The organism is Neisseria shayeganii, from assembly GCF_014054965.1.
GTDB classification, from domain to species: Bacteria; Pseudomonadota; Gammaproteobacteria; order Burkholderiales; family Neisseriaceae; genus Eikenella; species Eikenella shayeganii.
In genome coordinates this window covers 854,811-908,902 of record NZ_CP059567.1, presented here as the reverse complement: position 1 = coordinate 908,902, position 54,092 = coordinate 854,811, and the positions used below count along the sequence as shown (strand labels likewise).

The 54,092-nt window shown below is 55.9% G+C and carries 65 protein-coding genes and 1 tRNA gene (1 of these 66 only partly in view); 44 read left to right on the top strand and 22 right to left on the bottom strand.

All coding sequences use genetic code 11. The features are described from left to right. Window positions 1-422 precede the first annotated feature (422 nt). From H3L94_RS04390 to H3L94_RS04350, 9 genes are all read right to left on the bottom strand, one after another. A complete protein-coding gene (locus tag H3L94_RS04390) occupies window positions 423-962 on the bottom strand; it encodes a DNA-binding protein (protein WP_182122815.1) in 540 nt (179 codons plus the stop codon). Further along, complete coding sequence (locus H3L94_RS04385; RefSeq protein WP_182122814.1) at window positions 959-1,255, bottom strand: DUF1364 domain-containing protein; 297 nt, start codon at window positions 1,253-1,255, stop codon at window positions 959-961. Before H3L94_RS04385 ends, H3L94_RS04390 begins: the two co-directional genes overlap by 4 nt. A gap of 103 nt (window positions 1,256-1,358) precedes the next feature. Further along, window positions 1,359-1,964: a DUF1367 family protein gene (locus H3L94_RS04380; protein ID WP_182122813.1), complete on the bottom strand. Its 606-nt coding sequence runs from the start codon at window positions 1,962-1,964 to the stop codon at window positions 1,359-1,361. 1 nt (window position 1,965) lies between these two features. After that, the gene (locus H3L94_RS04375; RefSeq protein ID WP_182122812.1) at window positions 1,966-2,445 is read right to left on the bottom strand and encodes a RusA family crossover junction endodeoxyribonuclease; all 480 of its coding nucleotides are present in this window, start codon (window positions 2,443-2,445) and stop codon (window positions 1,966-1,968) included. An 86-nt stretch (window positions 2,446-2,531) separates the two neighbouring features. After that, entirely contained in the window at window positions 2,532-2,729 is a 198-nt protein-coding gene (locus H3L94_RS04370) for a hypothetical protein (RefSeq protein ID WP_182122811.1), read from the bottom strand. After that, on the bottom strand, window positions 2,722-2,955 hold the full coding sequence (locus H3L94_RS04365; protein ID WP_182122810.1) for a hypothetical protein: 234 nt from the start codon (window positions 2,953-2,955) through the stop codon (window positions 2,722-2,724). Before H3L94_RS04365 ends, H3L94_RS04370 begins: the two co-directional genes overlap by 8 nt. Window positions 2,956-2,995: 40 nt before the next feature. Beyond that, the gene (locus H3L94_RS04360) at window positions 2,996-3,796 is read right to left on the bottom strand and encodes an ATP-binding protein (protein WP_182122809.1); all 801 of its coding nucleotides are present in this window, start codon (window positions 3,794-3,796) and stop codon (window positions 2,996-2,998) included. Further along, window positions 3,796-4,728 carry a replication protein gene (locus tag H3L94_RS04355; RefSeq protein WP_182122808.1) on the bottom strand — a complete coding sequence of 311 codons (933 nt, stop codon included), beginning with the start codon at window positions 4,726-4,728 and terminating at the stop codon, window positions 3,796-3,798. The genes H3L94_RS04360 and H3L94_RS04355 overlap by 1 nt, the downstream gene beginning before the upstream one ends. Window positions 4,729-4,824: 96 nt before the next feature. After that, window positions 4,825-5,028, bottom strand: coding sequence for a helix-turn-helix domain-containing protein (locus tag H3L94_RS04350; protein ID WP_040660037.1), 204 nt, complete (start codon window positions 5,026-5,028; stop codon window positions 4,825-4,827). A gap of 120 nt (window positions 5,029-5,148) precedes the next feature. Here H3L94_RS04350 and H3L94_RS04345 point away from each other — a divergent pair, with 120 nt between their 5' ends. Next, complete coding sequence (locus H3L94_RS04345) at window positions 5,149-5,409, top strand: hypothetical protein (protein WP_182122807.1); 261 nt, start codon at window positions 5,149-5,151, stop codon at window positions 5,407-5,409. Here H3L94_RS04345 and H3L94_RS04340 read toward each other — a convergent pair. Genes H3L94_RS04340 through H3L94_RS12775 form a run of 3 tightly spaced genes read right to left on the bottom strand, consistent with a single transcriptional unit; the run spans window position 5,396 to window position 6,343 of the window. After that, the gene (locus H3L94_RS04340) at window positions 5,396-5,611 is read right to left on the bottom strand and encodes a hypothetical protein (protein ID WP_182122806.1); all 216 of its coding nucleotides are present in this window, start codon (window positions 5,609-5,611) and stop codon (window positions 5,396-5,398) included. The two genes, H3L94_RS04345 and H3L94_RS04340, sit on opposite strands and share 14 nt — an antisense overlap. Window positions 5,612-5,613: 2 nt before the next feature. Then, window positions 5,614-6,081, bottom strand: coding sequence for a phage regulatory CII family protein (locus tag H3L94_RS04335; protein ID WP_182122805.1), 468 nt, complete (start codon window positions 6,079-6,081; stop codon window positions 5,614-5,616). 34 nt (window positions 6,082-6,115) lie between these two features. Further along, window positions 6,116-6,343 carry a transcriptional regulator gene (locus tag H3L94_RS12775; protein WP_182122804.1) on the bottom strand — a complete coding sequence of 76 codons (228 nt, stop codon included), beginning with the start codon at window positions 6,341-6,343 and terminating at the stop codon, window positions 6,116-6,118. Between the two features lie 122 nt (window positions 6,344-6,465). Between H3L94_RS12775 and H3L94_RS04325 the strand changes: the two genes are divergently transcribed. The 3 genes from H3L94_RS04325 to H3L94_RS04315 all read left to right on the top strand — a co-directional run bounded on the left by H3L94_RS04325 (window position 6,466) and on the right by H3L94_RS04315 (window position 7,877). Then, window positions 6,466-7,200: a LexA family transcriptional regulator gene (locus H3L94_RS04325; RefSeq protein ID WP_244958841.1), complete on the top strand. Its 735-nt coding sequence runs from the start codon at window positions 6,466-6,468 to the stop codon at window positions 7,198-7,200. Between the two features lie 71 nt (window positions 7,201-7,271). Then, window positions 7,272-7,676 (top strand): hypothetical protein, encoded by a 405-nt coding sequence (locus H3L94_RS04320; RefSeq protein ID WP_182122803.1) that lies wholly within the window; start codon window positions 7,272-7,274, stop codon window positions 7,674-7,676. Window positions 7,677-7,803: 127 nt separating this feature from the next. Further along, window positions 7,804-7,877: transfer RNA gene (locus tag H3L94_RS04315), tRNA-Gly, on the top strand. A gap of 2 nt (window positions 7,878-7,879) precedes the next feature. Here the strand turns inward: H3L94_RS04315 and H3L94_RS04310 are convergent. Both H3L94_RS04310 and H3L94_RS04305 read right to left on the bottom strand, forming a co-directional pair. Then, window positions 7,880-8,107 carry a hypothetical protein gene (locus H3L94_RS04310; protein WP_182122802.1) on the bottom strand — a complete coding sequence of 76 codons (228 nt, stop codon included), beginning with the start codon at window positions 8,105-8,107 and terminating at the stop codon, window positions 7,880-7,882. A gap of 9 nt (window positions 8,108-8,116) precedes the next feature. Next, on the bottom strand, window positions 8,117-8,488 hold the full coding sequence (locus H3L94_RS04305; protein ID WP_182122801.1) for a DUF488 domain-containing protein: 372 nt from the start codon (window positions 8,486-8,488) through the stop codon (window positions 8,117-8,119). 120 nt (window positions 8,489-8,608) lie between these two features. On the opposite strand from H3L94_RS04305, the gene H3L94_RS04300 reads away from it, so the two are divergent. From H3L94_RS04300 to H3L94_RS04150, 31 genes are all read left to right on the top strand, one after another. After that, entirely contained in the window at window positions 8,609-9,904 is a 1,296-nt protein-coding gene (locus H3L94_RS04300) for a putative antirestriction adenine methyltransferase (protein ID WP_425325930.1), read from the top strand. Further along, window positions 9,888-10,583: a ParB N-terminal domain-containing protein gene (locus tag H3L94_RS04295; protein WP_182122799.1), complete on the top strand. Its 696-nt coding sequence runs from the start codon at window positions 9,888-9,890 to the stop codon at window positions 10,581-10,583. Before H3L94_RS04300 ends, H3L94_RS04295 begins: the two co-directional genes overlap by 17 nt. 15 nt (window positions 10,584-10,598) lie before the next feature. After that, window positions 10,599-10,982 (top strand): hypothetical protein, encoded by a 384-nt coding sequence (locus H3L94_RS04290; RefSeq protein ID WP_182122798.1) that lies wholly within the window; start codon window positions 10,599-10,601, stop codon window positions 10,980-10,982. Continuing rightward, window positions 10,979-12,376, top strand: coding sequence for a phage terminase large subunit (gene terL / locus H3L94_RS04285; RefSeq protein ID WP_182122797.1), 1,398 nt, complete (start codon window positions 10,979-10,981; stop codon window positions 12,374-12,376). Before H3L94_RS04290 ends, terL begins: the two co-directional genes overlap by 4 nt. Window positions 12,377-12,418: 42 nt before the next feature. Further along, window positions 12,419-13,789: a DUF4055 domain-containing protein gene (locus H3L94_RS04280; RefSeq protein ID WP_244958840.1), complete on the top strand. Its 1,371-nt coding sequence runs from the start codon at window positions 12,419-12,421 to the stop codon at window positions 13,787-13,789. Continuing rightward, a complete protein-coding gene (locus H3L94_RS04275) occupies window positions 13,776-13,940 on the top strand; it encodes a hypothetical protein (protein WP_009118322.1) in 165 nt (54 codons plus the stop codon). Before H3L94_RS04280 ends, H3L94_RS04275 begins: the two co-directional genes overlap by 14 nt. Then, complete coding sequence (locus H3L94_RS04270) at window positions 13,937-15,475, top strand: minor capsid protein (protein WP_182122795.1); 1,539 nt, start codon at window positions 13,937-13,939, stop codon at window positions 15,473-15,475. The genes H3L94_RS04275 and H3L94_RS04270 overlap by 4 nt, the downstream gene beginning before the upstream one ends. Further along, the gene (locus H3L94_RS04265; RefSeq protein WP_182122794.1) at window positions 15,475-15,897 is read left to right on the top strand and encodes an HD domain-containing protein; all 423 of its coding nucleotides are present in this window, start codon (window positions 15,475-15,477) and stop codon (window positions 15,895-15,897) included. Before H3L94_RS04270 ends, H3L94_RS04265 begins: the two co-directional genes overlap by 1 nt. Next, window positions 15,894-16,100: a hypothetical protein gene (locus H3L94_RS04260; protein ID WP_182122793.1), complete on the top strand. Its 207-nt coding sequence runs from the start codon at window positions 15,894-15,896 to the stop codon at window positions 16,098-16,100. The genes H3L94_RS04265 and H3L94_RS04260 overlap by 4 nt, the downstream gene beginning before the upstream one ends. A 115-nt stretch (window positions 16,101-16,215) precedes the next feature. Next, entirely contained in the window at window positions 16,216-16,965 is a 750-nt protein-coding gene (locus H3L94_RS04255; RefSeq protein WP_040660043.1) for a DUF6651 domain-containing protein, read from the top strand. 15 nt (window positions 16,966-16,980) lie between these two features. Beyond that, the gene (locus H3L94_RS04250) at window positions 16,981-18,126 is read left to right on the top strand and encodes a major capsid protein (protein ID WP_182122792.1); all 1,146 of its coding nucleotides are present in this window, start codon (window positions 16,981-16,983) and stop codon (window positions 18,124-18,126) included. A gap of 99 nt (window positions 18,127-18,225) precedes the next feature. Further along, the gene (locus tag H3L94_RS04245) at window positions 18,226-18,492 is read left to right on the top strand and encodes a HeH/LEM domain-containing protein (protein WP_182122791.1); all 267 of its coding nucleotides are present in this window, start codon (window positions 18,226-18,228) and stop codon (window positions 18,490-18,492) included. Beyond that, on the top strand, window positions 18,485-18,898 hold the full coding sequence (locus tag H3L94_RS04240) for a DnaT-like ssDNA-binding protein (protein ID WP_182122790.1): 414 nt from the start codon (window positions 18,485-18,487) through the stop codon (window positions 18,896-18,898). The genes H3L94_RS04245 and H3L94_RS04240 overlap by 8 nt, the downstream gene beginning before the upstream one ends. 3 nt (window positions 18,899-18,901) lie before the next feature. Continuing rightward, the gene (locus tag H3L94_RS04235; RefSeq protein ID WP_182122789.1) at window positions 18,902-19,090 is read left to right on the top strand and encodes a hypothetical protein; all 189 of its coding nucleotides are present in this window, start codon (window positions 18,902-18,904) and stop codon (window positions 19,088-19,090) included. Next, window positions 19,087-19,575 carry an HK97 gp10 family phage protein gene (locus H3L94_RS04230; RefSeq protein ID WP_182122788.1) on the top strand — a complete coding sequence of 163 codons (489 nt, stop codon included), beginning with the start codon at window positions 19,087-19,089 and terminating at the stop codon, window positions 19,573-19,575. Before H3L94_RS04235 ends, H3L94_RS04230 begins: the two co-directional genes overlap by 4 nt. After that, window positions 19,572-20,003 carry a hypothetical protein gene (locus H3L94_RS04225; protein WP_182122787.1) on the top strand — a complete coding sequence of 144 codons (432 nt, stop codon included), beginning with the start codon at window positions 19,572-19,574 and terminating at the stop codon, window positions 20,001-20,003. The genes H3L94_RS04230 and H3L94_RS04225 overlap by 4 nt, the downstream gene beginning before the upstream one ends. Window positions 20,004-20,034: 31 nt before the next feature. Next, window positions 20,035-20,808, top strand: a complete 774-nt coding sequence (locus tag H3L94_RS04220) for a hypothetical protein (protein WP_182122786.1) — start codon at window positions 20,035-20,037, stop codon at window positions 20,806-20,808. A 94-nt stretch (window positions 20,809-20,902) separates the two neighbouring features. Then, window positions 20,903-21,232: a hypothetical protein gene (locus H3L94_RS04215; protein ID WP_182122785.1), complete on the top strand. Its 330-nt coding sequence runs from the start codon at window positions 20,903-20,905 to the stop codon at window positions 21,230-21,232. 11 nt (window positions 21,233-21,243) lie between these two features. Further along, on the top strand, window positions 21,244-21,519 hold the full coding sequence (locus tag H3L94_RS04210) for a hypothetical protein (protein ID WP_182122784.1): 276 nt from the start codon (window positions 21,244-21,246) through the stop codon (window positions 21,517-21,519). A gap of 33 nt (window positions 21,520-21,552) precedes the next feature. Then, complete coding sequence (locus H3L94_RS04205) at window positions 21,553-22,152, top strand: DUF2460 domain-containing protein (protein WP_182122783.1); 600 nt, start codon at window positions 21,553-21,555, stop codon at window positions 22,150-22,152. Window positions 22,153-22,351: 199 nt separating this feature from the next. Next, window positions 22,352-22,501, top strand: a complete 150-nt coding sequence (locus tag H3L94_RS04200) for a hypothetical protein (protein WP_182122782.1) — start codon at window positions 22,352-22,354, stop codon at window positions 22,499-22,501. Between the two features lie 34 nt (window positions 22,502-22,535). Continuing rightward, entirely contained in the window at window positions 22,536-23,387 is an 852-nt protein-coding gene (locus tag H3L94_RS04195; RefSeq protein ID WP_182122781.1) for a DUF2163 domain-containing protein, read from the top strand. 66 nt (window positions 23,388-23,453) lie between these two features. Continuing rightward, window positions 23,454-23,906 (top strand): hypothetical protein, encoded by a 453-nt coding sequence (locus tag H3L94_RS04190; RefSeq protein ID WP_182122780.1) that lies wholly within the window; start codon window positions 23,454-23,456, stop codon window positions 23,904-23,906. Between the two features lie 46 nt (window positions 23,907-23,952). Continuing rightward, window positions 23,953-24,366, top strand: coding sequence for an NlpC/P60 family protein (locus H3L94_RS04185; RefSeq protein WP_182122779.1), 414 nt, complete (start codon window positions 23,953-23,955; stop codon window positions 24,364-24,366). Between the two features lie 55 nt (window positions 24,367-24,421). Next, window positions 24,422-28,876 carry a phage tail protein gene (locus tag H3L94_RS04180; RefSeq protein ID WP_182122778.1) on the top strand — a complete coding sequence of 1,485 codons (4,455 nt, stop codon included), beginning with the start codon at window positions 24,422-24,424 and terminating at the stop codon, window positions 28,874-28,876. Between the two features lie 47 nt (window positions 28,877-28,923). Then, window positions 28,924-29,259, top strand: a complete 336-nt coding sequence (locus tag H3L94_RS04175; protein WP_182122777.1) for a hypothetical protein — start codon at window positions 28,924-28,926, stop codon at window positions 29,257-29,259. A 27-nt stretch (window positions 29,260-29,286) separates the two neighbouring features. Further along, entirely contained in the window at window positions 29,287-29,811 is a 525-nt protein-coding gene (locus H3L94_RS04170; RefSeq protein WP_182122776.1) for a hypothetical protein, read from the top strand. Further along, on the top strand, window positions 29,811-30,161 hold the full coding sequence (locus H3L94_RS04165) for a hypothetical protein (RefSeq protein ID WP_182122775.1): 351 nt from the start codon (window positions 29,811-29,813) through the stop codon (window positions 30,159-30,161). Before H3L94_RS04170 ends, H3L94_RS04165 begins: the two co-directional genes overlap by 1 nt. A 77-nt stretch (window positions 30,162-30,238) precedes the next feature. Then, a complete protein-coding gene (locus H3L94_RS04160; RefSeq protein ID WP_182122774.1) occupies window positions 30,239-33,403 on the top strand; it encodes a tape measure protein in 3,165 nt (1,054 codons plus the stop codon). A 90-nt stretch (window positions 33,404-33,493) separates the two neighbouring features. After that, window positions 33,494-33,991, top strand: coding sequence for a D-Ala-D-Ala carboxypeptidase family metallohydrolase (locus tag H3L94_RS04155; RefSeq protein ID WP_182122773.1), 498 nt, complete (start codon window positions 33,494-33,496; stop codon window positions 33,989-33,991). Between the two features lie 141 nt (window positions 33,992-34,132). Further along, window positions 34,133-34,483 carry a hypothetical protein gene (locus tag H3L94_RS04150; protein ID WP_182122772.1) on the top strand — a complete coding sequence of 117 codons (351 nt, stop codon included), beginning with the start codon at window positions 34,133-34,135 and terminating at the stop codon, window positions 34,481-34,483. 138 nt (window positions 34,484-34,621) lie between these two features. Here the strand turns inward: H3L94_RS04150 and H3L94_RS04145 are convergent, their stop codons facing one another. Then, a complete protein-coding gene (locus H3L94_RS04145) occupies window positions 34,622-35,611 on the bottom strand; it encodes a tyrosine-type recombinase/integrase (protein WP_182122771.1) in 990 nt (329 codons plus the stop codon). Between the two features lie 1,046 nt (window positions 35,612-36,657). Between H3L94_RS04145 and H3L94_RS04140 the strand changes: the two genes are divergently transcribed. From H3L94_RS04140 to ruvB, 4 genes are all read left to right on the top strand, one after another. Next, window positions 36,658-37,617 carry an acetyl-CoA carboxylase carboxyltransferase subunit alpha gene (locus H3L94_RS04140; RefSeq protein ID WP_182122770.1) on the top strand — a complete coding sequence of 320 codons (960 nt, stop codon included), beginning with the start codon at window positions 36,658-36,660 and terminating at the stop codon, window positions 37,615-37,617. Between the two features lie 13 nt (window positions 37,618-37,630). Further along, entirely contained in the window at window positions 37,631-38,908 is a 1,278-nt protein-coding gene (tilS, locus tag H3L94_RS04135) for a tRNA lysidine(34) synthetase TilS (RefSeq protein ID WP_244958838.1), read from the top strand. 236 nt (window positions 38,909-39,144) lie between these two features. Beyond that, a complete protein-coding gene (locus H3L94_RS04130; RefSeq protein WP_182122768.1) occupies window positions 39,145-39,576 on the top strand; it encodes a DUF2147 domain-containing protein in 432 nt (143 codons plus the stop codon). Window positions 39,577-39,726: 150 nt separating this feature from the next. Continuing rightward, window positions 39,727-40,752, top strand: coding sequence for a Holliday junction branch migration DNA helicase RuvB (ruvB, locus tag H3L94_RS04125; RefSeq protein WP_182122767.1), 1,026 nt, complete (start codon window positions 39,727-39,729; stop codon window positions 40,750-40,752). 50 nt (window positions 40,753-40,802) lie between these two features. On the opposite strand, the gene H3L94_RS04120 is transcribed toward ruvB, so the two are convergent. The 4 genes from H3L94_RS04120 to H3L94_RS04105 form a co-directional block, all read right to left on the bottom strand. Further along, on the bottom strand, window positions 40,803-42,401 hold the full coding sequence (locus H3L94_RS04120; protein WP_182122766.1) for a YdgA family protein: 1,599 nt from the start codon (window positions 42,399-42,401) through the stop codon (window positions 40,803-40,805). 108 nt (window positions 42,402-42,509) lie between these two features. Next, window positions 42,510-43,601, bottom strand: coding sequence for a redox-regulated ATPase YchF (gene ychF / locus H3L94_RS04115; protein WP_182122765.1), 1,092 nt, complete (start codon window positions 43,599-43,601; stop codon window positions 42,510-42,512). Window positions 43,602-43,758: 157 nt separating this feature from the next. Continuing rightward, complete coding sequence (locus H3L94_RS04110; RefSeq protein ID WP_182122764.1) at window positions 43,759-45,447, bottom strand: glutamine--tRNA ligase/YqeY domain fusion protein; 1,689 nt, start codon at window positions 45,445-45,447, stop codon at window positions 43,759-43,761. Window positions 45,448-45,528: 81 nt separating this feature from the next. Next, window positions 45,529-46,701, bottom strand: coding sequence for a 5-(carboxyamino)imidazole ribonucleotide synthase (locus tag H3L94_RS04105; protein ID WP_182123098.1), 1,173 nt, complete (start codon window positions 46,699-46,701; stop codon window positions 45,529-45,531). Window positions 46,702-47,308: 607 nt separating this feature from the next. Here H3L94_RS04105 and phbB point away from each other — a divergent pair. The 3 genes from phbB (at window position 47,309) to phaC (ending at window position 50,431) form a co-directional block, all read left to right on the top strand. Then, on the top strand, window positions 47,309-48,067 hold the full coding sequence (phbB, locus tag H3L94_RS04100; protein ID WP_182122763.1) for an acetoacetyl-CoA reductase: 759 nt from the start codon (window positions 47,309-47,311) through the stop codon (window positions 48,065-48,067). 99 nt (window positions 48,068-48,166) lie between these two features. After that, on the top strand, window positions 48,167-48,508 hold the full coding sequence (locus H3L94_RS04095) for a phasin family protein (RefSeq protein ID WP_009118029.1): 342 nt from the start codon (window positions 48,167-48,169) through the stop codon (window positions 48,506-48,508). Between the two features lie 147 nt (window positions 48,509-48,655). Next, window positions 48,656-50,431, top strand: coding sequence for a class I poly(R)-hydroxyalkanoic acid synthase (gene phaC, locus H3L94_RS04090; RefSeq protein ID WP_009118028.1), 1,776 nt, complete (start codon window positions 48,656-48,658; stop codon window positions 50,429-50,431). Between the two features lie 46 nt (window positions 50,432-50,477). On the opposite strand, the gene H3L94_RS12375 is transcribed toward phaC, so the two are convergent. The 3 genes from H3L94_RS12375 to fabG all read right to left on the bottom strand — a co-directional run bounded on the left by H3L94_RS12375 (window position 50,478) and on the right by fabG (window position 53,057). Continuing rightward, window positions 50,478-50,633: a lipoprotein signal peptidase gene (locus H3L94_RS12375; RefSeq protein WP_244958871.1), complete on the bottom strand. Its 156-nt coding sequence runs from the start codon at window positions 50,631-50,633 to the stop codon at window positions 50,478-50,480. Between the two features lie 475 nt (window positions 50,634-51,108). Further along, on the bottom strand, window positions 51,109-52,332 hold the full coding sequence (locus H3L94_RS04085; protein ID WP_182123097.1) for a beta-ketoacyl-ACP synthase: 1,224 nt from the start codon (window positions 52,330-52,332) through the stop codon (window positions 51,109-51,111). Then, complete coding sequence (gene fabG, locus H3L94_RS04080) at window positions 52,329-53,057, bottom strand: 3-oxoacyl-ACP reductase FabG (protein WP_182122762.1); 729 nt, start codon at window positions 53,055-53,057, stop codon at window positions 52,329-52,331. The genes H3L94_RS04085 and fabG overlap by 4 nt, the downstream gene beginning before the upstream one ends. 267 nt (window positions 53,058-53,324) lie before the next feature. Between fabG and hscB the strand changes: the two genes are divergently transcribed. Both hscB and H3L94_RS04070 read left to right on the top strand, forming a co-directional pair. After that, on the top strand, window positions 53,325-53,831 hold the full coding sequence (gene hscB / locus H3L94_RS04075) for a Fe-S protein assembly co-chaperone HscB (protein WP_182122761.1): 507 nt from the start codon (window positions 53,325-53,327) through the stop codon (window positions 53,829-53,831). 18 nt (window positions 53,832-53,849) lie between these two features. Next, on the top strand, window positions 53,850-54,092 hold the 5' portion of the coding sequence (locus H3L94_RS04070; protein ID WP_182122760.1) for a DUF6973 domain-containing protein. The gene runs 411 nt beyond the window's last position; 243 of the gene's 654 nt are visible here — the first part of the coding sequence; it begins with the start codon at window positions 53,850-53,852; its stop codon lies off the right edge, out of view.

Sequence of the window (54,092 nt, the reverse complement as noted above, 5' to 3'; positions counted from 1 at the left end):
TATATTAACAAAATGTTATTCATTAGTACATAGCAAAAAGCGATATTTTTAACAAAATAATCTAAATTGTTGAATATTTTTGTTATTTATTTTAACAAAATGCTATTTATAGGGATGGCTTAAAGGCGCAAAAAAAACCGCCTTTGGGGCGGTGGGATGTGGTATAGTGTGTGGCATCTGCCACTTGCAGAGTCTTATAGTCAATCTGCATAGCGGTGGTTTAGCTTTAATCTGCATTCTTTTTGTCGCCAAACATTCGGGAATGTAGATAAAGCAATTTCAAATTAAGGCGGGGGCTTCGGCTCTCGCCTTTCTCGTGGGCAGTTGTCACGATGATCGTGATGGTTGGCGTTCTTTTGACAGGTAACAGGCAAAAAATAACCGCCTATTTTATTAGGCGGTTATTTTTTATTTATTTCTGTTCACGCCGCTTTGGGTAGTAGCTCAAACAGCATATCCCGTATAGCATCCAACCCTTGCCTCTCATGCGTATTCAACCGATGTTTCAACTCATTCTGTTGGCGATAAGTGGTGCTACGCGCCAATCCGTATCGCTCGCTCATGCCAGCCAAATCCACTTTCTGCCGGCACAATACCTTCGCAATCATCGCATGGCGCATCTGCTTCGGGATACCCTCAAGCTCCACACACCAAGACAAGCCATCAACCGCATCTTTCCATTCGTGGCTTTTGGCAGGATGGCCGCAGCAGGGGCATTCGTGTTCCACATCTCCAAATCGTACCGTCAGCGCCCAGCGCTGCTCTTTTGGCAGAGCATCCAGCTTGTTTAATATCATGGCGGCCTGTGCCGCTCCGTCCACGCCGTACAAGCCTTTGCCGCTGCCGATTGCACCGCCTTGCGCCAAGGCCGTCATCGGCGTGCGCGGCGACTGCTCCGCCGAGTAGTGAAACGCAAAAGTCAGCGCCTCTTCCACGCTGCCGAATAGTGCTTGTTCGTTCATCCCTTCACCTCCAATAATCCCATTTCCACCAAAATCTGCTGTGTCCGCATCACGCCTTCTGCGTGGGCCAGCCGCGCTTCTTCCGCATCCATAAGCCGCGTGCGGCGGTCGGCCTCATCATGGCAGGCGCTACACGCAAACGCCGCCTGCCAGTCCGGCGGTTTCAGCCCGGTGCCGCAGGTGCCGGCCATGCGGTAATGCGCCAGCACCACAGTTTCGGGATTGCGGTTACAGATGCCGGGTAGCCTGATTTGGCATTGCTGGCCGCGTGCCGCCTGCCGTATCTTGCTCATCAATAACCCCTCCACCAGCGGCGCAGCAGCACCAGCGTGCCGCCCCACATCAACAGCACCGCAGGGATGCCGAATACCAACAAAAAAGCCAATTCACTTAATTTCACGATCCAAACTCCATCATTTCTTCCGCCGCGCGTAAGGCGGCTTCTTCGTTCTCAAAATTTCCCCGCAGCATCAAATTCCAGGCTACCTGAAAGCAGTTGCGGTAAAAGGCGTTGAACGTCTCCTGATCCATGCTGGCAAAGCTGATGCTCATCGGCTCTTTTCGGATGCCGGCCGGGGTTTCGTACACCTCAAAATAACCCGCTTCCATCGTCAGCCAGCGGCGGAAGGCTTCCATATCGTGCAGCACCGCGCCCACTTTCTCGCCGCGCTTGGCCGCCACCGACAACACAAATTCCTCGGCAAATTCCAGAAACAGGCCGCCGCTGTTGTGCATGGCCTCAAGGCGCTTGGCAAACTGTTCCACCAGCTTCTTTTCGCCCGCCGTTACCATGCCGCCGGTTGGCTGCCAGTATTGATAGGCCAAGGGCAGCAGACCGCCGAAAAACAGCTTGTGGTGCTGATAGCTTCGGTTGGACATCTGCGTGACCTTGACGCGGTAGGGTTTGCCTATTTTCAGTTCGCGCAAGATTTCCGCATCCGCCACCGTGGCCGGGGCCAATGTGCCGGCGGGGGTTTTGATGACGGCAGCTTCAATCGCCATTTCAGGCCGCCTCCCGCGCCAACGCTTCCGCCTTCATTTCGTCCATCGTCGGCATCCGCTCAACAAACACCGTGATATGCGGTACATCGTCCTGCATAAAGCAGTAGCGCTTGCGGATTACGCACTCAACCACTTGGCTGTCGTCGTGGTAGGCGATTTCATTCAAGGCATCACATGCGGCTTTCGCTATATTGTCGGCATCCGGCTTCCCGGTCGGATACAGATTGCCCGCCATCGCCGCCGCACGCTTCTTCTTGCCCCAGCTTTTCGGCACGGCAAACCATGCCCCGATATGCACCCGCAGCGGCTCGTCCGATTTCAGCCAGCCTTGCAGCTGGGCCGCCTTCATCGCCGCCGCCCGGATTTCGGCCTCGTATTGTCGGGTTTTGGCCGGCGTGTAGTGGCGGCCGCCTTTGGTACTACGCGGTCGGCCCTTGCCTTGTGGCTGGCCGTTCACGCGGAAGAGCAGGGTCTTTTTCATTCCAGCACCTCCCCACGCTGTTTCGTCACGTCCACCAGCCCGATCTCACAGGCCAGCCAATCCATCAGTTTTCGCATTTCTAAGCCTCACCCAAGCAATTTAATCAACGTCTCTTTTGAGGGGATAAACAAAACACCCAAAAAAGCCGCAATCAGCAAAAATTTAGGTCTTTTTTTTGTGACGATTATTTCATAACCTTTTATTTTTAATAAAAGATATCCAATAAAACTAAAGAACACCACAAAATTACAAAGGCCATCTAAGGCGTGGATAATGTCAATCATCCAATAATTCATTTTTCAATCGCTCCACCATCTGCTTTGCCTGTCCGGCAAACTCATCCAATTTCGCCTGCCGCCGCTTCGTCTGTTCCGCCTCGATTTCTTCAAACCGGCCGGTCTTGCACTCGCTGTTTGGCGGTCGATACTTTCCGGCAAACGGTTCGGCGGCACATTCGCCCAATCCAAACTTCGCCATGCGCTGCCAGCGTCGATTGCCGGCATGATCCATTTCCCACAGCCTCCAATGGGCACAGGCGATGCAACGGCCATTACGCACGGCTGCTACCCCAATCAAAAATCAACACCTCGCCGCCGTCCTCTTTCACGCGGTCGGCAATACGGTCGCCTACGGCAGCCTTGAAACCGTCGGCATCCAAGTTGGAAATCAAGATGGTGGGGCGGCAGTTCTGGTAGCGTTCGTTGAACACATCGAACAAGGCGCGGCTTTCCGCTTCAGTTCCGCTTTGAACGCCTACCTCGTCAATGATCAGCAGGTCGTAAGCGCCGAATGCCTCGATGACTTCGCTTTCGGTGTGCTCGCTGTCGTAGCTCTTGGCCTCACGCACAATGCGATTGATTTCCGCCACGCTGGTAAAGCGCGCCTGCCCGCCGCAGTTGTGGATGACATGACGGCCAATCGCGCAGGCCAGATGCGTCTTGCCTGTCCCCGCATTGCCCAACAAGGCCAAACAGCGGCCGGAGTGGCCTTCGGTAAACTCATGGGCATAGGCTTTGATTCGCTCCACGATGTAGCGCTGGCCGTCGTTCTCCGCCCGGTAGCCGGCCACGGTTTTGTCCTGGAAGCGCTTCGGTATGCGCGAATCGCCGACACGCTGCTCAATGCGTTTGCGTAGCCATGCCTGCCGTTCTTCATCGCGCTTTGCCGCCTCCTGCTGTTGGCGCTCGGCTTCCGCTTCTTTGGCGCACTCCGGGCAGCCTCGGGTGAAGTGTTTGAATTCCTGCTCCTCGTACTCGATGCCGTGCTTCGGGCAGGTTTTGGTCGTTACCGAAATCGGCGTGAAAAACGCCTTCATCTGCAAAACTTCGCTGATTGGTTGGGCTGTATCCATCACAAAATATCCTTCGCCAGATGCGCGCCGCCGTTGGTGTGTTGCGGCACGCGGTTGATTGCGTTTTGTCTCGGCTTGCCGGCGGCAGGGCTGGTTCGTGGCTCGCTGTCACGGAAAAACCACTCCGCTTTGAAGCCCACCCAGCTGCGCTCGCAGCAAACCGTAACCGCCTGCGTCAGCGACAAGCCGGCCAGATTCGCTTCACGCTCCAGCCCAGCCAAAGCCGTCTGCGTCAGCGGCCCCGCCCGTTTGCTCTTGCGCAAGGCCATGTAGTCCGCAGCCAGTTGCCCGTCCACGCCCTTGTCAGCCAGCAGGTGGTAGGCAGTCAGTTCCAACTGGGCAGCAGAGGGCTGGCGTTTTTTCGGTTTGGCAGGCGGTTCAGGGCCGTTGCTGTCCCAGCCGTCGGTAAGTGTGTTGGGTTGGTCTGGCAAAGTAGGCGCATCGGGCGCAGACGCGCCAGCGTGTGCGCTTATATCTTTGGGTTTTGTATTAGTGGGTTTTGTATTGGGTTTTGATGTGCCCCGTTTTTCGGGGTGGGTAGTCACCCCGTTTTTCGGGGTTACCCCACCCCCATTTTCGGGGTTACCCCGTTTATTGGGGTTACCCCCATTTTCGGGGTGGGTAGTCACCCCGTTTTTCGGGGTAGGTTCAACCCCTTTCAGGCGGTATCCGGTAACACAGCCCAAACGCTCGACACGCTCAATCAAACCGGCCTGCTCCAGTTCGTTTAAAGCATGGCCTACTGTGTCCCGCTTTTTCAGACCGCAAGCTGTCTGAAATTGAGAGATAGGGATATGATCCATCTCTTTTCCCCATCCGGTAGTCTGTCGCACAATCTTCAGGTAGCACTTGATGGCCGAGCCGCTCAAATCCGCCATCATCTCGTCCACAAAGGCATTTGCTACCTGAAATGCATTCGGTATGTATTTCACTCCCGCTCCCCCACCGCCGCCAATATCCGGTGCTCGCAAAACTCGGTTACGGCCAAAGCAAGGCCGAATGCCCACGTCCAAAATCGTTCACGCATATCAACCCCTCACCATCGAATAACTGGCATACGTTTTCCCCGTCCGCTCGTCATGCACTGTCTGCTTTGAAATAGCATGGCCGGACTGCCTCAAGTCATAAATCCGCGCGCCAAGACGCAAGCAGCCGAAACGCTGCAAAGCCTCAAGTGGCGTGATGCTGTTTCCTGCCTGCATCCAAGCAAGGATTTGCTGTGATTGGCTCATCAGATACTCCCTTTCAGGTAGCCGTATTTCGGCGGGCATCCCACCCGCCCGGCGGTTAAAACGTCCGCTAACGCCGTGGTATGATTGAATTTCCACAAACAACCGCCCCACGGTGTAAAAATGAATAATTTGCTGATTACTTATGACCTTCATTTTTCAGGTCAGGACTACCAAGCCCTGATTGAGAAAATCCAATCACTCGGCCAAGCTAAATCCATCTTAAAATCCGTATGGGTTTTAAAAACCAGCTTGAGTGCAGATGTTGTGCGGAAATCATTGCAAACTGTCATGGATAAAAACGACTTCATTTTTGTTTGCCGTTTTGATGAATGGTCCGCCTTCATGCTTGAGGAATCGAATCAATTCATCAGCGGGGCTTAAGATGGCTTCCGCCTTCAACGCCAACGCGTGGCTTCGGCGGCCGTGATTTATGCTTATTCAGGCGGGCAAAGAACTTCGCCACCGCTTCGGCACGATCCAAAATATCGGACACCGGCTCTTTGCCTGCCTGCCATTGATCGAACACCACGCCCTTAATCAGGCGGCGTTCACGTTTGCTTAAGTGTTTGCTTGTCTTCTTCATCGTCAAATACTCCCGTACAGGCACATGGCATCGTTCACCATGTCCAATATCGCCGCGCGAATGCGCATCTGCTCGTTCGGGCCAATTTCTCGGCCTGATTCCGATTCTTCTTTGTGGGCGGCAATAAGCTTTTTTGCCACCCGGCTGTGCTTTTCGGCTACATCAGCAAAACCGGCCAGCGGGTCGCTGTAAGCCCGGTCGCAATCCGGCAACGGCATACACACATACCCAGCCAAACCGGCCAAGCGCTGCACCGGCTTGATGTCCTGCGTCGCTTCAACAATGCGGCAAACCTCGTCCGCCGTCGGGTGGTTGGTCGGGCAGTTCGGATTGAGCTTGTTGGCCAGCAGCTTTTCGTTCATGCCAATGGTCGCAGCTACCGCCGTAATCCCGCCGCGCCCGTTTTTGCATGCAGCCTGAAGCAGCAGAGCAAATTCAGGGTGGTGCAGGAAATCATGGGCTGTTTTCATGGTGTAAACCTTCTCCCTGACTGGGATAATTCAGTCATTCGTTCGACACCGCCAATTCCGGCCAGATTTCGTGCCAGTCATCGGGGCGCAGGTCGCGGCGGGTAACTTGGCCGTTGGTGGCTTGTTCGATTTTCAAGCAATCTTTCCCAGTTACTTTTCTTTTGCCGGTTTTGTACATAGAGATGACTTCAGGATGGATGCCTGACTTTTTCGCTAGGGCGGAAGATGCACCTCTTTCAATCAAGTAGTCATTGAGTTTCATTTTCCCTCTCTATTAGCATAATGCGCTTATATTAACATAATGTTATTAGTTTATAAATAGCAAAAAGCGCATTGTTTCTTAAAATAACATTTTGTTAAAATAAAAAAGAAGGAGTTTGATTTATGAAAACTATCAATGAAATCAATGTAGATAGGTTAAATCTTCTTATTGATATTTACGGAACGCAGGCAAACTTATCGGATAAAATTGGCAAGCCTGCGGCTCAAATAAGCCAATGGGTTGGCGGCTATCGCAACATGAGCACATCAACCAAAAGACAAATTGAAGCTGCTTTAGATTTGCAGACTGGATGGCTTGATACGCCGATAGATTCAAATGCAGTGGCTTCTGACATTCAGTCTATAGCTCAGGTCGAATCAAATGTTTCCGCCGTCGGTCAGATCGTCGGCTGGAGCGATGACACTCCACCAGATCCGGAAGAATTTGCTCTAGTGCCGTTTTACAAAGATGTGGCACTTGCCGCTGGGAATGGAAGCACCACAGAAGATGATCACAATGGGTTTAAACTGGCATTTGCGAAATCTACCCTGCGCAAATGCAGCGTCCAAGAAGATAAAGCTGTTTGTGTTAGCGTATCAGGCGATAGCATGGAGCCAGTGCTGCCAGATGGCGCTACTGTCGGCGTAGATACAGGCAGCCGCCACATCAAAGACGGTCAAATGTACGCCATCCGGCACGGTGATCTATTGAGGGTTAAGGTGCTGCGAAAAAATGCCAATGGCACCGTTAGGATAATCAGCTTCAACAGCGAAGCATATCCAGAAGAAGTGGCGGCACTTGGCGAAGAGGTGGACATCATCGGGCGAGTGTTCTCTTCGATGGTGATTTATCCATAGCCGCCTGAAAGCCTTTATTTACGGGGTTTTGATGTTTCAAACATCACATTCAGGCTACCTGAAAGGACATCATGAAAACGACCTACATCGTCCAAGCCTACGGCGGCGACACGCCTTTCACGCACCAAGCCTATGCCGGGCGGGAAACGGCCATCAAACACGCAGAACAGCGGGCGGCCAGCGCAGGCGGGGTGCTGGTGGCGTTACAGGAGTACGACGAGGACAGCGGCCGCATTGAGCGGCTGGCGGTTGTTCACCGCATCGGTACCGTGCCGGCTGATTTCTGCGGCATCAACCTTGGCCGCCACGCAGAAGCCGTCCGCAAAATGCTGTGGGAGCACGAGCAGCGGCGGCGGGAAGTGAAAAGACAGCATGAGGCCAGCCCAACCCCGGAAACTGCATTGAGCCTTGCTCGCCTGGTGGGCGCTGAAGATGCGCTGATTGAGGTGCTGGAGATGATGGCACCGAAAGCTTGAGGTGCAATTGTAAAATTTCTTGCAATTTGAGATTTTTTGTCCTAAAATCAGCAGTAATTTGATACTGGTACGAATTGTGCCAGTAAGAAATAAACGGCTTAACCCTCTCGGGAAGCCGTTTTTTCATGCGGGTATAGCCTATCGGTCAGGCAGCAGCCTTCCAAGCTGTGCAGACAGGTTCGATTCCTGTTGCCCGCTCCAATTTATCCGTACAGACGCTGTAACACAGTAATGCCTTTTTGTTGCAGGGCGTCTGTATCAAGCCCCAATTGCCTGTAAAAATCCGGGCTATGTCGGCACTCGTGCGCCATAACGAGTGCTTTTTTATCGTCCGCGGCCAGCATTCTGAACTTGCTGGCGATGCGAAGCGCCCCGGCATAGTCTCTTTGGGCAACCAAGGCCCGCACTTGGTCTGTTTTTTTGACAAGCATGGTCGGCCTTTAAAACAGTTCCTGGGTTTCAGGCTCCGTCCATTCAGGAACATCAACACCCAGCTTTTCTTGGAGCCATTCGGCCACCATGCGCCGATGGCAGAAATTCCATTTATCGAACGGTGGGGCTTCGTAGCAAAGCAGCACAGGTTCATGCCCGCCTGATAGCTGGTGCAGGTCATCCCAAACCTTTTGCGGGTCGAGCTTGGAAAGCTGAGCTTCAAATTTCTGCTTGTATTCGTCAAACGGCACGCGGAAATTGAACTGCGGAGACAGGGCGAGATATTCAGGGATTTTCCCCTTTATCCATTTCGGCGGATAAGTCGAAATGCAGATGCCGCCCGGGGTGGTTTTGAATTTCTGGTAGTACGATGTTTTCATCTCAAATCCTTTCTGGCTTGAATTGGTTAAGTTGCTGAAACTGCAAGATAAATTATACTTTTTTTGCCAGATTTGTACAGGAATTTTTGATAAAAAACATCAGTTTTTCAAAGGCTTATTATGTTTGTTGGCAGCATTCCGAAAAAAGTAGCGCAGCAAATCGTTTCGCATGTGGATTTATCCAAGTGGCGGGGCGTCAATGTGTGCTGCTCTGGTTCCTTCAGGATTGAGCAGGCCATCAGGAGCGTGAGCCAAACCCTGCCGATAATCAGCAATGACGTGTCGTTGATGTCTTCGATCATCGGCCTAGCGAAGACCGGGCGGGAAACGGAGTTTTCATTCAAGAATGACCTGTCGTTTCTGAATGACCGGCTGTCCAATGACGCGGAAACGCAGCTTGCCGTGCTGGCCTTTGCCCTGACGCTCAACAAATTCAAGAGTGACAACCAATACTGCCGCGCCCGCCGGCAATATATGCTGCAAGAGATGGACGACATCCTCTCGGCAAACAGGGAGCGCGCAAAGCAGTATTTGGAGCAAATCAGCATTGACGGTTTCTTCTTGGGCGACTTCATGCAGCATATTGATTCCGCCCGCGAGAACGGAAACGGTGTGATCGCATTCGCCCCGACCTATAAAGGCGGGTATGAGCGGATGTATCGTGTCATCAATGACAATGTGGACTGGCCGGATGAGCCGCGCTACGAGATATACGACCCAGAGCAGACGCATGATTTGGTTGCGCGCCTTAATGACAGCGGCGTGCGCTATGCCTTTATTTCCGACCGACTGCTTGAGGATATCAAGCCGTCAATGATGTACGAAGGCAGCAACAAGCCGGTTTATATTTATTCCAGCGATGGCAATACAAGCCTGCGGCGTGATTCCAGCAAGGCCAGGGCGTTCGCTTACAAGGCTGTCGTGCCGGAATTGATTACTCAGCACTCCAAGGTCAAAGCGGTGGTGGCGCCGTCCGAGGCGATGAACTTCCTGAAGGACATCTACCTGGCCAAAGGCATCAAGCACAAAAACGGGATGTTTAATGCCCTGTTCTATGTTGATGATATGCTCATCGGCGGGGCCATTTATACGCTTCCGACCTTCGGCGACAAGCTTCGCAATATCTATCTACTGAGTGACTTCTCTCTATCCCGCGAGCGTAAGTTGTCTAAGCTGGTTGCCATGTTGGCGACTTCGGAATTGGTTATCGGCCACATCAACCGCAGGTACTTCATCAATGTGGAGCGTGTTCTGACTACAGCATTCACGCCCAAGCCGGTCAGCATGAAATACCGGGGCATTTTCCGGCTAGATGCCAAAAAAGACGGCTTCCTCAATTATTCGTCCCATGTTCGTACCGGCACATTGGACGATATTTTTTTGGAGTGGTTCAAAAAATATGGCTCAAAGAATTGAGACGGCGATTGAAGAGCGCCCGCTGCGGGAACTGACTTTGTTGGCCGACAATGCGCGGTATATGGACAAAAAAGAGTTTGACCTCCTGGTGTCCAATATCAAAAACGATGGCTGCCTGACTTCTCTGCCTTTGGTTTATGACGGCGATGTGCCGGGCGAGATTATTTCAGGCAATCACAGGGTGCAGGCTGCCATTCAGGCAGGCATTGAGACGGCAAAAGTGATTGTCATCAAGTCTGCCATCAGCCATGACCAAAAGGTGGCTTTGCAGCTTTCCCATAACAGCATCACGGGCAAAGACGATCCGAATCTGCTCAGGGCCCTGTACGATTCCATCGGCAATCTTGATTTCAAAATGTACAGCGGCATCACAGATGAGATGTTCAAGGTTGATGAGCTGACCTTAGCCGCCATGACGTTTGAAGCGCCGAAGGAAGAAGAGGTCATTCTCCACTTCTTGCAGGGCGATAAAGAGATTTTCTGTGAGGCGCTGGAGAAAATCAAACGCAAGTCGAAACGCCTGCACCTGATTGCTTCGATGGACGACTTCAATTCCCTGTTTGATGTGGTGTTCGCCGTCAAATCCGAGCTGAACATTCTCAACACGACCGAGGCCATTAAAGCTGTGGTGCAGTTGGCGCAAGAGAGGCTGGAGCAGCTTGGCGGCGAAGGCGCATAATTCCGAGTATAAAAAATGTCAAGACAAGCATTCACACCCACAAACGAGGAGCGGCAGAAGGTTTACCAATTGACGGCGGCCGGCTTCCGTGTGGAAGAAGTGGCAAAAACCATTTACCGAGACGGTAAGCCAATTTGTGATAAAACCGTTCGCAAATATTTCCGCAAAGAGTTGGAGACGGCGCGGGTTGAAGCAGTCGGGGCGGTTGCCGGTCGTCTGTTCAAGAAAGCGATGGATGGCGACACATCGGCCATGATTTTTTATCTCAAAACCCGTGGCGGCTGGAAAGAAACTCAGGTTGTTGATAACACCAGTTCCGACGGCAGTATGACGCCACAGGTAAAAATCACACGGGCAGACATCAAAGAGGCGCTGAAAAGCGGTTTGAGCAAAATATGATTGAGTTGGGCGGCGCGGAGAAGCACGCATTAACATTGGCGGCGCGAGAAGACTTGTATGTTTTCAGCCGCTATATGTTTGCCATGCGCCGAAGCTATCCATGGATGCAGGCAAAGCATCATGATTTAATTTGCGATGCCCTTATGCGTGTTTTTGACGGCCAAACCAAACGCCTGATCATCAATATCCCGCCCCGCTACTCCAAAACCGAACTGGCCGTTGTCAATTTTATTGCGTGGGCGATGGGGCGGGTGCCGGACAGCGAATTTATCCATGCCAGCTACTCAGCCACGCTGGCAGTTAATAACTCCGTGCAAATCCGAAACATGGTTCAGCACGAGGATTATCAGGCCATCTTTCCCGGTGTCGCACTGGCTGAAGAAGCAAAAGCCCATTGGAAAACCACCGCTGGTGGCGTCATGTATGCCACAGGTACCGGCGGCACCATTACCGGCTTTGGCGCAGGTAAGCACCGGCCGGAATTTGGCGGGGCGATTATTCTTGATGACCTGCACAAAGCAGACGAGGCGCGCAGCGAAGTTCGCCGGCAAGGCGTGATTGACTGGTTTCAAAACACGCTTGAGAGCCGCAAGAACAGCCCAGAAACACCGATTGTCGTCATCATGCAGCGCCTGCACGAACAGGATATTTCAGGCTGGCTGCTAAAAGGAAACAACGGCGAAGAATGGGAGCATCTTTGCTTGTCGGCCATTCAGGACGACGGAACGGCGTTATGGCCGGAAAAGCACGACATTGAAACGCTCCGTAATATGGAGCAGGCCGCGCCGTATGTGTTCGCCGGCCAATACCGGCAACAGCCGGCCCCGCCCGATGGCGGCATATTCAAGCCCAGTAAAATGGACGTGGTAAGCGCTATCCCTGCCGGCAATATCCGATGGGTGCGCGGCTGGGACTTGGCCTCAACTGCCAATGACGGCGACTACACCGCCGGCGCCCGTATCGGCAAGATGGATGACGGCCGGTTTGTGATTGCCCATATCCAGCGCGGCCAGTACGGCGCAGATGAGCGCGACAAAGTGCTGCGCAATACCGCTGTTATGGATACGCGGAAAACCCGCATTTCCATTCCGCAAGACCCCGGACAAGCCGGCAAATCCCAAGTGCTGTATCTGACCCGCCAATTGGCGGGTTTTTCCGTTTCCGCCAGCCCGGAATCGGGCGACAAGGTAACGCGGGCCGAACCATTTGCCGCACAGGTCAATGTCGGCAATGTGATCGTGGTTTCAGACGGCAGCTGGGACGTGCAGGCTCTGCTTAACGAGATGCAGATGTTTCCCAATGGGCGGCATGACGACCAAATCGACGCCTGCAGCCGGGCGTTCAACGAGCTTTTAACCGGCGGACTGGCCGCCAAAGCCAATTTGAGGTTGTAAACAATGAGCGACGTATCGTCCAAATCCGCTGCAGTGTCACAAATGCACGCAAGCAATGTGGTGGTTTCCCGTCTGCTTGGCGGCACCAATGCCATGCGGGCGGCCGGCAAGACTTATCTGCCGCAATGGCCGCGCGAAGATACAGAGGATTACAAAATCCGCCTCAGCACCTCCACCCTGCTGCCGGTAATGGCCGAAACCTTGGGGCAGATGGTGGGCCGTGTGTTCTTCCGCGACATCGACACCGAGCAGGTTTCAGGTAGCCTGCTGCCGCTGCTGGACAACATCGACCTGCAAAACAACAATCTGCCGGTATTCTGCTCGGCGTGGTTTAAAGACGCGCTGGCCTACGGTGCTTCGTATGTGTTGGTGGACTACCCCAGCGCCGAGGGCAACCGCACCCTGGCTGATGACAAAGCGCGGGGGCTGCGACCATATGCGGTGGCGGTGCGTAATGCCGATGTGATCGGTTTCCGCAGCGAGGTTCGCGCCGGGGTGCCGGTGTGTACGCAATTCCGCTACCGCCAGGCCATCATCGAGCCGGACGGAGAGTTTGGCGAAGAGACGGTGGAGCAAATCAATGTGCTGGAGCCGGGCTTGGTGCGCCGCTACCGCAAAGACGACAAGGGCGGTTGGTATCTGCACGGCGAAAACCTACTGTCCGCCGGTGGCAGCCCGCTGGATTATGTGCCGGTGGTGGAGCTGGTGCCCAATCCGACCGGCTTTTTTGTCGGTGAGCCGCCGCTTTTGGAACTGGCGCACCTGAACGTCAAGCATTGGCAAAGCCAAAGCGACCAGGACAACATCACCCACTATGTGCGCGTGCCGCTGCTGTCTTACAGCGGATCTGAAAACCTTGAGTCGGTAGTGGCCGCCGCCGGCAACCTGTTGAGCTTGGGCATGGACGGCCGGTTGAGCTACGTTGAGCATTCCGGTGCCGCCATCGCCGCCGGCGCAAGCAGTCTGGAAAAGCTGGAAGCCGATATGCAGGCCGCCGGTGCCAAGCTGCTGATTCGCTCAAAGTTGGCCTTGACCGATTCACAGGCGCGCGAAGAGCAAGGCAAAGAAATCAGCCTGCTGCGCCACTATGCCAATCTGCTTGAGGACGCCATCGGCCGCATGCTGGACATGATGGCGCGCTGGGTGGGTGAGCAAAGCGGCGGCACGGTGGAAATTTCCGGCAATATTGACGCCGACTTCAACCCCGCCGCCAGTCTCGACGTGCTGCTGAAGATGAACGCCGCCGGCTGCTTGTCCGACCAAACCCTGTTTGAAGAGGCCAAGCGGCGCGGTTTGGTGTCGAACATGGCTGAGTGGGAAACGGAAAAAGAACGCTTGGCCGAAGAGGCGGAAACGGCGGCCCCGGCAGGCATGGACTTTGGGCAAGGCGGGCAAGGCGATGACGAAAAATGATGTGCACGTTATTCCGCTAAACGACTACCGCGAACACGATCAGAGCCGCGATTGCTGGTGCTGCCCTACGGTAAACGATGACGGCTTGGTTATCCATCACGCGATGGACGGCCGCGAGCGCTACGAATCAGGCGAGATGCTGCTGCAATGACCCCCAACGAACAAATTACCCATGATCTGCTGACGCGGCAAATCGACCTGATGCGCTATGAGCGCAGCGTGCGCCGCGAGGTACTGCAACGGCTGGAGGCCATGCGGCGCGAGGTTGAGGACAAGCTGCGCGGGCAGAATCTGGACGAGATGGGCCGGCGCGAACTGGCGGCCTTGCTGGCCGACATCGACGCCATACTCAGCCGCGACTACGACCTGATTTCAGGTAGCCTGAATACGGCCGAAGTGGTGGAAGACGAAAGCGAGTGGCTTTTTGTGTGGATGGGCGGCATGGCGGCCATGTATGGCCTACCGGAGCCGAAAAGGCTGCCTGAAACCCATAAGCAGGCCCTGCAGAACGGTTTGCTGGTGGGCGGCCTGACGATTGCCGAAGCCTTCGCCGGGCAGCGTGATGCTTTGATGCGCCGTATCCGTGCACAGGTGCGTATGGCGGCGGTTGGCGGCAGCGGCTGGGAAAGCCTGAAAACCGACCTGCAAGCGGCCTTTAAACGCGCCATTCAGCACGCCGAAACCACGACCGCCACTTGGATCAGCACCATTGCCAACCAAACGGCCTACTGGGCGGGCAAGGCCAATCCTTGGGTCAAGGGCTACCGGCATATTTCGGTGCTCGACAGCAAAACCAGCAGCGTATGTACCAACCGCCACGGCAAGCTGTGGGACAAGCAGAAACAGCCGCAGGGGCATGATTTTGAGTTTCGCGTGCCGCCCATCCATCCGAACTGCCGCAGCCGCCTGGTATGGGTAGCCGACTTGGGCGACAATTTCCAAGGCGTGAGCGGCGAAGATTGGGTGAAAGGCCGCACGCTGGCACAATTACAGGAGCAATTCGGCAAGGGTATCGGCCAGATGTTGCATGACGGCACCATCAGCCTGCATGATGCGGTACGGCGGGGCGGGCTGGTGCCGATGACGTTAAGAGAACTGCAAGAAAAATACTATACCCCGAATATTGCAGTGGCGGTTGATAAGGCATTCGCCAAATTCAAAGCTGTTGAGCCGGCCATTACCCAAGATATAAAAACCATTGCAACAAATGCTGGTGCGGCATTGGGTGGCTTGGATTATCGGCTTAAAACTAAAGCATCTTTAGCGAGAAAAGTACATGCCGATATTGTTAATGAAGCGATTTCCATTAAAGATGCCTTATCGAAAACCAATGATGTTATCCGCTATACAGCATTACTGGATACCGACAGCTTTTTTGAACAATATCGTAAGATTAACAGTGCATTGCACAATAGAGGGTATAATATCGTTCGTGTCAAGAACACTTGGTATGACGGTGCCCCATACAAGGGAATCAATACCGTTATTGAGAAAAACGGCATTTCGTTTGAAATGCAGTACCATACTCAAGCGAGCTTTGATTTAAAAAACGGTCGTTTGCATGAGCTGTATGAACAACAACGCCTGCCTGATGTGCCTGAAGCAGAAAAAGTCAGACTGATGCAGGAGATGGTTGATTTAAGTGCTAAGTTGCAAACACCTCCTAATATAGAGTTGATACGGTAATGGCTACTCTCGAACTGGCAATAGAACTTGCAGCGCGTTTCCATGCAGGACAGCGTGATAAAGGCGGGGCGCCGTATATTCTGCATCCATTGCGGGTTATGGCATCCGTATCTAGTGAGGCGGAAAAAATCGTTGCCGTGTTGCATGATATTGTCGAAGACACTGAGATGGACGAATACGGGTTAAGGCAGCATGGATTTTCCGACGAAATCGTAGAGGCTGTATTGGCTTTAACTAAAAGAGAGAAGGAAAGCCGCATTGATGCGGCCAAACGTGCCGCCGCCAATCCGATTGCACGGGTAGTGAAATTAGCAGATGTCGCCGACAATATGGATTTGAGCAGGTTAGAGGTTGTTACCACTAAAGATCTTGATCGTATTGAGCAGTACAAAGCGGTAAAACGTATTTTGGAGGCATCATGAATTATTATCTGATGTATCCAGATAGTGCAAAAATAGTTGTGCGCGGTAATCCGCGCGATACGCTTTCTTACGAGAGGTTTGATAAAACGGAAAAAGTGTGGAAGAGTGATATTAATCTGTGGTGGAAACTGGAAACCAGCGACTTTATTGATTTTAATGAAATCGACGAAGCCGAAGCATTACGCTTAATCAGCCGCATTTGAAACTGCTCGAATTATTTACAGGCTACCTGAAAGGGTGGCCTTTTTTGTTGCCCGCAGCCGGGAATGGCGCGGGTGTCTGCGGCGGATGCCGCTTTTTTTTGATGGAGTAAACGACGTGAAACTGAAATTGGACGACAACGGCAACGTGGTACTGCAAGACGGCAAACCGGTTTATGTGCATGACGACGGCAAAGAAATCCCGTTTGACGCCCCGGCGGCCATGCAGCGCATTTCGGCTCTGAATGCGGAAGCCAAGGGCCACCGCGAAGCCAAAGAAGCGGCAGAAGCCAAGCTGAAAGCCTTTGACGGTATCGACGACGCCGAGGCGGCCAAGAAAGCGCTGGCGACGGTACAGAACTTGGACGACAAAAAGCTGATTGATGCCGGCGAGGCCGATAAGGTTAAGGCGGAAGTCATCAAGTCGTATGAAGAAAAGCTGGCGGCAGCGGAAGCAGCCACGGCCAAAGTTCAAGCCCAGTTCCACAGCGAGCTGATCGGCGGCAGCTTCGCCCGCAGCAAAGTGATTGCGGACAAGCTGGCGATTCCCGCTGATGTGGCTCAGGCGTTCTTCGGCAAACATTTCGGCATTTCGGATGATGGCCGCATTGTTGCCAAGGACGCCCACGGCAACGAGATTTTCAGCCGCACCAACCCCGGCGAAAAAGCCGGCTTCGACGAGGCGCTGGAAGCCCTGATTGATGCCTACCCAAACAAGGACAGCATCCTCAAGGGCAGCGGCGCTTCCGGGGCCGGTACGACGCCTGGCGGCAGCGGTGGCGGCAAAACCCTCAGCCGTGAGCAATTTGAAGCACTCGACCCAGCAAGCCGTATGCAGGCGTTGCAGGACAAAGTACAAATCATTTAAAGAAAGGAGCCGTAAATGGCAACTCAAAACACCCTGACGGGTTTGATCCCCACCCTTTATGCCGCTTTGGACACAGTGTCCCGCGAAATGGTGGGCATGATTCCGGCAGTGAACCGAGACAGCTCGGTGGCACGTGCTGCCAAAGGCCAGACCGTGCGCTCTCCGATTGCCAAAGCCGGTGAATTGGAAGATGTGATTCCAGGCGAAAACCCGAAAAACAGCGGGGGCACCACTTTGGAATATGCTGATGTAACCATCGAACACGCCAAGGCCGCCCCGATCCTGTGGAACGGCGAAGAGCAAAAAGCCATCGGCCATACCGGCGAATACAACGCCATCTTGGCAAACCAGTTCGCCGACGGTATGCGCAAGCTGGTCAATTCGATTGAGCAAAGCGTGGCCGAAAAAGCCCTGACAGGCGCATCTTTGGCTTACGGCACCGAAGGCACCGTGCCTTTCGGCACTGCCAGTGACCTGTCCGACTTCGCAGGCATCGCAAAACTGTTGGACGACAATGGCGCGCCGGTATCCGACCGCCAGTTGGTACTCAACTCGACTGCAATGGCCAATCTGCGCGGCAAGCAATCTGTGCTGTTTAAGGTCAACGAAGCCGGCACACAGGATATGTTGCGCAACGGCATGACTGACCGCGTTCAGAACTTCGCCCTGCGCTATTCCGGCGGCATCAAGGCTCACGCCCAAGGCGCCGGCACCGGCTACCAGCTCAACGGCCAAAGCGCTGCCGGCCTGAAAAGCCTGGCTTTGAAAGCCGGCTCCGGTGCACTGGAAGCCGGCGATATTGTCACCATCGGTGGCGTGAAATACATCGTGGGCAAAAAAGTCTCCAGTGCGTCTGATAAGTTGGAGCTTAACGCCGGCCTGATTGCTCAAGGTAATGCCAGTGACGCCATCACTTCCTTCGGTAATTTCACGCCGAACTTTGCCTTCGACCGCAACGCGATTGTGTTGGCGACCCGCGCGCCGGCCCTTCCGGACGGCGGCGACTCCGCCGACGATGCAATGATGCTGACCGATCCGATTACCGGCCTCAGCTTCGAGGTGCGCGTTTACCGCCAATACCGTCGCGTCAAATACGAGGTGGCGATGGCATGGGGTAGCGCAGTCATCAAGCCTGAGCATCTGGTGGTATTGGCCCACTAACCTGATTCAGGCTACCTGAAAAGCGAGCTTCTGCCGGTATCGGCAGCGGCGTTTGAGTGTTTCAGGTAGCCTGAACCTATCCAGCAGAAAGGGAAAGCAATGATTAAGGTACATAAAGACGGCCAATATCTGATTGTGCACGAAAGCACCGAACAAGGCCACGCAAAGCTCGGCTGGAATGTGGTGGAGCGTGATTTGCCTGATGAGGCCGAAGCCATGCCGCTCGATCCGCACAAGCTCGGTACCGCCGACCTGAAAGCCGAACTGGCCGCGCGCCAAATTGAGGTGCCGGAAGGGGCAAAGAAAGACGACCTGGTGGCTTTGCTGGAAGCGGCACTGGCGGCAGAAGGCGGCGGCCATGATTAAGGTGCCGCAGGACAGCTATGTCAGCGTGGCCGATGCCACGGCTTATCACACCTTACGCCAATCCGCCGAAGCGTGGGCGGCGATGGATGACACAGCCAAAGAACGGGCGCTGGTGACGGCGTCCGATTTTTTGGACGTGAACTACCGCCTGAAAGACGGCCTGAACGCCGCTATGCGCGCCGGACGTACCGAGGTGTTGCCCGAGGTGCAGAAGGCTGTGTGTGAGTTGGCGATGCGCCGTGATTTACTGGCTCCGCCCAAGCCGAAGCAGAAGAGCTTGGCGAAAGGCACGATGTCGGTTACTTATGCCGATGACAGCACCGGCAGGCAGGCGGACTACATCAAATCACTTTTGCAGGCGCTGATACCGAAAACGGCACATTCGGCGCCGGTGCAGAGAGGATGAACCATGAAAACATTGATTGCCCCGCCCGAATTTGAGGTGGTTTCTTTCGGCGGCGAAACCTATCCTGTGCAGGACGGCAAAGTGTCCGTGCCGGATGAGGCGGCACCGTATCTGTACCAATACGGCTTTGCCAACGAAGAAAAACCGGCCAAGCCGAAGTCGGCCAAAGCGGCCGAGGCGGCAACGTCATGATGCGGCTGGAACTGATCGGCGACGACCACATACGGGCGGCGCTGCGCGATTACGGCCGCAACATCGAGCGGGAACTGGACAGCAGCATGGCCTTTATCGTGCTGCGGCTGCAAAAGCATATCCGCACGCACAAGCTGCTGGGCCAAGTGCTTAACCGCCGCACCGGCAATCTGCGCGCCAACATCATCCGGCGGGTGGAAAAAACGGACGGCCAGACCGTAGGCATTGTGGGTATCGGCAAAGGCGCTCCCTATGGCAAGCTGCACGAATATGGCTATTCCGGTACGCAGACGGTGGCCGCGCACATCCGCACGCAGAAAACCGCCTGGGGCAAACGCCTGAAAACACCGGTTCAGGTGCGGGTGTCGGCGCACACGCGGCGGGTCAATCTGCCGGAGCGCTCGTTTATGCGCACGGCGCTGGCCGATATGACACCGCTGATTGAAGCCGAATTGACGGCCGCCGTGAAAAGGAGCTTGCGATGATCGACCGGGAAGCGATTTACACCGCCCTGTTTGCCAAACTGCAAACGGCCGGCGGCTTCAAAACCTATTCCCGCCATCTGCGGCATTGGGATGATGTGGCGCCGCACGAGCAGCCCGCCCTGTTTCTGTCGCCGGTGGAAGAAACCGTGCAGCCGCACACCGCCACCGGCAGCCGATACCTGATGCGGGCCAATGTGTATGTGTACGTTCATTCTGACAACACGCCGAGCGTGGAATTAAACCGCCGTCTGGATGCGCTGACGCAGACCATGAATACGCCGCATCCGATTACCGGCCAAACCACCCTGCCGGTGCCGGGCGTGGAGCGTTGCCGCATTGAAGGGCAGATCGAGATGGACGAGGGTTTATTCGGCGAACAGGCTTTTGCCGTGGTGCCGATTGTGATGTTGGTTACCGATGCCGCCTGATGGCGGCTTTATTTTTGAGAAAGGAAATGTCATGCAACTGACTTTTGGCGCAGGCGAAGTATTCGCCCAACTGATTACCGACGCCCACGGCGTGCCGGTGGCAAATGCCACCCCCATCCGCATCATGGGTTTGCAGGAAATGTCGGTGGACGTGTCGGCAGAATTGAAAGAGTACCACGGCCAAAACCGCTTTGCGCTGGCGGTGGCGCAAGGCAAAGTGAAGGTGTCCGGCAAAATGAAGGGGGCGCTCATCAACGGTTTGGCGCTCAATACCCTCTTTTTCGGCGACAAGTTTGCCAGCGGCACCATGAAGGCTATCCATGCCGACACGGAAGGCAAGCAGATCCCCAATTCCACTGCCTACACCATTCAGGCGACGACGCCGTCATCCGGCACCTTTACCGAAGATTTGGGCGTCATCGGCTCGGACGGCACCACCTACATCAAGGTTTCAGGTAGCCCGCAGGCCGGCCAGTATTCGGTAAGCACCGGCGGCCTTTATACCTTCAACGAGACGGACAAGGGCAAAACGGTGTATCCGAGCTACGCCTACACCTACACTTTGCCCGGCTCGAAAAAAATCGACCTGGCCAATATGGCGATGGGCAACACGCCGACGTTCAAACTTTCTTACTTGACCCAGTTCAAGGGCAAAAAGGCGCTGCTGGAACTGGAAAGCGTAACCAGCGGCAAGCTGGGCTTGTTCGGCACCAAGAACGATGACTTCTCGGTACCGGAATTGGACTTCACCGCCTCCACCGACGAGGCCGGCTTCAAAGTCGGCACGCTGTGGTTGCATGAGTAAGACGGATTGGCCGGCTACCTGAACAGCTTTCAGGTGGCCGCCCTGATTTTCAGGCAGCCTGATTCGGGCTGCTTTTTCTTTTGGAGCAAAGCACATGACCGTAAAAATCGCCGGTGTGGCCGTTACCTTAAACGGCCAAGAATATGTGATTCCCCCGATTGCGCTGGGGGCGTTGGAGCAGTTGCAGGAGCGCATCGGCCGTTTCGACGGCAACGCGCAGGATATTCAGCAGGTCTCGACCGTGATCGACTGCGCCCACGCCGCCCTGCGCCGCAATTATCCCGATCTGACCCGCGAACAGGTGGCCGATTTGATCGACATCGGCAACATGACGGAGGTATTTGAGGCGGTAATGGACGTTTCCGGCCTCAAACGCAAAGCGCAGGAAGCCGAACGCGCGGGGGAAGCGGTGGCGGCGGGTTAGATTTCGGCGGCATGATGGCCCACATTTGCGCCTCTACGGGGTGGACGTGGGACTATGTGGCCGAAAATATCGACCTGCCGCGCATACAGCACCTGAGCGAATATTGGCGCCGGCATCCGCCGGTGCATATCTTGGTAGCGTCTTATATCGGCTACCGCGCGCCCGATCCGGCAACGCTGGCGGCAGAAGAAGCCGAAGCGGTGCAGATGTTCGGCGGTGGCGAAACGCTGTCGGCGCAGGAATTTGAAGCCTTGCTGAAAGAGAAAGGCATTATTCAGGCTACCTGAACAGGCGGCCTGATTTTGATGTGAGGGATGCAAATGGGCAATGCTGTTTTCCCCAAGCTGCCCGGCCTGAAATGGGGTGTCAAGAAAACGCCGGTATGGAGTACCAAAATCCAGAAATCGGCCAGCGGGCGGGAGCTGCGGGCAGCTTATTACAGCTACCCATTGTGGAAATTTTCCCTGTCGTTCGAGGTGTTGCGCACGCAGACATCGGTCAACGAACTGGAGCAGCTGGCCGGCTTCTTCAACGCCCGGCGCGGCAGCTTCGAGAGCTTTTTGTACGAAGACCCGACCGACAACCAAGTGGCCGACCAACTGATCGGCCGCGTGGTGCAGGGGCAGACCAAATATCAGCTGGTACGCGCTTTCGGCGGCTTTATAGAACCGGTGCTGGCGGTAAAAGGCAACCCGGAAATCAAGGTCAACGGGCGGCTGATGCGAAAAGGCGCGGATTACGCGCTGACCGACACCGGACAGGTGGTGTTTCAAACCCCGTTGACCGCCGGCCACAACATCACTTGGAGCGGTGGCTTTTATTTTCGCGTGCGCTTTCTGCAAGACGCAGCGGATTTTGAAAACTTTATCGGCCACCTGTGGGCGGCGCGGCGGATTGAGTTTCAGAGCGTGAAATTGTGATGAAGGTTGTAGGGGTGTTTTTTTACAAGGCAATCCTTTTGTGGATATCACATAAAAAGCGTTAAAACCTACTGACATACTTCACTACACTTCTCAAAAAATTTTTTGCTTTAATGCATCTTGAGCAGACGGCAAAGAAAAGACCCGCAAGGGCGGAATCCTTGCGGGCCAGATACATTAACTTAGTAGGAGTAAGTCAATGAATGTGGAAGATTATACGAAAATTTTAGATAAGGCGATAGAGAAAATGGATAAGCTTTCTGAAAAACGATTTTGGGCAATTTGGGCAATTCTTGCCATGTTCGCATTCGGTTATATCTTGTCGTCCGTGGCTGCTATGCTGAAGTAACAGCACTAGGCAAGTCTTCTGCATGGAGTAATTTATGAGACAGGCAAGCCAAGAATTAATTGAGTTGCTGCACGGCAGCGATGAATTTGAGATGGCGGATTTGTTCGCCTTTACGTTGGCTTCCGGCGTGGTGCTGCGGCATACCTCTGCCGATATGCCTGTGCGCTGGGACGGCCAGACATTTGACGCACACAGCCTGATTATCCGGCGCGGCGCCACGCGGATTTCTCGCGGCTTGGAAGTGGACAGCAACGAATTACGGATTGCGGCCAAAGAAGGTCACAAGCTCGAAGGACTACCATGGCCGGAAGCGGCTTTGGGCGGCGCTTTGGATGGGGCGCGGGTTAAGATTGAGCGGGTATTCTGCCGCGATTGGCAGCCGGTCGGTACGGTGATTTTGTTCGCTGGCCGGGTGTCGGATGTTTCCGGCAGCCGATCCACGGTGGAAGTGTCGGTCAAATCGGACATCGAACTGCTGAATGTGAGCAGCCCGCGCAATATCTATCAGGCCGGCTGTATGCGCCAGCTGTATGACAGCGGCTGCGGCGTGGATCGGGCGCGGTTCACGGTAAACGGCCGCGTGGTGGCAAACAGCACCAACGGCACGCAGTTGCAATGTAATCTGACGCAGGCCGACGGCTGGTTCGACCAGGGCGTGATTAAGTTCACCGGCGGCAAAAATGCCGGCCTGACGCGCACGGTCAAAAGCCACGTTTCAGGCAGCCTGAGCTTCGCGCTGCGCCTGCCGCATCCGCCCAAAGTCGGCGACACCTTCATAATCTACCCGGGTTGCGACAAACGGCAGGCAACGTGCCAGGCCAAGTTCGACAACGTGATTCATTTCCGGGGTTTCCCTTATATTCCGTCGGCGGATACGGTGGTGTAAAAACAACTTGCATTATGGCGCAATGGTTGTTTAATATTACATTTCTTTACAAAATAGGAATGAGTGATGAAAGCAATTTTGATTTTATCGGGCATATTGGCGCTATCTGGTTGTGCAATGACTTATAAAGCGCCCGTGACTGCAGATAAACCATATTCTGCCGATTTAAATGCTGATAAAGCGGCTATCATGGCCGCTGCGAAGGTTGTTTTGGTGAATGAAGGATACACCATTACGAGTGCTGACGATAATGCTGGAGTTATTTCAACATCCCCCCATGATATGAGGCTGAAGCCAGAACAAGCGGACTGCGGCACAACATTGGGTATTGATTATCTGAAAGACAACCGCACCACCACATCAGTTGCTTTGGGGCTTGTTGTTACCGATGGCAATGTTTTGGTTAAATCTAAAATCCAAGGGCACTATATCCCACAGGCAACCATGTTATCTTGTGTTTCCAGAGGGAGTATTGAACAGGATTTCTTGCAAAAATTGAAGCAACGATTAGGACAGTAAATCATGAAGCCGCCTGGTTTAAGGCGGTTTTTTTATTGGGTGTGATATGGATATGCGCGAACGCATCGCCGCCGAAGCGGCAAGCTGGCTGGGTACGCCCTACCATCATCAGGCGATGGTTAAGGGTGCCGGCGTGGACTGCGCCATGATTTTGGTGGCGGTGTACCACGCCTGCGGCCTGATTCCTGCTATCGACCCGCGCCCTTATCCGCAAGACTGGCATCTGCACCGGGACACGGAGCGTTATTTGGGCTGGGTGAATCAATACGCGCACGAAGTGGCCGAGCCGCAAAAAGGCGATCTGGCCGTCTGGCGCTTCGGCCGCACCTTCTCGCACGGGGGCATCTGTTTGGACGGCACGGCCATCATTCACGCCTACATTGGGCGCGGGGTGGTATTGGACGACCGGAATCAGGCGGAGTTGCAGGCGCGGCCGGTGCGGTTTTACAGTTTGCTTTGATGTTGAGTGATTTCAGGCTGCCTGATTGAGGGCGGCCTTTTTTGTTGAGGTCTTTATGGGCGGCAAAACATCCACCATTGCTACCAGTGAACAGCGGATTTTGTCTTTACAGGTGCAGCAATCCAGCCAAGGCGTGACGCTGCCGGTGGTGTACGGACGCACCCGCGTGCCGGGCAATTTGGTGTGGTACGGCGATTTCACGGTCATCGAACACAAAACCGTAACCCGCCAGGGCGGCAAGGGCGGCGGCGGTGTCAGACAGGTGGACATCCAATACACCTACGAAGCAGCCGTGATGATGGCGCTGTGCGAAGGCGAAATCAAAGGCATCGTGAACGTGTGGCGGGACAAGGAAAAGTTTGCCGGCTTGGCTCCCTTGCGCCTGAATCTGGCCGCCGGCAGCCGCAATCAGCCGGTTTGGGCGCATTTGCAGCAGGAAAAGCACCGGGCGCAAGCCATCAGCTATTCCGACACCGCCTACGTTTACAGCCCGAATTACGAGCTGACCAAATCCGCCCAAATCTATAACCATAATTTCGAAGTGGACGGTAAGCTCGGTTACTCTGAAACCATCGTGGACGCCAATCCGGCCGATATTCTGGTGGATCTGCTGACCAACCAAAACTACGGCTGCGGCTTCCCGGTGGAAAACATGGGCAATACGGAGGTGTACAGTACCTATTGCCGCGCCGCAGGCATCTTCCTTAGCCCCGCCTACAAAGAGCAGATCGAGGCGCACCAAAACATCACCGAGCTGTTGGAGCAGACCAACTCTGCCGCTGTGTTTTCGCAAGGCCGCCTGAATATCGTGCCCTATGGCGACGCGCAACTGGCCGGCAACGGCGCAGTGTATGTGCCGAACCTGACGCCTCTTTATGATTTGGACGATGACGATTTTTTGGTAAGCGATGCCGAAGACCCGGTACGCAAAGCGCGCAAAACCGGCGCCGACGCCTACAACCGGGTGGAGATTGAATATCTCGACCGTGCCAACGACTACAACATTGCCGTCATGCCGGCGGAAGACCAAGCAAATATCGAGCAATACGGCCTGCGGCCGAAAGAGGCGGTGCAGATGCACGCCATTTGCGACAAGGCGGTGGCGCAGCAGGTGGCCCAACTGACCCTGCAGCGGGCGCTGTATGTGCGCAACGAATACGAGTTTCGTTTGGGCTGGAAATACTGCCTGCTGGAGCCTATGGATTTGGTCACGCTCACCGATACCGGGCTGGGCTTGGAAAAAACGCCGGTGCGCATCATCGAAATCGAAGAAGATGCCGACGGTACGCTGACCGTGCGCGCGGAAGATTTCCCGTTCGGTATCGCTTCGGCTACCAGCTACCCGACACAGCCGGCTTTGGGCTACTCGGCCAATTACAACATCGCACCGGGCAATGCCCATGCGCCAGTGATGTTTGAAGCACCGCTGCAACTCACCAACGGCGAGCCTCAAATCTGGCTGGCGACCGCCGGCGGCGAGAACTGGGGCGGTGCGGAAGTGTGGGTATCGACCGACGGCGACAGTTATGTGCGCGTGGGCAATCTCGATCACAAAGCCCGCTACGGCAGCCTTCAAGCCGCCTTGCCGGAAGGGGCGGTTTACGACAACGTGAACACGCTTCAGGTAGCCATTGGAGCTGGACAATTGCAGGCGGCCACCGAGGCCGAAGCCCGCGATATGCTGACTGCCTGCTATGCGGACGGCGAATTTTTGGCCTACGAAAGCGCCGAATTGACCGGCGTCGGCCGCTATACCCTGGGCAAACTGGTGCGCGGCGCGTGGGGCAGCCATATCGCCCGCCACGGAGCCGGTACGCCCTTCGTGCGCCTGGATGATGCGCTGTTCCGCTACACCTTTGACAAGGCGTGGCTGGGTAAAACGGTTTGGGTCAAGCTGGTTTCCTACAACGTATTTGGCTCGGCTCTGCAGGAACTGGCCGAAGTGGCAGCTTACAGCTACACCATTGTCGGGGCACCGCTGGGGCAGGTAGCCAATCTGCGCCTGACATCGGCATGGGCCTACGGCCGCAATGCGTCTGTGGCATGGGACAAACTGGACGGCGCAGACAGCTACGACGTGGAGGTGTTCGCTGCGAACAACCAAGCCCGCCTGCGCCTGATTGAAGGCGTGGTGGACAATCGCTACACCTACACGCTGGCCGACATGAAAGCCGACGGCGGACAGGTGCGCGATGTAGTGTTCCGCGTGCGCGGCCGCGCCGTGACCGGCAAAACCGGCGCATGGGTGCAAGTAGTGGCGCAAAATCCGCAACTACAAGCGCTGCAAGGCATCGAACTGGACAGCGGCCTGAAACAGGTGGTGTTCAAATGCGCGGCACCGGCGGAAGAAGACTTTGCCGGCGTGCTGCTGTGGTTGGACGACACCCCCGCTTGCCCGGCCATCGAAGCCAATCTGGCCTATGACGGACAGGATACTTTTGTTGTTTTGACTAAGTGCAAAGGCAAGCCCTTGGAAGGCGGCAAAACCTATTATCTACGCGCCGCCGGCTACGACAGCTTCGACAAGCAAAACCTGAACATCAGCAGCAGCCACGCCTTTACGGTGTACGAAGTCAATGTGATTGCCAAAGAGCTGGGCGAGAGCAACCTTCAGACTGCCTTAAAGGGGCGGCTGGACTTAATCGACGGCAACGGTGCCGGCAGCGTCAATCAACGCCTGCTGCAATCCGAACAGAAAGCAGCTAACGATCTGCTATTGGAAGCGCAACGAATCGGCGCCAAAGTGAGCGCCGTGGAAAACGTGAACGCTCAACAGGCGCAGCAAATTGCCACGGTCACAGCGTCTCAGGGGGATTTGGCCGCCGCCCTGCAAACGGAAAAACAGGCCCGCATCAACGGCGACCAAGCAGAAGCCACAGCCCGGCAGGCGCTGGCCGCCCAGCACGGGCAGACCGCCGCACTGGTAACAGCCCTGCAACAGACGGTGGCAAACAACCAGCAATCGTCTGCTACCCAAATCGAGCAGATGCGGGCCGCCTTAAACGACCCGGACAACCTGTGCCGCAACCCCTCCATGCGCGAAAACACCACCGGTTGGATAAGGATGGCGCGTGAACAGGCCGATGGGCAATGGGTGGGTCTGGCGCGCCAACGCGACCAGTTCAGTGATTTCTGGGTGCCGGTTAACCCCGGTGATGTGGTTTATTGTGCGATGTGGGTCAAAAACAAAGGCGACACCAACGCCATCGGCATCGGCATTCATACGCAGGCGCAAACCGGCGGCGACAGTTGGATTATTCACAAACGGGCATCGACCACGGTCGAGGGCTGGCAGAAGGTGGAAAGTTTCATTACCGTGCCGGCAAACGCCGTTCGGATGCGCTTGTTTGTGCAGGTGCTCAAGGCGTATAACGTCACCAGTCCGGGTTATCACGTCCGCGATATTGAGTGGCGCAAGGTCAACGCCCTGTCTCCGGTAACGGCCGGCATCACCGAAACCCGGCAGGCGATTGCCACGGTGGAGGGCAAGGTACAGGCGATGTACACCATGCGGGTAGATGCCAACGGCCACATTGCGGCGTTCGGCCTCTCCAGCGAAGTGCAAAACGGCACCGCCACCGGCAAGGCCATTTTCAATGTGGATGCGTTCGGTATCGGCTCCACCGGCAAGACCACGCGCTACCCGTTTACCGTGGACACCAACAGCGACACGGTAGGCATCAACGGCGCTCTGGTGGTCAACGGCAAGGCGATTATCGACAAGCTCAACGCGGGCGACATTAACGGCAACAAAATTGCCGCCCATTCGATCACGGCCAACCATCTTCAGGCACGTGCGGTGACGGCGGATAAAATCGCGGCCCAAAGCATTACCGGCGACAAAATCGCAGCCAACCAAGAGATTGTTGCTCCGTTAGTGACCGGCGGCACCCTCAGTGGCGCCGTTATTCAAGGCGGAAGTGCGAACTTCGGCAACGGGCAATGCACGATTACATCAGCCGGCTACCTGACGGCCCAAAATGCCAACATTACCGGTCACATTACGGCCAATTCGGGCGTGTTCCGTGGGCGTATCGAAGCCAACGAAGGCTTTTTTAACGGCACGGTAAGGGCGGATAAAATCTTGGGTAATATCGTTACCGTAAAAAACCTGAAAGGAGAAACACAAGAGAAAATCTTGCTGGCCGATACAGGCTACCACGCCACGTTCACCAGCATTATTCTTTCCCTGCAAGCATGGATTACTCCACAGCAAGATATGCAGAGTTATCGTTCCTATTATCTACCACTCAATTTTTTAGTAGATGGAGAGCAGCGCGAACAAATTATTCTGAAAATGACATTCGGACCGCCTTTGGGCAGCCGCTTGAAAAGCGCTTATGTTGACTTGACCAACTACGACTACACCTTTACCGGTCAGCGACTAGAGTTGCAAATTGGGCAAGCCTACGATGATAGGGGTAACCACCATGTGCAAACGTGGTATTACTCTCCGCCTGTTTTCAGGAACGGCTCCATCTGCATTACCGTGCCCAGCCAGTCCAACTAACCCGCCCCGCAAGGGGCATTTTTTATACCTGAAAGAAAGGAAATGCCATGTCAAACCAAGAGCAAAAAGACGTGATTGCGCTGAAATTGGAAATGGAAGACGAAACCACCGGCGCGGTGGCGTCGCACCATGTTTTATCCAGCTACACCGTTTATCTGCAACAAAACAGCGTGCATGCCATGTTTGCCACCTACGTCAGCAAACGCGCCTACGAAGCGGGCAAGCAGCCGGTTTCCCACGGCGCCAGCATCCATATTGCCGCCCTGCCGCCGTCAGACGAGCCGGTGGCGAAATGGATTTACCGCCATGCCGCCGCTCCAGCCGGGGAAGACAATCACAATCCTTCACCGCTGGCTGGCGCCGAATTGGTGTACGCCGATTGATTTCAGGCTACCTGAAAGGAAAACGACATGAAAAAACGACTCTGTAAATTGTGCGAACGCATCGGCCGCGCCTGTATCTGGCCGGTGCGGGCGGCGAATTTTGTCGCCGGCCTGCTGTTCCTGCCGAAACCGTGGCGGGCGTGGCTGTTCGGCACGGGGACGCGGGCATTAAAGGTTTTGAACATCGCCATCTTGCTCGGTTGGGCGGCCATGCTGTTGCACGGCGGTTTTGGCAATCTGCCGACTTACGCGGGCTTTTCAAAAGTTCCCGTGCCGTGGGCGGTGGCGGCGCTGCTGGTGGTATCCGCTCTACTGGGCTGGGCGCTGTATGACGGCAGCCTGCGCGGCCGCATCATCGGCGGAGCCGCACTGATGTTGGCGGGTTTGGTGTGGCTGCTGGTGGGCATCAGCTTTTGGACGGGCTACCCGCCGCTGCATACGGGCATGGTGGTGTACCCCACCCTGTCGCTGCTGTCGGTGCTGGCGGGCGACCACATGCGCGACACGGCGCGGGCGGAACGGTTTGAACGGGCGGAGAAGGAAGGTGCATAGTGATTTGGGAATTATGGAGCAACCCGGCGCTGTTGGCGGCGGTATCGGCCTTATTGGCCTCTGTGCGCGTGGCCATCAACCATCCTGCCCGTAGCCTGTCGGCCAAGCTGTGCGACATCGCGGTGGCGGTGGTTTTGGGTGCCGCGCTGGCTGAATACGCCACGCCGGCGGAAGCCCCGCGTCTATCGCTGCTGGTGGGTTTAGTGGCCGGCGGCGTGTGTGACTCGGTGCTGGACGCGGTGCGGGCGCTCTCGCCCAAGGCGGCGGGCATATTGGTGGACGGCTGGCTGGCGAAATTCGGTTACAGCCGCAAGCCAAACGAGCCGCCGGACAGCTCTGCTCCGGGTTAATTTGTAGATTCAGGCAGCCTGAAAAGGCAGCGTTTTGATTCCCCGCTTCGGCGGGGGTTTTGTTTTGGAGAATGGCTGTGAGCGATTTAGAGGCGAAAATCCGGGTAACGGCGGAAAATGAATCATCCGCCGGGCTGGCAAAGGTTGAGGCGGATATTCAGAAACTGGAGCGGACGTCGCAAAAGACCGGCCAAACCTTGGATGCCGTCAAAGCGCAATACGAGAAACAGGTTCAGGCGGCCTTAAAAGCCGGTGCCAGCGTAGATAGCTTGGCCGGCTCTTTCTTGGGTGCGGATGGCCGACTGCATTCGGCCAACGGCCGCCTGGTCAAAATTTCCGAAGGGATGGACAAGGTTGCCGATTCAGCCAAAAAGGCGGCGGCCGAGGTAGAAAGCGCTTCCGGCCGAATGAACAGCGCGCTGGAGAAAGTGAACGCCGTATTCGGCAAAATCGGCACTATGCTGGCTGGCCTTGGTTTGGCAATCGGCGCAGACGCCTTGCTGCAAACCGCAGACGCGATGGCGGTGCTGAATAATCAAGTCCGCCAAGTAACGGCCAACGAGGCCGAATACGCCGAAGTGAAAAAGGATTTACTCAATATCTCCAACCGCACCAAGGCGGAGATTGAGGCCACAACAGATTTGTATGTCAAATCCAGCCGCGCACTGAAGGAATACGGTTACAGCCAGCAGCAAATTTTGACCTTTACCGAGGCTACCGCCAACGCCATGACCATCGGTGGCGTGGGCGCACAACAGCAGGCCGCTGCCTTGATGCAGCTTTCCCAAGCCTTGGGCAGCGGCGTGTTGCAGGGGGATGAGTTTAAATCCATAGCCGAAGCGGCGCCGATTCTGCTCGACACCATCGCCGAATACATGGGCAAATCCCGCGCCGAAATCAAAAAGCTGGGGTCGGAAGGCAAGCTGACGGCGGAAGTGGTGTTTGAAGCCATTTCCGGCGCATCGGAAAAGTTTGCCGAGCAGGCGGCCAAAATGCCGCTCACATTCGGCCAAAGCCTGACGGTGCTGCGAAACAACTGGAAAACATTTGCTGACGGGATGATGAACAGCACGGGCGTAATGTCGGCCGTGGCGGCGGCAGTGAAATTTGTGGCCGAAAACCTGAAAACCATCATCGGCGGCGCGGCGGTGGTGGGCATTGCGGCCTTGATTCAGATGTTCGGCGGTCTGAATCTGGCCATCAGCGGTGCAGCCGGCGCCATCGGCAAACTTTGGGCAGCCATGATGGCCAATCCTCTTGTGGCGGTAGCAGCCTTGATTGTCGGTGTGTTGGCGGCCACAGGCGAACTGGAAAACGCCTTGGATGCGGTCGGTCAAATCGCGTCTGATGTGTTTGGCCTGATTGCCACCGGCTACGAGGGTTTGGGTGATCTGATTTCAGCCATCTATGCCGACATTACCGCTTCCGCCGATGATTCTGCCGCCGGGCAGACAGATGCCTTCGGTGGTTTTTTCGCAGACACAGGAGACGGCTTTTTCGGACTGCTCGAAAAAGTGGGCAAGGTTTTTGATGCGTTCGGCGCCATCATCAGGACGGCCATCGTCTGGTCAATTGAATCTTTCGGTGATTTGTGGAGTGCGATTAAAAATGGCGCCGTCGGTGCAGCTGGAAGCGCAATCGGAGCCATTGAAAGCTTGGTTAATGCAGCGATTGACGGCATCAACCGAGTTATCGCTTTGGCTAATCAAGTGCCGGGTATCAGCATCGGCACGATTGGCGCATTCAAAGCGCCGCAAATCCAAGGCGGCAATAATCCGCAAGTTGGAAGAAGCTGGGGCGATATTCATGCTGCGGAATCAGCTCGGCAGCAGGCAGGCGGCCTGCAAAACTATTTTGCTGAGTTGAGACGCAATCAAGGTGGCGGCGGGGTATCTTCCGGTGCTGGTTCACGGGGTGGAGCTAGTCGAGGCGGAGCAGGAGGCGGTGGTGGCCGTAAAGGGCGTGGCGGTGGCGGCCGACAAGAAGACCCGGTAGCCAAATGGGCGGCCGAACTGGCGGCCGACAAACTCGCCTACCAGGAAAAAGAGCTGCTACAAGGCACGCACGAAAAATGGAGTTTGGCGCGGGAGCTTGAATTTTGGCAGGCTAAGTTGAAGCTGGTGGACGCCAACAGCAAAGCTGGCCTGGACATCCGCCGCCGCATCTTCGATCTGCAAAACAAACTCCATGACGAGCAGGCGCGGGCGGAAGAGCAGCGCATTGCTGCCGAAGCCAATGCCGCCAAGCATCAAATCGCGTTGGCCGAACAGCAGGCTGACCAGATGCTGGCGACCGAGCGCATCACGCAGTCGCAGCGCTTGGAAATGGATTTAGAGTTTGAGCGGCAGCGCTACGAGATTGCCTACAACGCCCTGCAGGAACGCTTGACGCTGGCCGAACAAGACCCGGATCGCAACCCGGAAAAAGAAGCCCAGCTGAAAGAGCAGCTGCTGGAAATCGAACGGCAATACCAGCTCAAGCGCAACCAAATCATCAATGGAAAGGAGAATCAGGACAGAAAAGACAATCCTTCCTTCATGGATGCGCTGGAAGACGGTAAGCAAAACGTATGGCAGCACGCGCAGGAGCAGATGGGCCAAGCCTTCGCCGCCATGCTCAACCGCACGCAGAGCTTCCGGCAGGCCATGGGCAATATGTTCCGCAGCATCGGGCAAAACTTTATCCAAGAGGTTGTAACCAAGCCCCTGATGGCCCAGCTTCGCGGCGCCCTGCAGCAAACCGCCATCTGGAAAATGCTGTTCGGCACCAAGGAAACGCTGGAAACTGCCGCCACCGCCAAAACTGTCAGCCTAAAAACGGCAGAGACGACAACCGTTGTCGGCAAAGAGGCGGCTAAAGCGGCGGCCGGTGCCGCATCATCGCAAGCCGGCATCCCCTACGTCGGCCCGATTCTGGCCGTGGCGGCAATGGGCGCCATGATGGCCGCCGTAATGGGCCTGATTGGCGGTGGCGGCGGCAGCAGCACATCCACCACAACCACCCGCATCCCTTCCGCCGCCGGCGGCTGGGATATTCCGGCCGGCATCAATCCGCTTACCCAGTTGCACGAGCGCGAAATGGTGCTGCCCGCCGAACACGCCGACACCATCCGCAGCATGGCCGGCAACAGCGGCGGCAGCGGCGAAACCATCGTCATCAACGCCACCGGCGGCGACTGGATACACAAGCGGGATCTGGTGAAACTGCTGCGCGAGATGAAGCGGGATTTCCGCTTTGCTTGAGTGAGGCGTCTGCCTTTCAGTTAGCCCCGTGACCCCACGGGGCTTTTTTCTTGCCTGCCGTTTGGCGGGCTTTTTTATTGGAGATCGGAAATGACACAAATCACAGCGCATTTCAGCCTGCGGGAACTGACCCGCAGCGAGACCGGCCGCCGGCTTGGCCTGAAAAACGAGCCGAATGCGCAAGAGCTAGCCAACATCAAAAAGACCGCCGAGCGCCTGGAGAAAATCCGCGCTTGGCTGGGCCAGAAGTACGGGCGGGAAGTTGGTATTTATGTGTCGTCCTGCTACCGAAGCGAGGCAGTAAACCGTGCCGTCGGCGGCGCGAAAACATCGGCGCACCGTTACGGTTCGGCGGCGGATATTGACGCCACCGGCCTGAGCAGCGAACAGTTGGCACGCGACATCATCGCCATGCGCGACGCGGGCTTGATTACTTTCGATCAGCTCATCTTGGAATTTCCGGAGCGCGGCGACGGCGCGTGGGTTCATTTCGGCTGCCGCCATAACTCGGCGGAGCGCAACCAAATCCTGACGGCCACCAAGCGCGGCAGCGGGAAAACACGCTACCTGGTGGGGCTGCATCCATGACGCCCGCCGACTGGTGCCGCGAACGAATCGCGGAATGGGAAGCAAGCGCAAAGCCGCTTCCGAGGCCGGGGATTATCCGGCTTTTGAAGCGGCGGAACGGGAGTTGGCGAACTACAAACAAATGTTGGAAAGGTGCGAGAAATGATTTTTCCGAAATGGTTTTGGCCGGCCGTGGGCGCCGTGCTTGCCTGCGCCGTGATGGCCGCCGCACTGATACACGGCCAGCGGCAATATCGCTCAGGCTACCTGAAAGCGAAACAGGAAATGGCTGTGGCGGCAGCCGAACAGGCGCAGAAACAGATTGAAGCGGCCATGTCGGCCAGTAGAAGCTATCAGGCTGCCCGCGCGGCGGCGGAACAGAAAGAGAAGGTGCGATATGTGGAAGTGCAGAAAATTGTGGAACGGCCTGTCTATATTGGCGATTGCTTGGACGATGACGGCCTGTCAGTCATCAACGCCGCCGTTACCGACGGCAACGCAGCCGCCCGCTGATTTGGCACAGCTCTGCCCTACCCTGCCCGCTTTATCCGGCAATACCGGCAAGGTGGTGCTGCCATGGGCGGTAAGCGTGGTACATCAGTACAACGACTGCGCGGCACGGCACCGGGGATTGGTTGAGGCGTGGCCGCGCTAATCAAGCATTTGCGCAATATCGGCCATGTCGGGTCGGTAGTACACATTGAGCAGTATCCGCAGGTCGCGGTGGCCGCTGATTTTAGCCAGCACCTCTACCGGCACTTTTTTCGACAGTCGCGTGAGGGCTTCACGGCGGGTGTCGTGAAAATGCAGGTCTTGGATACCGCAGCCATCCCGCGCCCGCCTGAACAGCACGTCCAGGCTTTTTGCGTCCAGATTAAAGACCCGCACCGGGTCGATGCCGCGCAGTTTTTCGATTAGCTCTACCGCCCGTTTCGATAGCGGCACGTCCCGGCTGTCGCCGTTTTTGGTTATCGGCAGATGTGCCAGACGGCGGGATAAGTCAATGTCTGCCCATTTCAGACCGCAGATTTCGCCTGCCCGCATGGCGGTTTCGATGGCAAACAGCATGGCAACGGCCACCCGCTGCACGGCCAGTGTAGGCTTGGTATCCGCTTGGTAAAGCAAGGCGGCGCAGATGTCGGCAATTTCCTGTTCGGTCGGGCGGCGGGTGCGCGCTTTGCCTTTTTTCGGCTTGCTGATTTTGCGGACGGGATTTTCGCGCAGCAAGCCCCATTCCTTCAGGGCGTGTTCACAAATAGCGGACAAGGTGGACAATTCCCGCCCGACGCTGGTTGGTGAGACTTCCTGCAATCTTTGGTCGCGCCAGTCGGCAAAGTCCTGCGCCCGAAGGTCGGCAAGTTGCACGTTAGCCAGCGGGGTGTGCAATATGCGCCCGATGCGGTACGATTCTTCCCGTGCACCACGCTTCGACGGGGTAACCTCTTTCAGGTAGCGTTGAGCGATGTCGGCGAACACGGTATTGCGTGGGACGTTGCCGTGGATGCCGTCCATAATCTGCGACTCCACCCGTGCCGCCCACGCTTTGGCGTCGGAGGCGCGCTCAAATGTGGCTGAACGGGAAACGCCTTTCATGCGGATTTGTACGCGCCATTTACCGCCTCGCTGGATGATGGTTGCCATGTCTTTTTTGGTGTAATTTTGGTGCACTCATAATAGGACAAAAGGTGTTAATGTGGGGCAACATGGTTTAATACTGCCCTATATCACGTTGATACATAGGTTAATATAGTTTAATAGCGGCGCAATCAGATGCGATATAGGACATAGCAAGATGCGCTCCGTCCGCACCATACTCAGAAAACAGCCCCTTTTTCGGGCTGTTTTTTTACGTCTAATACCGTCTAATTCAATCTACCAATATTCATATCTATCAAAGTGTTCAGGCTGATTTACTCTATATCCTGCCTGTCTGAGTCATCTAAATAACGTCTCATGCCGTCTGATTGAATCTACCGTAAATTTACGGTATTTTTGAAGCCGAACCACACCGCCTGCATCATGCGCTATTTTGAGTTTGAGGCGGATGTTTTGCCAACAGGATTAAAGCGCCTACGACAAGGCGGAATACTGACCGCACTGCGTGGAAATGATGCAATGGTATGCCGATTATCTGCACGGCCACTACCAACAAGCCTGCTCCTAACTGCCGACAGCCAAGCATAGGGCTACCTGAAATCTACCCGCGAAAGCGGTTTTTTTGCGCCTACTGTTTTGCAACAGCGTTTCAATATTGAAATATTTTATTGAAACGTGTCGAATAATTGAAAACCAACTCTATAAAGCCATTTACAAAGATTTTTCACTGCGCCAAGCCGTTTGATGCCGCCCACGGAATACAGCAATACCTTGTAACCGCATAGAAGGGAATAGAGCGGCGTCAAAAGGCTACCTGAAACCGCCCCAGCCTAATTTTAGAATAAAGTATTTTAATTCTTTAAATAATAAGCTCAATATATTAAGCAGAAAATACCTGCCTAGCTGTTTTCAGGTAGCCTATCTTAACAAAATTTTTCTCTTTATCTTTTCAGCAAAACAAATGCTACTTTCAGCAACAATGCTTACTCCAAACCCCTCCGCACTTGCTCCGAATAGGCCGCCGAAAAGCTGCAACTGTGCCCGTATTGGCGTATCATAGCGGGAGTTTTTACCCAGAAAGAAGCCAAACGATGAAGCAGATTTTCTTGGATTTCGAACAGCCGATTGCCGAGCTGGTACAGAAAATCGACGAATTGCGCTTTGTGCAAAACGACTCCGTGCTGGATATTTCCGAAGAAATCGCCCGCTTGCAGAAAAAGAGCAACGAACTCACCAAAAACATCTTCGCCAAGCTCACCCCTGTTCAGGTGATGCAGATCTCCCGCCACCCCCAACGCCCCTACACCCTCGACTACATCGACGCGCTGTGCACAGACTTCGAAGAGCTCTACGGCGACCGCCATTACGCCGACGACCATGCCATCGTGGGCGGCTTGGCCAAATTTGAAGGACAAAGCGTGGTGGTCATCGGCCATCAGAAAGGCCGCGACACCAAAGAAAAAATCCGCCGCAATTTCGGCATGCCGCGCCCCGAAGGCTACCGCAAAGCCTTGCGTCTGATGAAAACCGCAGAAAAATTCGGCTTGCCCGTTTTAACCTTTATCGACACCCCAGGCGCTTACCCCGGCATCGGTGCCGAAGAACGGGGCCAATCCGAAGCCATCGGCCGCAACCTCTACGAGCTGACCCGCCTGCGCGTGCCGGTGATCTGCACCGTCATCGGCGAAGGCGGCAGCGGCGGCGCACTGGCGATTGCGGTGGGCGATGCGGTGAATATGCTGCAATACGCCACTTACTCCGTGATTTCCCCAGAAGGTTGCGCCTCCATTTTGTGGAAAACCGCCGAAAAAGCCTCCGAAGCCGCCCAAGCCCTGGGCATCACTGCCAAACGCCTGCTGGATTTGGGCCTGATCGACCGCATCATCGACGAACCTTTAGGCGGCGCCCACCGTGATCATGCCACGGTCATGGAAAACGTGCGCCGCGTCATCAGCGAGCAGCTGGCCGAATGTGCCGCCCAAAGCACAGACGCCCTATTGGCCAAACGTTTCGACCGCATCATGGCTTATGGCCAATTCAGCGAAAAATAAACTGGCTGCCTCCGTGGCACAACAATGGCCGGCTGCCGCAGCCGGCCGTTTTTCCGTGGAAGCGGCACTCAGCGGCGGCCTCGATTCGGTGGTTTTGCTGCACATCCTGCACAGCCTGCGCAGCACCCTGCCGCTGGAGCTGAGCGCGGTTCACGTCCACCACGGCCTGAGCGCCTTAGCCGACGATTGGGTGGCATTTTGCCAGCAGTTGTGCGCCCGATGGCGGATTCCGCTGCGCGTGGAATACGTTCAGGTAGCCTCTGCCGGCTTAGGCTGGGAAGCCGCCGCCCGTGCCGAACGCTACCGCTGTTTTGCTGCCAGTTCGGCCCGCATCATTGCCCTGGGCCATCACGCCGACGATCAAATCGAAACCTTTATGCTGGCCGCCCTGCGCGGCGGCGGGCTGCGCGCTTTATCCGCCATGCCCGCGCAAAGGGATTTGAGCAGCGAGGTCCGCTTATGGCGTCCTTTGCTGGCTTTTTCCCGCCAAGAGCTGGAAGCTTATGCCCGCGAACGCGGCTTGAGCTGGATCGAAGACGACAGCAACCAAAACACCACCCTGTTGCGCAACTGGCTGCGTTTGGAAGGCCTGCCGCCCTGGCGCCAGCGCGTGCCCCATTTCGCCCGACAACTGGCCGCCTCAGTCGCCCAGCTTCAGCGCGATTTGGCTTTGCTGGAAGAATATGCCGCTGCCGATTGGGCCGCCGTTCATGATGTCGCAGGCCGCTTCCGTGTTTCCCGATGGCACGCCCTCAGCCCCTTGCGCCGCGAGCAGCAGCTGTACACCTTTGCCCGCGCCCACCAACTGGGCACCCCCACCGCCGCTTCCGTGGCCGACTTCGCCGCCACCTTGGCTGCCCCCGCCACGCAACAAGCCGAATGGCCGCTGCCGCAAGGCCGTGCGGTGTATTACGGCGACTGCCTTTATTCTGCCGAGGCTGCCGTCCAAACCATCCGGCAGCTGCTTTCAGGTAGCCTCACGCCTGAGTGGCAAACCGCCGCATATGGCCTGCCCGAAGCAATCGTCCGCCACGGGCACTGGCGGCCGGTATCGGCGCAAGATCGCCTGCCTTTGCGCGGCGGCGGCCACAAAAGCGTGCGCCGTCTGCTGCAGGAGCGCCGAGTGCCGCCTTTTCTGCGTCCGCTGTGGCCGGTGTGGTCGGATGACAAAAACCGCTGCCTGGCCGTGGCCCAACTGGCCGTTTCCCCCGAAGCGGCTGTGGCCGGCGGTTACGTCTGCCGCATTCCCGAACTGTCGGCCCTGCTGCCGGATGCTCCTGATTCCGTTTGAATCCGAACAGTTAAAAAATATATATTTAATAAAATCTTAAATTCGATTCAGAGCAAAATTTAGTAATATTTATTCGATTTTTGTTGCTCGATTTCAGCCTCAAATGCTTGTATCCGCCGCTGATTATCCCTATAGTGCCAGCCACTGCCCCAGCCTGCTCCGCACACGGCGGACAGCATCCCTCTCCGGCAGACCGCCTTCCTCATGAATACCAAACACTACACAGGAGTACCGCTATGAGAAATCCCAAACAATGGCTGCTTGCCGCCGCTCTCACCTGCCTCACCGCCGTTGCCGGTGCAGAAGGCATTGTCGGCCAATGGCGTACCGTGGACGATGAAACCGGCAAACCCAAAGCCGTGATCCGCATCAGCGAAAACAACGGCGTTTACAACGGCACCATCGTGCAGCTGATGCCCGGCATCGAAAACCGCTGCCCCGGCTGCAGCGGCGACAAAGCCAATGCCCCGCTGGTCGGCATGACCGTGCTCACCGGCCTGAAAGAAGAAGACGGCAAATACGTGGGCGGCCGCATTTTTGATCCGAAAAGCGGCAATACCTACCGCGCCAAAGCCGAACTAGCCGACGGTGGCAATGCGCTGAAAGTGCGCGGCTATATGGGCGTATCCGCCTTGGGCCGCACCCAAACTTGGCAGCGTGTGCGCTAAATCAAACACTGTCTGCCCATTCAGGCTCCGCTGCGGCGGGGCCTGAATACCGTTCGGGCTACCTGAAACCCACACAACCCCGTCTGCCTGAAAAATTCCCCCCGTTCGGTTATCATAACGCCCTCTTCTTCCGCCCATTCTGTCTCCGCCATGCTGCACACTGATTCCCTCACCGCCGCCGCTCCCGAACGGCTGATTACCGCCAAAAAGATGTCTGCCCAAGAAGAGCTGTTGGAACGCGCTTTGCGGCCGAAAACCCTGTCCGACTACATCGGCCAGGCCAAAGCCAAGGAACAGCTGGGCATTTTTATTGCCGCCGCCAAACAGCGCGGCGAGGCTTTGGACCACACCCTGCTGTTCGGCCCGCCCGGCTTGGGCAAAACCACGCTTGCCCACATCATCGCGCGCGAACTGGGCGTGAACCTGCGCCAAACCAGCGGCCCCGTGCTGGAGCGAGCCGGCGACCTGGCTGCTCTGCTTACCAACCTGGAGCCGCATGATGTGCTGTTTATCGACGAAATCCACCGCCTCAGCCCGGTGGTAGAGGAAATTCTTTATCCCGCTTTGGAAGACTACCAGCTCGACATCATGATCGGCGAAGGGCCGGCGGCCCGTTCGGTAAAAATCGACCTGCCTCCGTTTACCTTGGTCGGCGCCACCACCCGCGCCGGCATGCTTACCAATCCGCTGCGCGACCGCTTCGGCATCGTATCCCGCTTGGAGTTTTACGAAAGCAGCGATTTGGCCACCATCGTGTCGCGCTCGGCGGCTTTGCTGCAGATGACGATCGAAGAAGACGGCGCGTTTGAAATCGCCAAACGCAGCCGCGGCACCCCGCGCATCGCCAACCGCCTGCTGCGCCGTGTGCGCGACTATGCCGAAGTGAAAAGCAGCGGCCGCGTGGATGCCGCCACCGCGGATGCAGCTTTGCAGATGCTGGATGTGGACGGAGAAGGTTTGGACCTGATGGACAGAAAATTTCTGGAAGCCGTGCTGCAGAAATTCAGCGGCGGCCCGGTGGGGCTGGACAATATTGCCGCCGCCATCGGCGAGAGCACGGACACCATCGAAGACGTGATTGAACCGTATTTGATTCAGCAGGGGTTTTTACAGCGTACACCACGCGGACGCGTGGCCACCGAGCGCAGTTATCTGCATTTCGGTTGGGAGAAATAAAATCGGGGCTGAAGCGGCAATCGCTTCAGCCCCGATTTTATGAGGGAAGATTAAGACGATGAAGCCGGCGCAGAAGCCGCCTCTGCCTCGACCGCCGTTTCTGCCGCCCCTTCTTCCAAAGCGCTGTCGGGCAGCAGGTTGGCATCGGGCTGCACATCCACTTTCTTGCCGTTCATGCTCAAAGTATTGTCGCGCACCACAATCTGGGTGCTGATGATGCCCTGATCGAGTTTCAGGTAGCCTTGATCGGCCATTGCGGTCAGCATACTGTCTAGCCACAGGCGCACCGCCTCGCTGATTTCGGCATCGGCATCGCCCGCTTCGGGATCGACGCTGATGTAGTTTTTCGCCTGCGCTACCGCCAGCTGCTCGACTAATTTTTGCGGCAGGCTGATTTGAAAATCGGCATCGGTTTTGCGCATCATGGCATTGAAATCGTTCAAATCCGGGGCGGTCAGGCCGCTGAATTTCAACGCCCCTTCGCTTCGAATGGCCCCTTGCGGCATGGCAAACTCGAAACGGCGCAGGGTGATGACGGGATCGTTGGTAAACAAGCCGGCCGCTTCATTGCGGATGCTGGCCAACAGCGCTTCGCGCATCTCGTTTTCATCCAACTGGCGCGAAATCAATTCGTCGCGGCGCTGCTTCAGGGCCAGCAGGCTGGCCGCATCCAAGTGCTCGGCGGCAGCCTCAATCGCCAACGGGCCGTATTGCTCTTCGCCGTAAACCAGCTTGGCAAAGCCGAAACGGCCTTCGGTATTGATCCATTGCCCGTCTTCCGACATAGCGGTGTTCATATACAGGTTTTCCAGCTTCACTTTAGACGGCGCCACTTGGCCGTAGGGGTTGAGAAAGCTGCCGATTTGCAGGTCGGACACCATATTGATCAGCTCGTTGAGCTTGATGTCGTATTCGATGCTGTCTTTCCACTCCAAAGTGAGTGAATCGAGCTTGAATTCGCTGCTGCCCAAAGACAAGCCGTGGCGGCCTTCTTCGGTGTGGGTACGGATGTGCAGGCCGCTGTAGGCCGCGCTGCCTTTGTCGGCCAGCGTCATGGTAACGCCGGGGTTGCGGATGTCGGTTTGGTAAGAAGAGAAGTGCCGCGCATATTCGGTTTCGCCCTGCAAACCCTGCCATTGGATGGCAATGCCCGACAGCTCTTCGTACTGGAAGGCCGGAATCTGCCAATCGAGCTTGCCGCTGCCATCCAAATGAATGACGTTGCTGAGGCTGACCGGCTGCTGGTTGCCGAAAAAGCGTTGCAGAATTTGTTGCGATTCGGCTTGGAAGACAAACTCGCTATCCACCACTGCACGCACCGGTACCACGCCGTTGGCAAACAGATGGTGGCGGATGTGGTTATTGACCGTAATCGGCTGTTTGAGCAGGGTTTTCAAGTTATCGGGCAGCTTGTCTTGAATCTGCGCCAAAAAGGTGGGCTTGAAGCGCAGCACCGTGGTTTCGGTGGACGAAAACCAGCCGCGCGCATACTCGCGCGATTCCACTTGCAGAAACGAGGTTTGCGCCAGCATTTCGTGCTGGCGGCTCAAGCTCTGCTCGGCCTTGATGCCCAGATAATACGGGGCGGCGCCGAACAAAACGGCGGCGGTAACGGCCACGCCGGAAGCGGCCCATAATGACTTTTTCATGCAACAACCAAATTCAATAAGCGGTCAAGCCGCAAGGATAACACCAAATATCGGGGATGTCGTGCATCGGGCTACCTGAAAAGCTTTCAGGTAGCCCGAATGGCGGATTTATACATTAAACAGGAAATGAATCACATCGCCGTCCTGCACCACATACTCCTTGCCCTCGGCCCGCATTTTGCCGGCTTCTTTGGCTTTGGCTTCGCCGCCCAAGGCGATGTAATCGTCATAAGCAATCACTTGGGCACGGATGAAGCCGCGCTCGAAATCGGTGTGGATCACGCCGGCGGCTTGCGGCGCGGTATCGCCTTTGCGGATGGTCCAGGCGCGCACCTCTTTCACGCCGGCGGTGAAATAAGTTTGCAAACCCAGCAAATCATAGCCGGCGCGGATCAGGCGGTTAAGGCCGGGTTCTTCCAGGCCCATTTCGGCGAGGAACTCGGTTTTTTCTTCGTCTTCGAGCTCGGCGATTTCGCTTTCCAAAGCGGCACACACGGCCACAACGGGGGCGTTTTCTTTCGCGGCCAATTCTTTCAGGCGCGCCAAGTGCGGGTTGTTTTCAAAACCGTCTTCCGCCACATTGCCCACATACATGGCGGGTTTCGCCGTGAGCAGGAACAGCGGCTTGAGCAGAGCCAGCTCTTCGGCATCCAAGCCGAATGAACGCACGGGTTTGCCTTCGTTGAGATGCGGCAACAGTTTCTCGCATAATGCCACCAATTTTTGTGCGTCTTTATCGCCCGCTTTGGCGCGTTTACCTTCGCGCACAATTGCTTTTTCCACGCTGGCCAAGTCGGCCAAAGCCAGCTCGGTGCCGATGGTTTCGATGTCGGCAATCGGATCCACCTTGCCGGAAACGTGCACAATGTTATCATCGTCGAAGCAGCGCACCACGTTCACGATGGCGTCGGTTTCGCGGATGTTGGCCAGAAACTGGTTGCCCAAGCCTTCACCTTTGCTGGCGCCGGCCACCAAGCCGGCGATATCGACGAACTCCACAATGGCCGGCTGCATTTTCTGCGGGTTCACGATTTTCGCCAACTCGGCCATGCGCGGATCGGGCACTTCCACAATGCCCACATTAGGCTCGATGGTACAGAAAGGATAGTTGGCCGCCTCAATACCCGATTGGGTTAAGGCGTTGAATAAAGTAGATTTGCCGACATTGGGCAGGCCGACGATGCCGCATTTTAAGCTCATACCGTTCCTTGCAGATTCGGGAAAATGGAAAAGGGCGGATTATAGCACCATGCCGCCGGGTCTGCGGCAAAGAGGCTACCTGAAAACAAAAGGATGCCTGCATCATCACAGGCATCCTTCTTAAAGATATGTCGCCAATCGGCTTTCAGGTAGCCGCTCAGGCTTCTTTGGCCTGCCAGGTGTCTTTTAGGGCGACGGTGCGGTTGAACACCGGTTTTTCTTTGCTGTGGTCGTAGCGGTCGGTCACAAAATAGCCCAAGCGCTCAAACTGCCAACGGCTTTCCGGTGACAAAGTGTTCGCCACCGGCTCTACATAAGCGATGATTTCCCTCATGGAGTCCGGGTTGAGGAAATCGGTGAACGGGCGGTATTCGCCGTCTTCCCCGCGAATGGCATCGGGTCGCGGTTCGGTAAACAGGCGGTCGTACAGGCGCACGGTGGCGGGCACGGCGTGTTCGGCAGAAAGCCAATGGATCACGCCTTTTACCTTACGGCCTTCAGGTTTTTTACCTAAGGTGTCGTGGTCGATGCTGCATTTGAGTTCGACCACCTTGCCGTTTTCGTCTTTCACCACTTCGTCGCACTTAATCACATAGCTGTAACGCAGGCGCACTTCGCCGCCTAAAGTCAAACGCTGCCAGCCTTTAGGCGGGTTTTCGCTGAAATCGTCGGCTTCGATATACAGGGTTGGGCTGATGGGCACTTCGCGCTCGCCCATTTCTTCGTGGTGCGGGTGGTAAGGCGCGCTGCGGCTTTGGGTTTTGCCGGCTTCGAAATTGGTGAGCGTGACCTGAATCGGGTTTAATACGGCCATCATGCGTGGAGCGGAATTTTCCAGCTCTTCGCGAATCGCACCTTCGAGCACGCTCATGTCGACTACGTTTTCAGACTTGGAAATGCCGACGCGCTTGGCAAACAGACGCAAGCCTTCAGGCGTGTAGCCGCGGCGGCGCATGCCGGAGATGGTGGGCATACGCGGGTCGTCCCAACCGTTCACATGGCTTTCACTAACCAACTGGTTCAATTTGCGTTTGGAGGTGATGGAGTACAGCAGTTCCAAGCGGGAAAACTCGTATTGGCGCGGGTGGTTGTCGATCGGGATATTGTCGAGCACCCAGTCATACAGCGGGCGGTGGGCTTCAAATTCGAGCGTACACAGCGAATGGGTGATGTTTTCGATGGCATCGGAAATGGCGTGGGTATAGTCATACATGGGGTAGATGCACCACTTGTCGCCGGTGTTGTGGTGATGCGCGCGGCGGATGCGGTAAATCACCGGATCGCGCAGGTTCACGTTGCCGGAAGCCATGTCGATTTTCAGGCGCAGGGTTTTGCTGCCGTCGGGGAATTCTCCGTTTTTCATGCGCATGAACAAATCGAGGTTTTCTTCGACGCTGCGCTCGCGGTAAGGGCTGTTTTTGCCCGGTTCGGTGAGCGTGCCGCGGTATTCGCGCATTTCTTCGGCGCTTAAGTCGTCCACATAGGCTTTGCCGTCTTTAATCAGGCCCACGGCGTAATCGAAAAGCTGGTCGAAATAATCGGACGCATAACGCGGCTCGCCCGCCCATTTGAAGCCCAACCACTCTACGTCTTCTTTAATCGAATCCACGTATTCCTGATTTTCTTTTTCGGGGTTGGTGTCGTCGAAGCGCAGATTGCACAAGCCATCATAGATATAAGCCAAACCGAAGTTCAGGCAGATGGATTTGGCATGCCCGATGTGCAGGTAGCCGTTGGGCTCGGGCGGAAAGCGGGTTTGGACCGCAGTATGTTTGCCGCTTTTCAGGTCTTCGTCGATGATGTTGCGGATGAAATGGTTATCGGCAAATTGTTCTTTGTTCATCATGGTTTTTTTTCAATATAGTCAAATCGTCACGCTGTTTTCAAAACCTGCCCAAAATGGTTCGGACTACCTGAAAACAATGGCTCAGGCCGGTTGGCCGCAATCTGCAGCCCGACTGAGTTGGCAATGCAGCTTGTAGGCCAACATGAAGGCAATGTCGGAAGACTGATTGGACATCACGGTAAAATGCCCCATTTTGCGCCCCGGCCGCGCTTCTTTTTTGCCGTACAAATGCAGAGCCGCATCCGGCCGCTGCAACACGGGCGCCCAATTGACTTCGCCGCCGGCCGGCCAAACATCGCCCAACAAATTGGCCATGCAGCAAGGCGTGAGCAGACGGGTGTCGGCAGGCGGCAGCCCGCACATCAGGCGGATCTGTTGCTCGAATTGGTCGCTGACACAGGCATCCAAGGTATAGTGGCCGGAATTGTGCGGGCGCGGCGCAATTTCGTTCACAATCAATTCCTGCTGTGTGCCGATCACAAACATTTCCACCGCCAGCACACCCACATAATCCAAGGTATTGGCCAAACGCGCCGCCAATTCCTGAGCCCGTTTCTGCACGCTGTCGGGCAGACGGGCCGGCACGATGGAATACGCCAAAATGCCGTCTTCATGGCGGTTTTCGGCAGGCGGAAAACATTTGATTTGGCGGTCGTTCAAACGGCACACCAAAACAGAAATTTCCGCATGCAGGTCCAACATTTTTTCCAGCACGCAGGGCACGCCTTTTAGGGTTTGAAACGCGGCCCGCACCTCTTCCACCGTGGCCACGCGCACCTGGCCTTTACCGTCGTAACCCAGCGCCGCAGTCTTCAAAATACCCGGCAGCAAGGCAGCGGTTTCGGCCTCGGTAATGTCTTCAAGCTTTTCCACCACCTGATACGGTGCGGTCTGCAAGCCTGCTTTGCGTATCCACATTTTTTCGCGGATGCGGTTTTGCGCAATTTCCACGCAGTCGCCCGAGGGCGACACTACTGTTTCTAAAGCCAAAGCACGCATGGCTTGGGCGTTGACGTTTTCAAATTCGGTGGTCACCGCTGCGCAGACCGCCATATCGGCCAAAGCCTGCAAATCGTCGTAGGCCGCGCAAATATGGCGGTCGGCAAACTCGGCTGCCGGCGCTTGCGGATCAGGATCCAGCACGGTGACCCGATACCCCATCTGCTTAGCGGCCACGGTAAACATCCGACCCAGTTGACCGCCACCCAAAATACCCAACATCGCCGGCGGCAAAATCGGACTAATTGTTTCAATCATTATGAAAAACTCCGCCATCCCCTACTTTGCGGACGGCCTGCATCTGCGTTGTTCACGTTTTTTAAAAAATTTTTGCAAACAGGCGGCCTGCACCTCTGCTTTAAACGCATCATTCTACCGAAAGAAGGCCGCAAAGCCTAGCCAAAAGGATTAGCCAATTGAAATATATAAGTTTTCTAAGAGAAAAATAAACAAGCTTCCCAATCGGACACAGAAAGCCATGCATTCATTACACTGATAACGAACTGGCCGGCACCCTTCTCTTCTGCCGCCGGAATATCAGCCCCTCCGCTCTGTCAAAGGCAGAATGTACTTAAACCGTCACAATCTTATGCTAATATCCGAGTAAACGCTTCAATTTAAAAAACGGCTTGCATCAGAGCCAAACAAACAAAACACGTTTACATAAATTAGAATTTTATTTCTTTTTGACATAAATCCATTTATCCGCGGCTGATTTATGGTATAAATCGGCACATCGTGCAAACACAGTTTTCAGCAGCCAAAGGCTACCTGAAACCAAGCAATAATAAAAAAATAAAATAATCAAGCGCCGGTTGTCTGCAACCGGCATCATCACAACGACTGCAAAGGAGTCTGTACCATGTCTGCACACAACCCCACCCCCAAAGTTGCCTTGGTAACCGGTGCGCTAGGGGGCATCGGTTCGGCCATCTGCCGCACACTGCTGGCGGAAAACTACCGCATCATCGCCCTGCTGTCTTCCGGCAACGGCGAGCGCGAACGGCAATGGCTGCAGCAGGAAGGCTTCGACGCGTCGTCCATCCGTTTTGTGGTGACCGACGTCAACAGCCACGAGGCCGCCACCGAAGCCATCAACAAAGCCTTAGACGCGGAAGGCCGCATCGATTTACTGGTTAACAACGCCGGCATCACTCGTGATGCCCAGTTTAAAAAAATGAGCTTCGAGCAATGGTGTGCCGTCTTGGACACCAATTTGAAATCCCTGTTTACCATTACCCAACCGGTATTCCAGCGTATGCTCGAGCAAAAATCCGGCCGCATCGTCAACATTACTTCGGTTAACGGACTGAAAGGACAATTCGGCCAAGCCAACTACTCTGCCGCCAAAGCCGGCATGATCGGCTTTACCAAGGCCTTGGCCGCCGAAGGCGCCCGTTCCGGCGTATGCGTGAACGCCATCGCCCCCGGCTATACCGCCACCCCGATGGTAACCGCCATGCGGGATGACGTGGTAGACAGCATCAAAGCCCAAATTCCCATGCAGCGCTTGGCCGAGCCCGCCGAGATTGCTGCCGCCGTCGCTTACCTGGCTTCCGACGGCGCCGCCTACATCACAGGAGAAACCCTGTCGATCAACGGCGGGCTGTATATGCATTGATTTGCCGTTAAACCTTAGCGGCCCGTTCCGCCGGAAATCCGGCATCCTTTAAACCGTAAACAAACGAGACCAACCTTAATTATTTAGGAGTTAGATTTTATGTACACCGATCTCTTCAAAACCTTGAGCGACCAATCCCAAAACACTTTCGAGCCGGTATTGAAGTTCAACCAATTGGTCGCCAAAAACTTTTCCGCACTGACCAATCTGCAACTGGACTCTGCCCGCCAATACGCCGACATCGGCCTGGCCCAAATCCACATGAACAGCCAGATCAAAGACGTGCAAAGCCTGATCAGCAGCGGCACCAAACAAATGGAAACCATGACCCGCATCAGCCAGCAAATGATTGAAGACGGCAAAAAACTGTCTGCTTTGGCCAACGAATTCAAAACCGAGCTGGATAAATTGGTTGCCGAATCCGTAGAGAAAAAGAAATAAATCTCCACACCTTCGGGGCTGCCGCCCGTCAAACCGCCCTGAGCCGATTCAGGCTACCTGAAGGCTGCAGCCCGCAAGCGGCGCCGGCAACGGCTGCCGCCTTTCCTTTTTTGTTTACCTAACCGCACACTCGCTTCGGGAGCAAACATGATGCAGGACGCCTTCAAGCCAAACGAAACCCTACAGCAGTTTTTCAATTTCAACGAAAACATCTGGCAGAAAATCCAAGAATTCTATTATGGTGAAAGCCCGCTGAGCGAAGCGCTCACCAAAATCAATACTGAAGATTTGGGCAAATTCTACGAAGCTGTCGCCAAAAATCCGGCCCGCCTGATGGAAATGCAGATGAAATGGTGGCAAGGGCAAATGGAAATCTACCGCAACGTGATGCTGCGCGCTTCCGACAACAGCGTAACCCCCTTTATCGACGACCTGCCCGGCGACCGCCGCTTCAAAAACGAATTGTGGAAAACCCAGCCCCAATTCGACCTGCTCCGCCAATCCTACCTGCACTTCTCCACCACCTGCGAAAGCATGATTGACTCCGTTGACGGCCTGAGCGAGCAGGTACGCAACCGCCTGCACTTCTTCATGCGCCAAACCATCAACGCGCTCTCCCCCGGCAATTTCATCTGGACCAACCCCGAAATCCTCAAGCTCACCGTTGAAGAAAACGGCGAAAACCTGTTGCGCGGCATGAAACTGTTTCACGAAGACCTGATGAACAGCGCCCGCTACCTGAAAATCCGCATGATGAAAGATCATGCCTTCGAGGTGGGCACCGATTTGGCCGTCACCTCCGGCAGCGTGGTTTTCGAAAACGAAATTTTCCAGCTGCTGCAATACGAAGCCGTTACCAAAGAAGTTTACAAAACACCGCTGCTGGTGGTGCCGCCTTTCATCAACAAATACTATATTCTCGACCTGCGCGAGCAAAACTCTTTCGTACACTGGCTGCGTAGCCAAGGCCATACCGTGTTCCTGATGTCTTGGGCCAACCCCGACAAATCCCAACAACACATCGGCTTTGAAGACTTGGCCGTATCCGGCATCTGCGAAGCCGTGCGCGTCATCGAAGACATCACCGGCGAAAAAGAAGTCAACGCCCTCGGCTACTGCATGGGCGGCACACTGTTGGCCGCCACCCAAGCTTACTATGTGGGCAAACGGCTGAAAAACCGCATCAAGTCAGCCACCTACATGACCACCATCCTAGACTTCGAAAACCCCGGCGAGTTGGGCGTATTCATCAATGATCCCGTCATCAGCGCCATCGAAAGCATGGACAAACAGCTGGGCTATTTCGACGGCCGCCAACTGGCCGTTACCTTCAGCCTGCTGCGCGAAAACTCGCTCTATTGGAACTACTACATCGAAAACTACCTGAAAGGCAAAGAACCTGCCGAATTCGACATCCTCTACTGGAACAGCGACGGCACCAATGTCACCCCCAAAGTCCACAGCTTCCTGCTACGCGATCTCTACCTCAACAACAGCCTGGCCGAGCCGGGCAAAGTAAAACTGGGCGGCGTCGGCATCAACCTGTCGCGCGTCAAAACACCCAATTTCTTCATTTCCACCAAAGAAGACCACATCGCGTTATGGGAGGAAACTTTTAAAGGTTCCAAACATCTGGGCGGTGAGAGCACCTTGGTGCTGGGCGAATCTGGCCACGTGGCCGGCATCGTCAACCCGCCGGCCAAAAACAAATACGGCTACTTCACCAACACCGCCGCCTTTGAAAACGGCAGCGATTGGCTGGCCGGCGCCGCGCATCACGAAGGCTCATGGTGGACATACTGGCAACGATGGGTGCAGGCCTACGCCGGCGACAAAATCCCTGCCCGCAGCATCGGCAACGAAAACTTCCCGCCACTGGCCGCCGCGCCCGGCAGCTACGTGAAAGTGAATCTGGTGAAATAAACCGTTTTCCGCTCCGATAAAAGATAAAACAGGCTACCTGAAATTTTCAGGTAGCCTGAGAACTTTGCAAAACCCCCAGATGTGGATGCAGTTCAAGGCGTAGCAGCGCAGTGAGTGCAGACATATCATATAGATAGGCAAGCGAGCGAGCAGCGCACAACGCAGAAATGCGCCGCAGATGGGGGTTTTGCAAAGGTCTCAGCCTGTTGGCTTTGCCAGCAACCCAAGTCCTTCACCAAGGTCTCCGCCCCTTCCCCTTTTCTTCCCACCATCTTCCGCTTTCCTTCCCAACCGCCTGTGCTCATCAAACGGAATATCCACTTGGCCGTCTCCAGAAACTCCAACCTGGCAAAGGTCTCAGGCTACCTGAAAACCCAACCATGTCAAACAGCACCTGCAAGCCATGCAGGTGCTGTTTTACTTAGGGCTTGTCGCCATCATGCTGGCGAAGCGGTTTTTTAGCTTCGCAAGTCCGCTGCGCTACCGAGGCAAAATCTGTAACTGCCGGGCTCCCTCGAAGAAAGCGGTTTGACATACTGCGCCAGTCAAACCAGCCAGCACAGCACGATGGGACATCTTGCCAGCATATTTAATGCCTCAAAAGGTATTGAGCCCAAATATTGCCGCAACGCTTGGTGACGGCACCCCCAATATGCCCAAACAAAAAATCTGTCGGCCTACCAGCGCCTGAAAACCAAAGAGGTATTCACGCCGCCGAAGGCGAAGTTGTTGTTGACCACATATTCAGTTTCGATGTGGCGGCCGTTGCCGCGGATATAGTCCACCTCGCCGCAACGCTCATCAATCTGTTCCAAATTCACCGTGGGCGCAAACCAGCCGCTGCGCATCATTTCGATGGCGAACCACGATTCCAAGGCGCCGCAGGCGCCGAGGGTGTGGCCGAGGTAGCTTTTTTGCGAGCTGAGCGGCACATGGCCGAAAACAGCGGCGGTGGCTTGGGTTTCGGCAATATCGCCCTGTTCGGTGGCGGTGCCGTGGCCGCTGACGTAACCGATTTCGCCGGCGGGCAGGCCCGCGTCTTGCAGGGCCAGTTCCATACAACGCTGCATGGTGGCTTTTTCGGGGCGGGTGATGTGCGAGCCGTCGCTGTTGGCACCGTAGCCGACGATTTCGGCAATGATGTGTGCGCCGCGCGCTTGAGCGTGCTCCAGCTCTTCCAGCACCATCATGCAGGCGCCCTCCCCAACCACCAAGCCGTCGCGCCCGGCATCATAGGGACGCGGGGTGGATTCGGGGGCGCCATTGCGGCGGCTGGCGGCATACAGGGAATCGAACACAAACACTTCCGAGGGGCACAGCTGCTCCGCGCCGCCGGCCAGCATCATCGGAATCAGGCCGTGTTTGATGGCCTCATAAGCATAGCCTATGCCCTGGCTACCTGAAGTGCAGGCGCTGGAGGTGGGGATCATGCGGCCGGTGAGGCCGAAGAAAATGCCCACATTGGCCGGCATGCTGTGCGGCATCATGCGCACATAGGTGTTGGCATTGAACTGGCTGGGCAGATTGCTCAACAGCAAACCCATCTGCTGCACATCGGGCGTGCTGCCCACCGAAGAGCCGCAGGCCACGCCCATGCGGCCGTCGCGGATAATGGGGTCGCCCAACAGGCCGGCCTGCTGCAAGGCCTGTTCGCAAGCATCCACCGTGTATTGCGCCACCACCCCCATGCTGCGCAGCTGTTTGCGCGACCAATGCGCGGGCGCCCGATATTCGGGCAGCGGCGCGGCAATCCGCGCTTCCAGATCGGGAAACGCTTCCCAATCCGGCATATAGCGCACCGCGTTTTTACCGCGTTGAAAGGCGGCTTGCACGCTTTGCCAATCGCGGCCGAAAGCCGACAGCGCGCCGATACCGGTAATCACCACCCGTTTTTTCATCAGCACAATCCTCCGTTGACCGCAATCACTTGGCGGGTAATGTAGGCGGCTTGCTCGGCCATCAGAAAGCGCACCGCATGCGCCACCTCTTCCGGCGTGCCCATGCGCTGGGCCGGCACCGCTTTTAGAATTTCTGCCACCGGCACATGCTCGTCGAGAATCTCGGTATCGATCAGGCCGGGCGCCACGCAGTTCACCGTAATCTTACGCTTGGCCAACTCCAAGGCCAAAGCCTTGGCCGCTCCGATGAGGCCGGCTTTGGAAGCGCTGTAATTCACCTGGCCGCGGTTGCCCACCAAACCCGACACCGAAGCCATGCACACAATCCGCCCCGGCGCGCGGCGGCGGATCATCGGCATCACCACCGGATGCAGCACATTGTAAAAACCGTCCAAGTTCGCGCGCAACACGCCGTCCCAATCTTCGTCGCTCAAGGCAGGGAAGGCATTGTCGCGGGTGAGGCCGGCGTTGAGCACCACGCCGTAATAGGCACCGTGCTGTTCCACATCCTGCGCCAGCACGCTGCGGCAGGCGGTGCGGTCGGCCACATCAAACTGCAACACCCGCGCCGCTCGGCCCAATGCACGAACTTCATCTGCGGTCTGCTCGGCCTCCTCCCTGCGGCTGCGGCCATGCACCACAATATCGAAGCCGTCTTGCGCCAATGCCAACGCCACAGCCTTGCCGATGCCCCGGCTGGAGCCGGTAATCAAAATGGTCTGCTTCATCAATCAACCAGATGGAAATAGAAATGAAAAACAGAACGCATTATATCGGCGCAACAGGCTACCTGAAAGCAGCCGCACCGCATCATTTTAAAGTGAATAATCCAATCGGCCCGAATCCGCCGCTTCTGCCCGTACGGCACAGTCCAGACGGCAGTACATGGCGTTACTCCGTGTAAAAACCCGACCGCTTGCCACACCGCCGGTTTTCCCTGCCCGCAAAAAAACGTATGATGGCCGCCTTCTTGTTTACCTTCACCACAGCCCGCCATGAACCCACATTTCCGCCTGTTCGGCCTGCCCGAACAATTCGACCTCGACAGCGAAGCCCTGCAGCAAACCTACCGCCGCTTGGCCGCCCAATTCCACCCCGACAAAACCGCCACCGCCTCGGCTTTCGAACAAAAACAGGCCGTGATGATGGCCGCTGCCGTCAACGAAGCCTACCGCCTGCTGGCCGACCCGCTGCATCGCGCCGCCCTCCTCCTGCAGCAACAGGGCATCGAGGCCGATGCTCCCGAACACACCGCCTTCGCCCCCGAATTTCTGATGCGGCAAATGGAATGGCGCGAAGCCCTGGCCGAAGCCCGCGCGGCGCAAGACCAACACGCCCTGCAAGCCCTAGCCGACACCATCGGCGCCGAAGAAACCGCCCTGCACCGCCAATTGGCCCAAGACTTCCAAACCCAAGCCTACCAACAAGCCGCCGACCATGTGCGCCAAGGCCGTTTTTTAGCCAAACTGCGGCAGGAAATCCGCGATGCGCAGGCGGTATAAACTTTCAGGTAGCCTGCAATGAAACCAACCGCCTTCCTGCTCTGCTGCCTGCTTGCCCCCACCCTCAGCAGTTGCGGCGGCCTGCCAAACAAACCCGGCCTGCTCGACTTCAGCCTGCGCCACCCCGCCGCCGCGCTCGCCATCGGCAGCGAAAGCCCCCTCGGTACCAACATCACCAGCAACGCCGTACGCCTCTCCACCCGCCTCGGCCTCGACAACCGTGCCAACGGCGACGGCCGCGGCACCGAAGTCAACGCCCTG

What these genes read in the sequence shown, in the direction of transcription:
- H3L94_RS04390 (WP_182122815.1), bottom strand. Translation starts at nt 962, where the DNA reads ATGAACGAACAAGCACTATTCGGCAGCGTGGAAGAGGCGCTGACTTTT.
- H3L94_RS04385 (WP_182122814.1), bottom strand. Translation starts at nt 1,255, where the DNA reads ATGAGCAAGATACGGCAGGCGGCACGCGGCCAGCAATGCCAAATCAGG.
- H3L94_RS04380 (WP_182122813.1), bottom strand. Translation starts at nt 1,964, where the DNA reads ATGGCGATTGAAGCTGCCGTCATCAAAACCCCCGCCGGCACATTGGCC.
- H3L94_RS04375 (WP_182122812.1), bottom strand. Translation starts at nt 2,445, where the DNA reads ATGAAAAAGACCCTGCTCTTCCGCGTGAACGGCCAGCCACAAGGCAAG.
- H3L94_RS04370 (WP_182122811.1), bottom strand. Translation starts at nt 2,729, where the DNA reads ATGATTGACATTATCCACGCCTTAGATGGCCTTTGTAATTTTGTGGTG.
- H3L94_RS04365 (WP_182122810.1), bottom strand. Translation starts at nt 2,955, where the DNA reads ATGGATCATGCCGGCAATCGACGCTGGCAGCGCATGGCGAAGTTTGGA.
- H3L94_RS04360 (WP_182122809.1), bottom strand. Translation starts at nt 3,796, where the DNA reads ATGGATACAGCCCAACCAATCAGCGAAGTTTTGCAGATGAAGGCGTTT.
- H3L94_RS04350 (WP_040660037.1), bottom strand. Translation starts at nt 5,028, where the DNA reads ATGAGCCAATCACAGCAAATCCTTGCTTGGATGCAGGCAGGAAACAGC.
- H3L94_RS04345 (WP_182122807.1), top strand. Translation starts at nt 5,149, where the DNA reads ATGAATAATTTGCTGATTACTTATGACCTTCATTTTTCAGGTCAGGAC.
- H3L94_RS04340 (WP_182122806.1), bottom strand. Translation starts at nt 5,611, where the DNA reads ATGAAGAAGACAAGCAAACACTTAAGCAAACGTGAACGCCGCCTGATT.
- H3L94_RS04335 (WP_182122805.1), bottom strand. Translation starts at nt 6,081, where the DNA reads ATGAAAACAGCCCATGATTTCCTGCACCACCCTGAATTTGCTCTGCTG.
- H3L94_RS12775 (WP_182122804.1), bottom strand. Translation starts at nt 6,343, where the DNA reads ATGAAACTCAATGACTACTTGATTGAAAGAGGTGCATCTTCCGCCCTA.
- H3L94_RS04325 (WP_244958841.1), top strand. Translation starts at nt 6,466, where the DNA reads ATGAAAACTATCAATGAAATCAATGTAGATAGGTTAAATCTTCTTATT.
- H3L94_RS04320 (WP_182122803.1), top strand. Translation starts at nt 7,272, where the DNA reads ATGAAAACGACCTACATCGTCCAAGCCTACGGCGGCGACACGCCTTTC.
- H3L94_RS04310 (WP_182122802.1), bottom strand. Translation starts at nt 8,107, where the DNA reads ATGCTTGTCAAAAAAACAGACCAAGTGCGGGCCTTGGTTGCCCAAAGA.
- H3L94_RS04305 (WP_182122801.1), bottom strand. Translation starts at nt 8,488, where the DNA reads ATGAAAACATCGTACTACCAGAAATTCAAAACCACCCCGGGCGGCATC.
- H3L94_RS04300 (WP_425325930.1), top strand. Translation starts at nt 8,609, where the DNA reads ATGTTTGTTGGCAGCATTCCGAAAAAAGTAGCGCAGCAAATCGTTTCG.
- H3L94_RS04295 (WP_182122799.1), top strand. Translation starts at nt 9,888, where the DNA reads ATGGCTCAAAGAATTGAGACGGCGATTGAAGAGCGCCCGCTGCGGGAA.
- H3L94_RS04290 (WP_182122798.1), top strand. Translation starts at nt 10,599, where the DNA reads ATGTCAAGACAAGCATTCACACCCACAAACGAGGAGCGGCAGAAGGTT.
- terL (WP_182122797.1), top strand. Translation starts at nt 10,979, where the DNA reads ATGATTGAGTTGGGCGGCGCGGAGAAGCACGCATTAACATTGGCGGCG.
- H3L94_RS04280 (WP_244958840.1), top strand. Translation starts at nt 12,419, where the DNA reads ATGCACGCAAGCAATGTGGTGGTTTCCCGTCTGCTTGGCGGCACCAAT.
- H3L94_RS04275 (WP_009118322.1), top strand. Translation starts at nt 13,776, where the DNA reads ATGACGAAAAATGATGTGCACGTTATTCCGCTAAACGACTACCGCGAA.
- H3L94_RS04270 (WP_182122795.1), top strand. Translation starts at nt 13,937, where the DNA reads ATGACCCCCAACGAACAAATTACCCATGATCTGCTGACGCGGCAAATC.
- H3L94_RS04265 (WP_182122794.1), top strand. Translation starts at nt 15,475, where the DNA reads ATGGCTACTCTCGAACTGGCAATAGAACTTGCAGCGCGTTTCCATGCA.
- H3L94_RS04260 (WP_182122793.1), top strand. Translation starts at nt 15,894, where the DNA reads ATGAATTATTATCTGATGTATCCAGATAGTGCAAAAATAGTTGTGCGC.
- H3L94_RS04250 (WP_182122792.1), top strand. Translation starts at nt 16,981, where the DNA reads ATGGCAACTCAAAACACCCTGACGGGTTTGATCCCCACCCTTTATGCC.
- H3L94_RS04245 (WP_182122791.1), top strand. Translation starts at nt 18,226, where the DNA reads ATGATTAAGGTACATAAAGACGGCCAATATCTGATTGTGCACGAAAGC.
- H3L94_RS04240 (WP_182122790.1), top strand. Translation starts at nt 18,485, where the DNA reads ATGATTAAGGTGCCGCAGGACAGCTATGTCAGCGTGGCCGATGCCACG.
- H3L94_RS04235 (WP_182122789.1), top strand. Translation starts at nt 18,902, where the DNA reads ATGAAAACATTGATTGCCCCGCCCGAATTTGAGGTGGTTTCTTTCGGC.
- H3L94_RS04230 (WP_182122788.1), top strand. Translation starts at nt 19,087, where the DNA reads ATGATGCGGCTGGAACTGATCGGCGACGACCACATACGGGCGGCGCTG.
- H3L94_RS04225 (WP_182122787.1), top strand. Translation starts at nt 19,572, where the DNA reads ATGATCGACCGGGAAGCGATTTACACCGCCCTGTTTGCCAAACTGCAA.
- H3L94_RS04220 (WP_182122786.1), top strand. Translation starts at nt 20,035, where the DNA reads ATGCAACTGACTTTTGGCGCAGGCGAAGTATTCGCCCAACTGATTACC.
- H3L94_RS04215 (WP_182122785.1), top strand. Translation starts at nt 20,903, where the DNA reads ATGACCGTAAAAATCGCCGGTGTGGCCGTTACCTTAAACGGCCAAGAA.
- H3L94_RS04210 (WP_182122784.1), top strand. Translation starts at nt 21,244, where the DNA reads ATGATGGCCCACATTTGCGCCTCTACGGGGTGGACGTGGGACTATGTG.
- H3L94_RS04205 (WP_182122783.1), top strand. Translation starts at nt 21,553, where the DNA reads ATGGGCAATGCTGTTTTCCCCAAGCTGCCCGGCCTGAAATGGGGTGTC.
- H3L94_RS04200 (WP_182122782.1), top strand. Translation starts at nt 22,352, where the DNA reads ATGAATGTGGAAGATTATACGAAAATTTTAGATAAGGCGATAGAGAAA.
- H3L94_RS04195 (WP_182122781.1), top strand. Translation starts at nt 22,536, where the DNA reads ATGAGACAGGCAAGCCAAGAATTAATTGAGTTGCTGCACGGCAGCGAT.
- H3L94_RS04190 (WP_182122780.1), top strand. Translation starts at nt 23,454, where the DNA reads ATGAAAGCAATTTTGATTTTATCGGGCATATTGGCGCTATCTGGTTGT.
- H3L94_RS04185 (WP_182122779.1), top strand. Translation starts at nt 23,953, where the DNA reads ATGGATATGCGCGAACGCATCGCCGCCGAAGCGGCAAGCTGGCTGGGT.
- H3L94_RS04180 (WP_182122778.1), top strand. Translation starts at nt 24,422, where the DNA reads ATGGGCGGCAAAACATCCACCATTGCTACCAGTGAACAGCGGATTTTG.
- H3L94_RS04175 (WP_182122777.1), top strand. Translation starts at nt 28,924, where the DNA reads ATGTCAAACCAAGAGCAAAAAGACGTGATTGCGCTGAAATTGGAAATG.
- H3L94_RS04170 (WP_182122776.1), top strand. Translation starts at nt 29,287, where the DNA reads ATGAAAAAACGACTCTGTAAATTGTGCGAACGCATCGGCCGCGCCTGT.
- H3L94_RS04155 (WP_182122773.1), top strand. Translation starts at nt 33,494, where the DNA reads ATGACACAAATCACAGCGCATTTCAGCCTGCGGGAACTGACCCGCAGC.
- H3L94_RS04150 (WP_182122772.1), top strand. Translation starts at nt 34,133, where the DNA reads ATGATTTTTCCGAAATGGTTTTGGCCGGCCGTGGGCGCCGTGCTTGCC.
- H3L94_RS04145 (WP_182122771.1), bottom strand. Translation starts at nt 35,611, where the DNA reads ATGGCAACCATCATCCAGCGAGGCGGTAAATGGCGCGTACAAATCCGC.
- H3L94_RS04140 (WP_182122770.1), top strand. Translation starts at nt 36,658, where the DNA reads ATGAAGCAGATTTTCTTGGATTTCGAACAGCCGATTGCCGAGCTGGTA.
- H3L94_RS04130 (WP_182122768.1), top strand. Translation starts at nt 39,145, where the DNA reads ATGAGAAATCCCAAACAATGGCTGCTTGCCGCCGCTCTCACCTGCCTC.
- ruvB (WP_182122767.1), top strand. Translation starts at nt 39,727, where the DNA reads ATGCTGCACACTGATTCCCTCACCGCCGCCGCTCCCGAACGGCTGATT.
- H3L94_RS04120 (WP_182122766.1), bottom strand. Translation starts at nt 42,401, where the DNA reads ATGAAAAAGTCATTATGGGCCGCTTCCGGCGTGGCCGTTACCGCCGCC.
- ychF (WP_182122765.1), bottom strand. Translation starts at nt 43,601, where the DNA reads ATGAGCTTAAAATGCGGCATCGTCGGCCTGCCCAATGTCGGCAAATCT.
- H3L94_RS04110 (WP_182122764.1), bottom strand. Translation starts at nt 45,447, where the DNA reads ATGATGAACAAAGAACAATTTGCCGATAACCATTTCATCCGCAACATC.
- phbB (WP_182122763.1), top strand. Translation starts at nt 47,309, where the DNA reads ATGTCTGCACACAACCCCACCCCCAAAGTTGCCTTGGTAACCGGTGCG.
- H3L94_RS04095 (WP_009118029.1), top strand. Translation starts at nt 48,167, where the DNA reads ATGTACACCGATCTCTTCAAAACCTTGAGCGACCAATCCCAAAACACT.
- phaC (WP_009118028.1), top strand. Translation starts at nt 48,656, where the DNA reads ATGATGCAGGACGCCTTCAAGCCAAACGAAACCCTACAGCAGTTTTTC.
- fabG (WP_182122762.1), bottom strand. Translation starts at nt 53,057, where the DNA reads ATGAAGCAGACCATTTTGATTACCGGCTCCAGCCGGGGCATCGGCAAG.
- hscB (WP_182122761.1), top strand. Translation starts at nt 53,325, where the DNA reads ATGAACCCACATTTCCGCCTGTTCGGCCTGCCCGAACAATTCGACCTC.